The organism is Prosthecobacter sp. (assembly GCF_044226605.1).
In the GTDB taxonomy this organism is placed as follows: Bacteria; Verrucomicrobiota; Verrucomicrobiia; order Verrucomicrobiales; family Verrucomicrobiaceae; genus Prosthecobacter.
In genome coordinates this window covers 57,672-112,627 of the sequence record NZ_JBGAGS010000007.1, presented here as the reverse complement: position 1 = coordinate 112,627, position 54,956 = coordinate 57,672, and the positions used below count along the sequence as shown (strand labels likewise).

General features: G+C 60.8%; 64 protein-coding genes and 1 pseudogene (2 of these 65 cut by a window edge). 39 read left to right on the top strand and 26 right to left on the bottom strand.

Annotated elements, in window-relative coordinates; genetic code table 11:
• The 3 genes and pseudogenes from ACILSO_RS11160 to ACILSO_RS11150 form a co-directional block, all read right to left on the bottom strand.
• Positions 1-1,657, bottom strand: the 5' end (the start) of a protein-coding gene (locus tag ACILSO_RS11160; RefSeq protein WP_395737657.1) for a cadherin-like beta sandwich domain-containing protein. 4,388 nt of this gene lie to the left of the window's left edge; the window shows 1,657 of its 6,045 coding nt (coding positions 1-1,657); the start codon lies at positions 1,655-1,657; the stop codon falls past the left edge of the window.
• A 114-nt stretch (positions 1,658-1,771) separates the two neighbouring features.
• A pseudogene (locus ACILSO_RS11155) lies at positions 1,772-2,146 on the bottom strand (cadherin-like beta sandwich domain-containing protein); the annotation flags it as partial.
• Between the two features lie 3,013 nt (positions 2,147-5,159).
• Positions 5,160-5,942, bottom strand: coding sequence for a TlpA family protein disulfide reductase (locus ACILSO_RS11150; RefSeq protein WP_395737480.1), 783 nt, complete (start codon positions 5,940-5,942; stop codon positions 5,160-5,162).
• Positions 5,943-6,168: 226 nt separating this feature from the next.
• Here ACILSO_RS11150 and ACILSO_RS11145 point away from each other — a divergent pair, with 226 nt between their 5' ends.
• Positions 6,169-7,221 carry a LuxR C-terminal-related transcriptional regulator gene (locus ACILSO_RS11145; protein ID WP_395737479.1) on the top strand — a complete coding sequence of 351 codons (1,053 nt, stop codon included), beginning with the start codon at positions 6,169-6,171 and terminating at the stop codon, positions 7,219-7,221.
• 99 nt (positions 7,222-7,320) lie between these two features.
• Here the strand turns inward: ACILSO_RS11145 and ACILSO_RS11140 are convergent, their stop codons facing one another.
• On the bottom strand, positions 7,321-8,556 hold the full coding sequence (locus ACILSO_RS11140) for a response regulator (protein ID WP_395737478.1): 1,236 nt from the start codon (positions 8,554-8,556) through the stop codon (positions 7,321-7,323).
• Positions 8,557-8,577: 21 nt separating this feature from the next.
• Between ACILSO_RS11140 and ACILSO_RS11135 the strand changes: the two genes are divergently transcribed.
• The gene (locus tag ACILSO_RS11135; protein WP_395737477.1) at positions 8,578-9,105 is read left to right on the top strand and encodes a response regulator; all 528 of its coding nucleotides are present in this window, start codon (positions 8,578-8,580) and stop codon (positions 9,103-9,105) included.
• Positions 9,106-9,125: 20 nt separating this feature from the next.
• Positions 9,126-13,280, top strand: a complete 4,155-nt coding sequence (locus ACILSO_RS11130) for a PAS domain-containing protein (protein ID WP_395737476.1) — start codon at positions 9,126-9,128, stop codon at positions 13,278-13,280.
• A gap of 10 nt (positions 13,281-13,290) precedes the next feature.
• On the opposite strand, the gene ACILSO_RS11125 is transcribed toward ACILSO_RS11130, so the two are convergent.
• Both ACILSO_RS11125 and ACILSO_RS11120 read right to left on the bottom strand, forming a co-directional pair.
• Entirely contained in the window at positions 13,291-16,989 is a 3,699-nt protein-coding gene (locus ACILSO_RS11125) for a PAS domain S-box protein (protein WP_395737475.1), read from the bottom strand.
• Between the two features lie 352 nt (positions 16,990-17,341).
• Positions 17,342-19,090 carry a response regulator gene (locus ACILSO_RS11120; protein ID WP_395737474.1) on the bottom strand — a complete coding sequence of 583 codons (1,749 nt, stop codon included), beginning with the start codon at positions 19,088-19,090 and terminating at the stop codon, positions 17,342-17,344.
• 265 nt (positions 19,091-19,355) lie between these two features.
• Between ACILSO_RS11120 and ACILSO_RS11115 the strand changes: the two genes are divergently transcribed.
• Genes ACILSO_RS11115 through ACILSO_RS11105 form a run of 3 tightly spaced genes read left to right on the top strand, consistent with a single transcriptional unit; the run spans position 19,356 to position 21,166 of the window.
• The gene (locus ACILSO_RS11115) at positions 19,356-20,063 is read left to right on the top strand and encodes a sensor histidine kinase (RefSeq protein WP_395737473.1); all 708 of its coding nucleotides are present in this window, start codon (positions 19,356-19,358) and stop codon (positions 20,061-20,063) included.
• Between the two features lie 29 nt (positions 20,064-20,092).
• Positions 20,093-20,740: a response regulator gene (locus tag ACILSO_RS11110; protein ID WP_395737472.1), complete on the top strand. Its 648-nt coding sequence runs from the start codon at positions 20,093-20,095 to the stop codon at positions 20,738-20,740.
• Positions 20,741-20,761: 21 nt separating this feature from the next.
• Positions 20,762-21,166, top strand: a complete 405-nt coding sequence (locus tag ACILSO_RS11105; RefSeq protein ID WP_395737471.1) for a hypothetical protein — start codon at positions 20,762-20,764, stop codon at positions 21,164-21,166.
• 87 nt (positions 21,167-21,253) lie between these two features.
• Here the strand turns inward: ACILSO_RS11105 and ACILSO_RS11100 are convergent, their stop codons facing one another.
• The 19 genes from ACILSO_RS11100 to ACILSO_RS11010 all read right to left on the bottom strand — a co-directional run bounded on the left by ACILSO_RS11100 (position 21,254) and on the right by ACILSO_RS11010 (position 34,678).
• The gene (locus tag ACILSO_RS11100; RefSeq protein ID WP_395737470.1) at positions 21,254-22,813 is read right to left on the bottom strand and encodes a DUF935 family protein; all 1,560 of its coding nucleotides are present in this window, start codon (positions 22,811-22,813) and stop codon (positions 21,254-21,256) included.
• Between the two features lie 15 nt (positions 22,814-22,828).
• On the bottom strand, positions 22,829-24,493 hold the full coding sequence (locus tag ACILSO_RS11095) for a hypothetical protein (protein WP_395737469.1): 1,665 nt from the start codon (positions 24,491-24,493) through the stop codon (positions 22,829-22,831).
• Positions 24,490-25,152, bottom strand: coding sequence for a hypothetical protein (locus tag ACILSO_RS11090; protein ID WP_395737468.1), 663 nt, complete (start codon positions 25,150-25,152; stop codon positions 24,490-24,492). The genes ACILSO_RS11095 and ACILSO_RS11090 overlap by 4 nt, the downstream gene beginning before the upstream one ends.
• A gap of 7 nt (positions 25,153-25,159) precedes the next feature.
• Complete coding sequence (locus ACILSO_RS11085) at positions 25,160-25,765, bottom strand: hypothetical protein (protein WP_395737467.1); 606 nt, start codon at positions 25,763-25,765, stop codon at positions 25,160-25,162.
• Positions 25,762-26,031, bottom strand: a complete 270-nt coding sequence (locus tag ACILSO_RS11080) for a hypothetical protein (RefSeq protein ID WP_395737466.1) — start codon at positions 26,029-26,031, stop codon at positions 25,762-25,764. Before ACILSO_RS11080 ends, ACILSO_RS11085 begins: the two co-directional genes overlap by 4 nt.
• 36 nt (positions 26,032-26,067) lie before the next feature.
• Positions 26,068-26,514 carry a hypothetical protein gene (locus ACILSO_RS11075; RefSeq protein ID WP_395737465.1) on the bottom strand — a complete coding sequence of 149 codons (447 nt, stop codon included), beginning with the start codon at positions 26,512-26,514 and terminating at the stop codon, positions 26,068-26,070.
• Positions 26,445-26,945, bottom strand: a complete 501-nt coding sequence (locus ACILSO_RS11070; RefSeq protein WP_395737464.1) for a hypothetical protein — start codon at positions 26,943-26,945, stop codon at positions 26,445-26,447. The genes ACILSO_RS11075 and ACILSO_RS11070 overlap by 70 nt, the downstream gene beginning before the upstream one ends.
• Positions 26,946-27,062: 117 nt before the next feature.
• A complete protein-coding gene (locus tag ACILSO_RS11065) occupies positions 27,063-27,338 on the bottom strand; it encodes a hypothetical protein (RefSeq protein ID WP_395737463.1) in 276 nt (91 codons plus the stop codon).
• Positions 27,339-27,424: 86 nt separating this feature from the next.
• On the bottom strand, positions 27,425-27,868 hold the full coding sequence (locus ACILSO_RS11060; RefSeq protein ID WP_395737462.1) for a hypothetical protein: 444 nt from the start codon (positions 27,866-27,868) through the stop codon (positions 27,425-27,427).
• A 61-nt stretch (positions 27,869-27,929) separates the two neighbouring features.
• Positions 27,930-28,619: a hypothetical protein gene (locus ACILSO_RS11055; protein ID WP_395737461.1), complete on the bottom strand. Its 690-nt coding sequence runs from the start codon at positions 28,617-28,619 to the stop codon at positions 27,930-27,932.
• 63 nt (positions 28,620-28,682) lie between these two features.
• Positions 28,683-30,527, bottom strand: coding sequence for a hypothetical protein (locus ACILSO_RS11050; RefSeq protein WP_395737460.1), 1,845 nt, complete (start codon positions 30,525-30,527; stop codon positions 28,683-28,685).
• A 60-nt stretch (positions 30,528-30,587) separates the two neighbouring features.
• A complete protein-coding gene (locus ACILSO_RS11045) occupies positions 30,588-31,019 on the bottom strand; it encodes a hypothetical protein (protein ID WP_395737459.1) in 432 nt (143 codons plus the stop codon).
• A complete protein-coding gene (locus ACILSO_RS11040) occupies positions 31,016-31,573 on the bottom strand; it encodes a hypothetical protein (RefSeq protein WP_395737458.1) in 558 nt (185 codons plus the stop codon). Before ACILSO_RS11040 ends, ACILSO_RS11045 begins: the two co-directional genes overlap by 4 nt.
• 100 nt (positions 31,574-31,673) lie before the next feature.
• Entirely contained in the window at positions 31,674-31,892 is a 219-nt protein-coding gene (locus ACILSO_RS11035; RefSeq protein WP_395737457.1) for a hypothetical protein, read from the bottom strand.
• A 3-nt stretch (positions 31,893-31,895) separates the two neighbouring features.
• Positions 31,896-32,117 carry a hypothetical protein gene (locus ACILSO_RS11030; RefSeq protein ID WP_395737456.1) on the bottom strand — a complete coding sequence of 74 codons (222 nt, stop codon included), beginning with the start codon at positions 32,115-32,117 and terminating at the stop codon, positions 31,896-31,898.
• Between the two features lie 49 nt (positions 32,118-32,166).
• Positions 32,167-32,502 carry a hypothetical protein gene (locus tag ACILSO_RS11025; protein WP_395737455.1) on the bottom strand — a complete coding sequence of 112 codons (336 nt, stop codon included), beginning with the start codon at positions 32,500-32,502 and terminating at the stop codon, positions 32,167-32,169.
• A 114-nt stretch (positions 32,503-32,616) separates the two neighbouring features.
• A complete protein-coding gene (locus ACILSO_RS11020; RefSeq protein ID WP_395737454.1) occupies positions 32,617-32,964 on the bottom strand; it encodes a hypothetical protein in 348 nt (115 codons plus the stop codon).
• 102 nt (positions 32,965-33,066) lie between these two features.
• A complete protein-coding gene (locus ACILSO_RS11015; RefSeq protein ID WP_395737453.1) occupies positions 33,067-33,774 on the bottom strand; it encodes a hypothetical protein in 708 nt (235 codons plus the stop codon).
• 10 nt (positions 33,775-33,784) lie between these two features.
• Positions 33,785-34,678, bottom strand: a complete 894-nt coding sequence (locus ACILSO_RS11010; protein WP_395737452.1) for a helix-turn-helix domain-containing protein — start codon at positions 34,676-34,678, stop codon at positions 33,785-33,787.
• A 257-nt stretch (positions 34,679-34,935) separates the two neighbouring features.
• Between ACILSO_RS11010 and ACILSO_RS11005 the strand changes: the two genes are divergently transcribed.
• Genes ACILSO_RS11005 through ACILSO_RS10995 form a run of 3 tightly spaced genes read left to right on the top strand, consistent with a single transcriptional unit; the run spans position 34,936 to position 35,796 of the window.
• Complete coding sequence (locus ACILSO_RS11005) at positions 34,936-35,184, top strand: hypothetical protein (RefSeq protein ID WP_395737451.1); 249 nt, start codon at positions 34,936-34,938, stop codon at positions 35,182-35,184.
• Entirely contained in the window at positions 35,181-35,420 is a 240-nt protein-coding gene (locus tag ACILSO_RS11000; protein ID WP_395737450.1) for a hypothetical protein, read from the top strand. The genes ACILSO_RS11005 and ACILSO_RS11000 overlap by 4 nt, the downstream gene beginning before the upstream one ends.
• 28 nt (positions 35,421-35,448) lie before the next feature.
• Positions 35,449-35,796, top strand: coding sequence for a hypothetical protein (locus tag ACILSO_RS10995; protein ID WP_395737449.1), 348 nt, complete (start codon positions 35,449-35,451; stop codon positions 35,794-35,796).
• 30 nt (positions 35,797-35,826) lie between these two features.
• Here the strand turns inward: ACILSO_RS10995 and ACILSO_RS10990 are convergent, their stop codons facing one another.
• A complete protein-coding gene (locus ACILSO_RS10990; protein ID WP_395737448.1) occupies positions 35,827-36,258 on the bottom strand; it encodes a hypothetical protein in 432 nt (143 codons plus the stop codon).
• Positions 36,259-36,322: 64 nt separating this feature from the next.
• On the opposite strand from ACILSO_RS10990, the gene ACILSO_RS10985 reads away from it, so the two are divergent.
• The 30 genes from ACILSO_RS10985 to ACILSO_RS10840 form a co-directional block, all read left to right on the top strand.
• Positions 36,323-36,637 (top strand): hypothetical protein, encoded by a 315-nt coding sequence (locus ACILSO_RS10985; RefSeq protein ID WP_395737447.1) that lies wholly within the window; start codon positions 36,323-36,325, stop codon positions 36,635-36,637.
• A gap of 24 nt (positions 36,638-36,661) precedes the next feature.
• A complete protein-coding gene (locus ACILSO_RS10980; protein ID WP_395737446.1) occupies positions 36,662-36,985 on the top strand; it encodes a hypothetical protein in 324 nt (107 codons plus the stop codon).
• Positions 36,986-37,046: 61 nt separating this feature from the next.
• Positions 37,047-38,162: a hypothetical protein gene (locus ACILSO_RS10975; RefSeq protein WP_395737445.1), complete on the top strand. Its 1,116-nt coding sequence runs from the start codon at positions 37,047-37,049 to the stop codon at positions 38,160-38,162.
• Between the two features lie 38 nt (positions 38,163-38,200).
• On the top strand, positions 38,201-40,126 hold the full coding sequence (locus ACILSO_RS10970) for a hypothetical protein (protein ID WP_395737444.1): 1,926 nt from the start codon (positions 38,201-38,203) through the stop codon (positions 40,124-40,126).
• Positions 40,127-40,130: 4 nt separating this feature from the next.
• Positions 40,131-40,508, top strand: a complete 378-nt coding sequence (locus ACILSO_RS10965) for a hypothetical protein (RefSeq protein ID WP_395737443.1) — start codon at positions 40,131-40,133, stop codon at positions 40,506-40,508.
• A 31-nt stretch (positions 40,509-40,539) separates the two neighbouring features.
• Entirely contained in the window at positions 40,540-40,869 is a 330-nt protein-coding gene (locus ACILSO_RS10960; RefSeq protein ID WP_395737442.1) for a hypothetical protein, read from the top strand.
• A gap of 31 nt (positions 40,870-40,900) precedes the next feature.
• Positions 40,901-41,242, top strand: coding sequence for a hypothetical protein (locus tag ACILSO_RS10955; protein ID WP_395737441.1), 342 nt, complete (start codon positions 40,901-40,903; stop codon positions 41,240-41,242).
• Between the two features lie 13 nt (positions 41,243-41,255).
• Positions 41,256-41,813, top strand: coding sequence for a hypothetical protein (locus ACILSO_RS10950; protein ID WP_395737440.1), 558 nt, complete (start codon positions 41,256-41,258; stop codon positions 41,811-41,813).
• Positions 41,810-42,124 carry a hypothetical protein gene (locus ACILSO_RS10945; protein ID WP_395737439.1) on the top strand — a complete coding sequence of 105 codons (315 nt, stop codon included), beginning with the start codon at positions 41,810-41,812 and terminating at the stop codon, positions 42,122-42,124. The genes ACILSO_RS10950 and ACILSO_RS10945 overlap by 4 nt, the downstream gene beginning before the upstream one ends.
• Complete coding sequence (locus tag ACILSO_RS10940) at positions 42,121-42,651, top strand: hypothetical protein (protein ID WP_395737438.1); 531 nt, start codon at positions 42,121-42,123, stop codon at positions 42,649-42,651. Before ACILSO_RS10945 ends, ACILSO_RS10940 begins: the two co-directional genes overlap by 4 nt.
• Before the next feature lie 101 nt (positions 42,652-42,752).
• Positions 42,753-43,763, top strand: a complete 1,011-nt coding sequence (locus ACILSO_RS10935; RefSeq protein WP_395737437.1) for an AAA family ATPase — start codon at positions 42,753-42,755, stop codon at positions 43,761-43,763.
• A gap of 2 nt (positions 43,764-43,765) precedes the next feature.
• Positions 43,766-43,990, top strand: a complete 225-nt coding sequence (locus ACILSO_RS10930) for a hypothetical protein (RefSeq protein ID WP_395737436.1) — start codon at positions 43,766-43,768, stop codon at positions 43,988-43,990.
• Positions 43,987-44,202 (top strand): hypothetical protein, encoded by a 216-nt coding sequence (locus ACILSO_RS10925; protein WP_395737435.1) that lies wholly within the window; start codon positions 43,987-43,989, stop codon positions 44,200-44,202. Before ACILSO_RS10930 ends, ACILSO_RS10925 begins: the two co-directional genes overlap by 4 nt.
• Positions 44,203-44,210: 8 nt before the next feature.
• Positions 44,211-44,924: a hypothetical protein gene (locus tag ACILSO_RS10920; protein WP_395737434.1), complete on the top strand. Its 714-nt coding sequence runs from the start codon at positions 44,211-44,213 to the stop codon at positions 44,922-44,924.
• 8 nt (positions 44,925-44,932) lie between these two features.
• Positions 44,933-45,286: a hypothetical protein gene (locus tag ACILSO_RS10915; RefSeq protein ID WP_395737433.1), complete on the top strand. Its 354-nt coding sequence runs from the start codon at positions 44,933-44,935 to the stop codon at positions 45,284-45,286.
• 38 nt (positions 45,287-45,324) lie between these two features.
• On the top strand, positions 45,325-45,717 hold the full coding sequence (locus ACILSO_RS10910; RefSeq protein ID WP_395737432.1) for a hypothetical protein: 393 nt from the start codon (positions 45,325-45,327) through the stop codon (positions 45,715-45,717).
• A gap of 197 nt (positions 45,718-45,914) precedes the next feature.
• Positions 45,915-46,163, top strand: coding sequence for a hypothetical protein (locus ACILSO_RS10905; RefSeq protein WP_395737431.1), 249 nt, complete (start codon positions 45,915-45,917; stop codon positions 46,161-46,163).
• 3 nt (positions 46,164-46,166) lie between these two features.
• Complete coding sequence (locus ACILSO_RS10900; RefSeq protein WP_395737430.1) at positions 46,167-46,406, top strand: hypothetical protein; 240 nt, start codon at positions 46,167-46,169, stop codon at positions 46,404-46,406.
• A gap of 50 nt (positions 46,407-46,456) precedes the next feature.
• Positions 46,457-46,816 carry a hypothetical protein gene (locus tag ACILSO_RS10895; protein ID WP_395737429.1) on the top strand — a complete coding sequence of 120 codons (360 nt, stop codon included), beginning with the start codon at positions 46,457-46,459 and terminating at the stop codon, positions 46,814-46,816.
• 30 nt (positions 46,817-46,846) lie between these two features.
• Positions 46,847-49,657 carry a phage minor head protein gene (locus ACILSO_RS10890; protein WP_395737428.1) on the top strand — a complete coding sequence of 937 codons (2,811 nt, stop codon included), beginning with the start codon at positions 46,847-46,849 and terminating at the stop codon, positions 49,655-49,657.
• Entirely contained in the window at positions 49,654-50,010 is a 357-nt protein-coding gene (locus ACILSO_RS10885) for a hypothetical protein (RefSeq protein WP_395737427.1), read from the top strand. Before ACILSO_RS10890 ends, ACILSO_RS10885 begins: the two co-directional genes overlap by 4 nt.
• 4 nt (positions 50,011-50,014) lie before the next feature.
• A complete protein-coding gene (locus tag ACILSO_RS10880) occupies positions 50,015-50,356 on the top strand; it encodes a hypothetical protein (RefSeq protein ID WP_395737426.1) in 342 nt (113 codons plus the stop codon).
• 31 nt (positions 50,357-50,387) lie between these two features.
• Positions 50,388-50,537, top strand: coding sequence for a hypothetical protein (locus ACILSO_RS10875; RefSeq protein ID WP_395737425.1), 150 nt, complete (start codon positions 50,388-50,390; stop codon positions 50,535-50,537).
• Positions 50,537-50,968: a phage virion morphogenesis protein gene (locus tag ACILSO_RS10870; RefSeq protein WP_395737424.1), complete on the top strand. Its 432-nt coding sequence runs from the start codon at positions 50,537-50,539 to the stop codon at positions 50,966-50,968. Before ACILSO_RS10875 ends, ACILSO_RS10870 begins: the two co-directional genes overlap by 1 nt.
• Positions 50,969-51,022: 54 nt before the next feature.
• Positions 51,023-52,078, top strand: coding sequence for a phage protease (locus tag ACILSO_RS10865; protein ID WP_395737423.1), 1,056 nt, complete (start codon positions 51,023-51,025; stop codon positions 52,076-52,078).
• A gap of 57 nt (positions 52,079-52,135) precedes the next feature.
• Positions 52,136-52,756, top strand: coding sequence for a hypothetical protein (locus tag ACILSO_RS10860; protein ID WP_395737422.1), 621 nt, complete (start codon positions 52,136-52,138; stop codon positions 52,754-52,756).
• Between the two features lie 64 nt (positions 52,757-52,820).
• Positions 52,821-53,771 carry a Mu-like prophage major head subunit gpT family protein gene (locus ACILSO_RS10855; RefSeq protein WP_395737421.1) on the top strand — a complete coding sequence of 317 codons (951 nt, stop codon included), beginning with the start codon at positions 52,821-52,823 and terminating at the stop codon, positions 53,769-53,771.
• A gap of 337 nt (positions 53,772-54,108) precedes the next feature.
• Positions 54,109-54,312, top strand: a complete 204-nt coding sequence (locus tag ACILSO_RS10850) for a hypothetical protein (RefSeq protein WP_395737420.1) — start codon at positions 54,109-54,111, stop codon at positions 54,310-54,312.
• Between the two features lie 4 nt (positions 54,313-54,316).
• Positions 54,317-54,751, top strand: coding sequence for a phage protein Gp36 family protein (locus tag ACILSO_RS10845; RefSeq protein WP_395737419.1), 435 nt, complete (start codon positions 54,317-54,319; stop codon positions 54,749-54,751).
• A gap of 59 nt (positions 54,752-54,810) precedes the next feature.
• On the top strand, positions 54,811-54,956 hold the 5' portion of the coding sequence (locus ACILSO_RS10840; protein ID WP_395737418.1) for a tape measure protein. Its footprint extends 1,990 nt past the window's final position; only the first 146 of its 2,136 coding nucleotides appear in the window; its start codon is at positions 54,811-54,813; the stop codon falls past the right edge of the window.

The window sequence follows — 54,956 nt, the reverse complement described above, 5'->3', positions numbered from 1 at the left end:
TCGCCACAAAGTTGTACGTCACGCTGTTATACGTCAGCGCCACCGCCTGCCCCTGCGCCAGATTGCTGAAGGCCCCGTTGATGAAACCCAGCCCGGTATTCTTCACCACCATCAAGTTCGTCCCCGTCAGCGGTGCATAGTTCAGCGAAAAACTCACTGCCCCGCCCGTCGCCGTAAACCCATTCGTCGTCAGCGGCACATTTGTCGCCGCACTATAAGTGGCCACCAGCGGATTCGGTGCTAGACGCGTGACGACAATCGTGTACGTCTTGGTCGTCGTCCCATCCTGCGCCGTGACCACCGTGGTGATCGTATTCGCCCCATAGCCCAGACTGATGGCCCCGCTCGCACTGCCCGAGTTCACAGCGGTGCCATTGACCTTCACCGAGGCATTGGCCTGAGCAACCGTTGGCGTGACAGTGAGGCTGCTCAACGTATCGGCAACTGTGACCGTATAACTCGTCGTCCCGCTGGCAAAGGATGGGCTTAGCGTGCCGGTGCTTATCACAAGACCGGAGAGATTCGGATTATTGCTCAGCGTCGTGAACGTCCCCGTGCTGCTGTAACTGGTCCCTCCATCATTGGTCGCATAGGCAGCATAGCTGTATGCCGTTCCAGGAGTGAGTCCGATGGCATTCACCGTGAACACCCCGGTAGTGCCGCTGCCGAGAATGTTTGCCACTCCCAGGCCACCGATTCTAGGATTGCCATTCGTCGCCGTTGGCGCACAAACCACGCCGCGCGCGCTGATTGTCGCGCCTCCGTCGCTGGTGACACTACCCCCAAGCGTGGCACTGGTTCCAGTCAGCGACGCACTGGTAGGCGTAGTTACAGTGGGCAGAGAGGCGGTGGTAAAGGTTCCGAAACTACTATAACTGGTTCCTTCGCTGTTGGTGGCGTAGGCCGCATACGTGTAGGGTGTGTTCGGGGTTAGTCCACTGACACCCGCCGTGAAGGTGCCTAGTCCTCCTGCAACTGCCACGGTCATGACCCCTGTGCCACCTAGCTGCGGGGCCCCATTCGTTCCTGTCGGTGAATAGACAACTCCGCGGGCGCTGATGGTTGTGAAACCGGTGCTCGTCACCCAGCCACCCAGCGTAGCGCTGACACCGCTGACAGATGTGCTGGTTGGTGTAGTAACCGAAGGGAGGGAAGTGCGAGAAACAGCAACGGTATAAGTCTTTGTGGTCGTGCCATCCTGCGCGGTCACCACGATAGTAAGCGTGTTCGAGCCAACGACCAGAGAAACAGGCCCGCTGGCAGTGCCAGAGGCCACAGTTGTACCATTGACTTTCACACTTGCGTTGGCCTGTGTGGTGATGGGTGTCACCATTACTGACGTCGTTGCATTGCTGACGGTGGCCGTGTAGCTGAGGGTTCCCGAGGCAAAAACCGGACTCAGCGTGCCCGAACTCAAGGCAAGGCCAGACAAGGTGGCATCAGTGCTCAATGTGGAGAAGGTGCCCGTCGCGCTGTAGCTGGTGCCTTCGATGTTGGTGGCATAAGCAGCGTACGTATAGCTCGTTCCGGGCGTGAGACCTGTCACATTCACACCGAAGGTTCCTGAGCCAGAAGTATGGGTCTTGTTTGTCACACCGGCTCCACCGATCTGCGGACTGCTGTTGATCGCAGTAGGCGCATAAACGACCCCACGCATGCTGATCGACGCGCCCCCGTCACTTGACGCGTTCCCGCCAAGCGTTGCACTGGTTGTGGTGATCGATGCGCTGGTTGGTGAAACAACTGTGGGAACCGTCGTGCGCGTCACAGTTACCTTGTAAGTTTTTGTTGTGACAGCATCCTGCCCGGTCACATCAATTGTGATCAGATTGGCTCCTACAACAAGGTTGATCGGACCACTGGAAGCACCGGATACCACAGGCACACCATTGACCTTTGCATTCGCATTTCCCATTGTCACAGAAGGCGTGACTGTGATGGCAGTTGTCGCATTGCTCACACTTGCCGTGTAAGTTGTTGTCGCGCTGGAGAATGCCGGAATTAGCGATCCGGCGTTGAGATTGAGCGCTGACAGATCAAGCGTTCCACCGTTTAGATTGGCCTGGACGACGAAGGGCGAAGGAGTGGCTCCCGCAAAATTGAAGTCTCCACCTAAAAACAAGTGACCAGATCCATCTGCAACCATGGCGTTAATCGTGTTCCCCCCCCCTTTGAGAGTACTGGATCCAAGCGCCAACCAAGATGTCCCGTTCCATTTCATCAAATTGCCCGCGCCCGTATTGTACCCACCAGCATATAGATCGCTGCCTATGACAACCAAAGAACGCACATTAGTAGGAGTGTAAGTTGTCCCACCGACGGAAAGCCATGTGCTGCCATTCCACTGTGCTATGCTATACACTGTGACTCCGCCTGCATCTGAAAATCCGCCACCAACGAATAGGTTTGATCCGCTGGCTGCCAATGAATAGACGTAGCTACTCGTCCCAGTTCCCAGGGCCGCCCATGTGCTTCCATTCCATTTCGCAACATTGCTTGCAGCCAATCCGCCGGCAGTGTCGAACCACCCACCTGCGTAGAGATCGGTTCCACTCATCGCCAGCGCATAGACTGTTCGGGCGGTTCCCGTCACTCCTGAACCGAGCACCGACCAATTGGTTCCGTCCCATTTTGCGATATTGTTAGCGACCAACCCACCTGCGTTTCCGAAGCGGCCTCCTACATAAATGGCCGTATCCTTTACCAGCAGTGCTTGGACGGCACCGTCCGTGCCAGCTCCGAGAGGCGACCATGCGACACCATCCCATTTGGCAATGTTATTAACTAAGGTGCCCCCGGCGAAGCTGAATCTCCCTCCGGCATAAAGATCCGTCCCAATCACCGCCAAGGCATAAACGAGACCATTCATTCCTGATCCCACGGAAGACCAAGTGCTGCCGTTCCACCTGGCAATATAATTGACCGTCTGCCCGCTTGCTGTGGTGAATTCCCCGCCCGCATAAAGGTCCCCACCCATCACAGCCAAAGCATTCACCTTGCTATTGATCGTTGTCCCCAGACCTAGCCAGCTGACACCATTCCACTTTGCAATGTTGTAAAGTGGTGGAGCATTCGAAGAATCTGAGTACCAGAAACTTCCTCCCGCAAAGAGGTTAGATCCATCTACAGCCAGGGTGTAAACAGCGTAGTTCAATCCTGCCCCCAACGCAGACCAGGTCCCACCGCTCCATTTTGCGATTCCAGAGGCCGACACACCGCCAGCTGTTCTAAAAACTCCCCCCACGAGAAGATCATCACCGGCTACGATCAGCGCATTGACCGTGTTGTTTGTTCCAGAACCGAGGGCCGACCAGCCACTCCCGTTCCACTTCGCAATATACTGTGTATTGGCAGCCCCTCCCGCCGTTGTGAAATTGCCTCCAACGTATAAATCCGACCCGCTTACAGCCAGAGCATTGACCGTGTTATCAGTTCCTGAACCGAGTGCCGTCCACCCATTTCCATCCCATGCGGCAACATTTGCAGCCGTGACGCCACCTGCTGCAGTAAAACTTCCTCCCGCATAGAGGTTTGAGCCGTTCACAGCCAACGCATTAACTGAACCAGTCGTAATACCCGCACCCAATGCGCTCCAAACACTGCCGTTCCATTTGGCAATGCGGTTGACAGTAATCCCTCCTGCCACGACAAAGCTCCCGCCAACATACAAATCTGCACCATTTACAGCCAGAGCTTTGACTGAATTGTCCAGCCCCGAATCCAGCGCTGTCCAAACATTGCCGTTCCATTTCGCAATATTATTAGCGGAAACTCCGCCTGCCTTAGTGAAGGCCCCCCCCGCATAAAGGTTGCCTGATCCATCGATGGCGAGGGCGTTGACGGCACTGTTTGTCCCGCTCATTCCTGTGCCGAGCGCCGACCAACTACTGCCATCCCATTTTGCAATCCGATTCGCCGCAACACCAGTTAGCGCAAATGAACCGCCGATATAAAGATTGCCGGCCCCATCTATGATGGATGCAAGCACCGGAAAGTCTGCCCCAGGCACCCCCGGATTCAAACTCACCCAGTCCGCATCGCTGAACGTCGGATCAATCCGCACCGGATACACAGCCCCGGCGTCCTCCACTCGAATCGCGAGGCTGTCCGAGGCAGGAACTTCAATCCTCGCACTCAACTGCTTCCCGGTGGCATCCGTCACATTCAGGCGGTTGTAGGCCAGCGTACGCCCCGAGCCGGTGAGGATCAGTCGCGCGCCATCAGCTGCGGCTTCGGCGCGGGCACCGCTCAGCGCCAGCCGCACCTGAAGTGCGCCCGTGCCTGTGGGCCGATCCGCAATGATAAAATCCTGCCGCACGCCGTCCACGCTCACACTGTATTCCTCGGTGAGGCCGAGGCGTGCAAAGAGGACGGATTTTTTTGCCACAGTCACACTGCCTGAAGCCGGGAGCGCCGTGCCGGCAGAACCACGCCCGACAGAGCGCGCGATGACCCGCAGCCGCCCGCCCTCCGCCTCGGTGGACTCCAGCCAGAGACCTTCGCTTGTCACAGTGCCCGCGAGCTTTTGAAATCCCGTGCGCAGTTGAGCACCCTCCCGCGTCGGGGTGATCCCCATCGCATCGCCCTGATAATCCTTCGTCGCCTTCGCGCCAATCTCCGCAAAAGGGATCGCAGTCGCCGCCGCTGCTGCTGCTGTTTCAGGAGCAGGGGTTGCCGCAGGAGCAAGGCGCCGCGCATCGTCGTCATGGGCGGACGTCAAGGTGGAGCGCCCGGGCGCAAATCCGCTCCCGCCTTGTTGTGCTGTCTCCACCCGCCCAGATCGCTCCGCCACATCACGGTTTTGAATGGAGGCATGCTTCTCCCCGAACCCCGTCCGCTGACCCGGCACGCAAACACCCGCGGCACTCAGCACGAGCACGCCAAGAAGGAGGGCGCGGCGACGGCGGTGCCACAGTGCGCGTAATGCTTCAAGGCGCGGGGCTGACATGGGCGTATCGGTTGGAGAGTGAATCTGCGAAACTTAACCGGCTGACTTTCGTACCCGGCCTCGCGGAGGCGTTGAAACTATTAAACAGCCCATGGTTAGCCGTCACGAGAAGAATTTTAGGCGAAAGCTGGCCGTGGCCGCCGCAAATGTCATATATCGCTAACTGCTTAATGGCATGGGGTGCGTGGATCTTGCTGCAAATCTCGACGCTTCACTTCGTTCCAGTCGAGAGCAGCTTGGCCACCTGGCCTGCCAGGTCCGTGCGGGCGTTCTTCGTCACCAGCCTTCCCTGCTGGTCGATGAGCCACATGGTGGGAATGCCGTGGATGCCGAACTTCACGCCAAAGTCATTCTGCCAGCCCTTGCCGTCGAAATATTGCGGCCAGGGCATGTGCATGTCTTCCGTCACGCGCTGCAGCGTCACTTTGTTGGTGTCAAAGGAGATGCCGATCACCTCGAAACCCTGGTCGTGGTATTTCTGGTACGCGGCCACCACATTCGGGATCTCGCCCATGCAGGGCTTGCACCAGGTCGCCCAGAAGTCGATCAGCACCACTTTGCCCCGCAGGCTGGCCAGGTCCACCACGCGGCCGTCCACGGCAGTAAACTTGATGTCCAGCGCCTGCGTCGCACCAGAAGCAGGTGCGGGCGCGGGTGAGGAGGAAGCGGCCGCCTGTTCCCCGGACGGGGTAGTAGACGGGGAAGTCCCGCCGCCCGTGGGAGCCGGGCCTGTGCCAGGCAGCGCAGATCGCCCGAGGGTGGCGGCGGCTTTGAGACCCGCCACAGCGTCCGCGCCCATTTTTTGCACATTCGCTGCGATGTCATTTTGCAGGCCGGACTGGCCCGCTCCAAGTCCTCCCAATTTCTGCACCTCCTGCCGCTGGATCATGCGGCCAACCAGCCACTGAAGCTGATCTTTGCTCAGGTTCGGCGAGCCAAACAGAAAGCCTTCACCTTCGTTCTGGCAGAGGGCCGGGCTGGCTCCGGCAATCATGGCGGATATCACCAGCACCCGGCTCAAAAACTGCCCCGCAAGGCGCGGGCCGCTCCGGGCCAAAGGCGCTGAAACAACCGCACGCGTTCCCTCAGGCTCCGCCACGCTTTTGACCGGCCGGGAGAAATATGGCTGCCGCTCGTAGCGGGGCCAGTCATGCCACAGGTGCGCTGAGGGAGTGGAATTCCGGGAACGTTGGATGCCAGGGAGGCGGATATAAGCATGCATGAGAAGAATCGGTGAGTGGTTCACTCCCCGCCGCCGAGGCCCTGTGGCCATCGGCGCGGAGAACACCACCATCATCTCACGCGGAGAAAAACCGGGTATGGGTAGACTTACCCACCAAATTTGCGATGCGCCCGCCTCTGCTCCTGCCCTCAAAAAACTTGCGGCGCACACCCTTACCATTCAGGCTCATCCCATGGCTGCATGGCTGGAGCACCTAAACGCCAAACACCGCATTGAAGACGAAACCTTCGTCGGCAGGCACAAGGACAATCAAATCTGCCTGACGGCGACGGGCGTCTCGCGCCGTCATGCCCTGGTATATTTTCACAGCAGCGCCTGCTTTATCTCAGATCTTGGCAGCACCAATGGCGTCCTGATCAACGGCACGCGCATCTGGCAGCCCACGCTGCTTACGGACAAGGACGAGATCAGGCTGGGCGAGGCCGTCCTGCGCTTCCGCTGGCCAGGGCAGCGCGCCCTCCCCCCGCAGGAGAGTGCGCTCAGCACCACCGCTCAGACTGCGGTTGTGGCGCCGGGCCTGGGCGCCGTCAGCCGTCTGGTATTACGGGTGGATGAAAACCTTCGCATTCGCGATGCGGATGCCGCCTGGCAGGAGCTTGTGAAGCGTTTCTTCCACGAGCCGTCGGACCCATACACGTCCATGCCATCCCGCCTGCACGCCTGGCTGCGCACCACCACTGCCGCCATGACGCAGGATAGGACCCATGCCGCTCCCTTCGTCGCCCAGCACGAGGGCAGCCGCCTGGTGCTGCGCTGCATCAGAGCCAGCGCCGGCGAGTATTTTTTGCTTTGCACCATGGAGACCGCCATCTTCTCCTCCCTCATGCTCATGGTCCTTGGGCTCTCCGAGCGCGAAGTGGATGTCATGAAATGGCTCGCCGAAGGCAAGACGAACGGGGAGATCGCCGACATTTTGTCCATCGCCGTCGGCACCGTGAACAAGCACGTGGAGAGTATACTCAAAAAACTCGGCGTCGAAAATCGTGCCCAGGCCATACGCGAGGTCATCGAACGCGTCGGGCGCGGCTGATACCGTTGTCAGCCAGGACACAAGGATTTCGGGCATCCGAAATCCCACGCCGCCACGCTATAGAGTGCCGGTGCGAATCCTGTCTCCCCCGCCATCGGTTCAGTTGCAGTCCGCCCGGATGTGTTCGGCGATGATGCGGTCCAGTTCGCGGACGCCGAAGGGTTTGTTCAGGTAGCCGGTCGCGCCGGCGGCGAGGCATCGTTCTTTGTCTGCGGCACTGGCATGGCCCGAAAGACTGACGATGGAGATCGCACGAGTTTTCGGGTCTTCCGCGGCACGGATCTGCCGGATGGCGCTCAGTCCATCCACCACCGGCATGCGCACATCCATCAAGATCAGGTCTGGCCTGACGGTGACGGCCTGCTGCACGGCTTCACTTCCGTCGCGCGCGGTGATGACGGTGAAACCGAGACTTTCCAGGTAGTTGCGGGTCACGGTGAGGAGCGCGGCCTGATCGTCTGCGATCAAAATGGTAGGCTGCGTGGAAGACGCAGCAGCAGCGGCGGCAGGATGCTCAGAGTGCACTCGTTCGTGGTTGCCAGTCTCCGGGACAGGCGCTGCGTCCGTCTCGTCGGCCAGGGGGAGGCAGACGAGCATGCTGATTTCCTGCTGCGGAGTTTCGCTCACTTCAAACGAGCCTCCGTGGAGCCGCACCAGCTTCTGCAGCAGGGCCAGGCCGATGGGTTTGACCTTGCTCAATCTTCTGACGAGTTCGGCGGGCGGGGCGGGGCCACCTGCGGCTGCTTTTGAAGTTTCCACCTGGAAAGGACTCGTGCTGCTCAAAGTTTGAAGCAGCAGAACGCCCGCATCCTGGGTGCTGCGAAGCTGCAATCTCCCACCGGTGGGCATGGAAAGCACCGCCGCCGAGAGCAGTTCGGTGATGATCTGCTGCAGCCTGGGCGCGTCTGCCATCACAGTGAGATCTTCCGGCACGACTTCGGAGGCGGTCTGAATGGAGCGCGCACGGGCGAGTTCCGCCACCGTTGCCATGCTGCTGCCGCAGATCTCGCTCACCCGGCATGGAGCAAGTGTCAATGGAACTCCGCCGGCATCGATCTTGCCGAGGTCGACCACGTCCGCGACGAGTTGCAGCATCTGGCGTGTGCTCGCCTCCACGGCCATCAGGGCGGCCTTTTGCGCAGGCTCCAAGGGGCCATAAATGCCTTCCAGCAGCGTTTCCACCTGGGCGATGATGTTGGAAAGCGGGTTCCGAAGTTCGTGCCCCATGTTGCCGAGAAAGGCCTCTTTCTCTTCTTTCGCCCCTTCCACCGGGCATGGATCCAGCTTCAGCACCCCATGCTGTGGACGTTTAGGTAAGTCTAAATCATTATTCATTATGATGCTTCCACGCTACACGTGTCAGATTTGCTGTATGTTACTGCTGATTTCAGTCATAGTCAGAAACTAAGAGCATTTATGCAGCAGGCAAACTGGCATTCCAATCTTACGCTCAAATCCGGGGTCATCCTGCTGGTGGAGGATCATGATATCTATCGTGAAGTCGTGCGGGCGGCTCTAGGCAAATATCTGCCCCACTTCCGGATGGTGGAGGCAGACAGCGTGGCGGCTGCACTCCCGGTGCTAAGTTCGCATCCAGTGGATTTTCTGCTCATAGACATGACCCTGCCAGATGGGCTGGCAACCGATCTGCTGGACCAGGGCGCTTACTTTATCACGCAGCAGGGGGTCAAGGTCATCGTTCTCAGCAGTCATTCCAGCGCCGACATGCTGCCTGTTTTGAGCCGGCCGGACGTGCAGGGTTTCGTCTCCAAAGAACAGGGTTTGAAAGCATTGGCAGAGGCGATTACGGAAGTCTGCCGCGCCAGCACGCCGGAAGTTCCTGCTTCAGGGGAGCTGGAGCCGGCACTGGAACACGCCCTGTGAATGATGGAACTTACTGATTCATGATCATTCAAACTTTGCCGACAGCCCCTGCGATCGACGACCTGGAGCTTGATGTCCAAGGTGACTGGTTTCGCAGCGTCTTTGACTGCCTGAATGATGCGGTGCTCGTGCATGACGTCGTCACCGGGAAAATCCTGGAGGTCAATCAGCGCGCATGCGACATGTATGGCTGCAGTCGGGATGAGATCCGGCGGCTTTCCATGGCGGAGCTCAGCGTGAACACTCCTCCCTACACTCAGGAGGAATCGCTGAACTGGATGCGGAAGGCGGTCGAAGAAGGACCGCAGCTCTTCGAGTGGCAGGCCCGGTCTCTTTCCGGACGGGTGTTTTGGGTGGAAATGAGCATGCGCAAGGTGGAGATCCTGGGGAAAGGGCGGCTCGTCGTGACTGTGCGTGACGTTTCCAAGCGCAAACACTCCGAAAGCGAGCTACGGCGCAGCGAGGAACGGTTCCGCACCGTGCTCGGAAATTCCAAGGATCCGGTGTACTGCCTGAACCTGCCTACGCTGACCTATGATTACATCAGCCCTGCCGTGGAGCAGGTGCTCGGGTTCAGCATCGAGGAGTGCATCTCGGGCGGAGTCGGCTTCATGATCTCCCGCATTCATCCCGAAGATTACCAGGTGATGCGTGTGCGGCTGGAGAAGCTGATGGCCCGCGATGTGAACGGAGATTTTCAGTCCGTGCTGGAGTATCGTTTCAAGCACAAAAATGGGGCCTACCGCTGGATCAGCGACAACCGCTCCATCGTGAGAGACAACGAAGGGAAGCCCGTGGCGATCATCGGCAATCTGCGTGACTTCACCGCCCGGCGGGAGCAGGAGGAGGCCCTGCAGCAGCAGGCTCACGCGACGCTGCTCTACCACCTGGAAAGCACCTCTCTGGCCCTGGTGGAGTGCGATACCAACGGCCGCATCTGCCGGTGGTCTCCGCAGGCGGAAAAAATCTTTGGCTGGAACGAAGCCACCGTCATGGGAAGGGCTCACCAAGACTGGAACTTCATCCATCCTGAGGATGTGCCGCGTGTGGAAGTCACCCTGGGCCGCCTGCTGGACCGCTCTGAATCCCGCAACACCTGCATCAACCGCAACTTCACCAAGGACGGCCGGGTCATCGTCTGCGAGTGGCACAACTCCGCGCTGCTGAATGAGGAGGGCCAGCTCCAGTCCGTCCTGTCCCTGGCGTCAGACATCACCGTGGAGAAGAAAGTGGAGGAGGCGCTGCGCGCCATGGCGGAAGGCGTGGACGCGCGCTCGGGAGAGACGTTCTTCCAGTCCCTGTGCCTGCAGGTGGCCCGCACGCTGGAGGCCAAATACGCCACCGTGGCCATGCTCCTGCCAGAACGCGACCGCATGGTGAGGACGCTGGGCTTTTGCGCGGACGGCAAGGTGCTGCCCAACAAGACCTGCTCCTTGATCGGCACGCCGTGTTACAATGTGACCAGTGGTGAGGTCTGTTATTATGACCGCGATGTGCGGCATCATTTCCCCGAGGACCAGATGCTCCAGGAGCTTGGCGCAAACAGCTACATGGGCATGCCTCTCCACGCCACCGACGGGCGTGTGATCGGGATGATCGCCGTCTTCAGCGACCACGCCCTGGACCACCGTGAACGTCTGCAGGCCATGTTCCATCTTTTTGCGGTGCGCGCCTCGGCAGAGATGGAGCGCCACCAGGCGGAGCTGGCCCTGCGCCAGAGCGAGGAACGCTATGCACTGGCTGCCACGGGCTCCACCGGCGGCGTCTGGGACTGGGACATCCGCACCGGCGGCGTCTATTACTCCGCACGGTTTCGGGAGCTCCTCGGCTACAACCATGAGGAATTCCCCAGCCTGTTTTTTGCCTGGGAGCAGCGGATGCATCCCGATGATCTTCCGCTCGTGCGCGCGGCCTTGGAAAGCCATCTGGAGCGGCACAATGAATTCTGCATTGAATACCGCATTCAGGTGAAGTCTGGCGGCTACCGCTGGTTTGAGGCCCGCGGCCAGGCCCTGTGGGACAAATACGGGGAGCCCTACCGCATGGCGGGCTCCGCGCTGGACATTCATGAACGCAAGCTGGATGAGCAGCGCCTGCTGCGTCTGAACCGGCTGCACGCCATGTCCAGCAGCATCAATGAGGCCATTGTCCGCATTCGCGAACCGCAGCAGCTCTACGAGGCGGCGGTGAGCATCGCGGTGGAGAAAGGCAGCATGAAGATGGCCTGGATCGGCTTCTATGACGAGGCCGCGGAAACCTTGCAGCCGGTCGCCTGCGCCGGTGGCTATCAGAGCTATCTCGATGGCCTCACCCTGATCACGCGCGCCGATCATCCTTCCGGCTGCGGCCCGGCGGGGCGTGCGTTCCGCAACGGCACGCATGAGCTTTCCAATGACATCGAAAAAGACGAGTCGTTTTACTTTCGGGAGCGTGCCTTGGAACGCGGCTTCCGTTCCTGCGCCGCATTTCCTCTGAAGCCGGGCGGCACTCCAGTGGGTGTGCTGCTGATCTATGCTGACGAGCGGGACTGCTTTCAGGAGGAGGAAATCCGCGTGCTCAATGCACTGGCCAACGATCTCTCCTTCGCCATGGAAACCGTGGAGAGGGAGAAGGAGCGCCAGCAGGCCATCGAGGCCCTGCGTGAAAACGAACGCATGATCTCGACGCTGATGGGCAACCTCCCCGGCGCCGCCTACCGCTCCCTCATTGATGAAAAATGGACGCTCGAGTTCATCAGCGAAGGCTGCCTTGAGCTCACCGGGTATGAAGCCGATGCGTTCGCCAGCAATGGCGAGGTCTTCTTCGGCGACCTCATCCATCCGGACGACCGGGACCATGTGCGCGAGACGGTGACCGATGCCGTGGCGGCAGGGAAGCGCTTCGAGATGAGCTACCGCATCCGCACGGCCGAAGGCGCGGTGAAGTGGATCTGGGAGCGCGGCCAGGGAATCCCGTCGGAAGATGGTGTCATCCGGCACATCGAAGGTTTCATGACCGACGTGACCGAGAAGCGCCGCATGGAGTCGCAGTCCCTGCGCAACCAGCGTCTGGAGAGCATCGGCACGCTCGCAGGCGGTGTGGCGCATGACTTGAACAATGTGCTCACCCCCATCTTGATGTCGCTCACCATCCTGCGCATGAAACTGCAGCAGCCGCGTGACGTCGAACTGCTCAACGCCATGGAGAACAGCGCCAACCGCGGCGCTGAAATGGTGAAGCAGATCCTCAGTTTTGCGCGCGGTGTGGAAGGCCGCAGCATGCGCCTGCGTCCGCAGGATGTGCTGCAGGAAATCGAGCAGCTCATCCATGAGACCTTCCCCAAATTCATCAAATGCCGCATCGCCTGCCCTGAGGAGATTTGGAATGTGGAGGGAGACCCCACCCAGCTTCACCAGGTGCTGCTCAACCTGTGCGTGAATGCGCGGGATGCCATGCCTGCCGGCGGCGAGCTGGACATCATGATCAGCAATGTGGCGGTGGACCAGCAGTTCGCGAGCATGCATCCCGATGCGAAGACCGGCCCGCATGTCGTCTTTGAAGTCCGGGACACCGGCACAGGCATTCCGCCCGAAGTTCGGGACCGCATCTTTGATCCGTTCTTCACCACCAAGGAAATGGGCAAGGGCACCGGCCTCGGTCTTGCCACCACGCTGGGCATCGTCAAATCACACCACGGCTTCATTGATCTCACCAGCCGCATGGGCAAGGGCACCGTGTTCCGCGTTTATCTCCCCGCGAAAACCGACAGCGAGACTCTCGACGTACAGCCCGTTGAGTCCACACGCTGCCTGGGCCACGGCGAACTGATTCTCGTGGTCGATGACGAGTCCGCCATTCTTACCGCCACCAGCCATACCCTGGAGGCCTTTGGCTACCGGGTGATCGCCGCCTGCGACGGCACCGATGCCATAGCCACCTTCTTGAAGAGCGCTGAAAAGCCGGCCGCCCTGATCACCGACATGATGATGCCGAACATGGACGGACCGACGCTCATCCAGGCGCTGCGGAAAATCCACCCTTCCCTGCCGATCATCGGCGCCAGCGGCCTGAGTCATCAGATGCAGGCGCAGGTCAACAGCCTGGGCGTGAAGCATTTCCTGCGCAAGCCCTACAACGCCGACGCCCTGCTGGAGGCGCTGAGTGATGTGCTGCAGCAGGCGCGTAAAGGCGGCTGACGCATCGTGCTCAGCCCTCGTTCAGCGCCTGCCTCAGCGCCCTTAGAATCGTCTCCGCCGTGTACGGTTTCGGCAGAAACTGCCGCACTCCGTTCCCGGCGGCCTTTGCCGCGCTGTTGTTGGAATTGATTCCACTCGCGGCGATGATGCAGACCTCAGGGTTCATCTTCATCAGCACTTGAATCGTGGTGCTGCCATCCATCACGGGCATCCGCATGTCGGTCAAAACGATGGCCACTTCATTTTGATGTCTGGCGTAGAGAGACACCGCCTCGGCTCCATCTGCCGCCACCAGCACGCGGTAGCCATAGGCTTCCAGCGTCTGCCGTGTGATCTCCCGCACCGCCGCCTCGTCATCCACCAGAAGCACAAGCTCCTCGTTTCCACGTGGCAGCACCGGCTCTTCCGCCACGCGCTGTGAGGGAAGATGCTCAGGCCGCGTCGGCAGGTAGATGCGGAAACAGGATCCATGCCCGGGCTCGCTGTAAACCCGGAAAAATCCGCCATGACTCTTCATGATGGCCAGCGAGGTGGAGAGCCCCAGGCCGGTCCCCTTGCCTATGGCCTTCGTCGTGAAAAACGGATCGAATATTTTGGGCAGAACCTCCGGGTCGATCCCCACACCATCATCTTCGACACTGATCATGATGTGCGGCCCTTCACGGGCTTCGATGTTCATCGCGGCGTACTGCGCGTCAATCAGCAGGTGCTCCGCGCTGATCGTCAGCGTGCCGCCGGCAGGCATGGCATCCCGCGCATTCACGCACAGGTTGAGCAGCACCTGGTGGAGCTGCGTCGAGTCTCCCGTCACCACGCCTTCTTCATGCAGGGCGTTCTTCACACGCAGCTGGATGTTCTTGGGAAATGTGTCTCCCACGATGCGGGCCAGGTCCTGCAGCAGCCGGCCGAGCAGCATGGGCGTCTTCTGCCCTTCCATGCCACGGGCAAAGGACAGCACCTGGTTCAGCATGTCCGCCCCCCGCCGCGCACTCAAGGCGATGGTGTCCAAAGTCTCTCGGCAGGCCGCGTCCTTGATGCGCAGATTGAGCAGGTCCACCGACATCATGATCGGCGTCAGCACATTGTTGAGATCATGCGCGATGCCCCCTGCCAGCGTGCCAATGCTCTCCATCCGCTGGGAGCGCAGGAACTGGTCCTCCAGCCGCTTCTGCTCGGTCACGTTGGTATTGATGGCCAGGATGCATTTGGGCCTGCCCTCCGCATCCCGCACCAGCGTCCAGCGGCCTTCCACGATCAGCTTGGCGCCAGCCTTGGTCACCTGCTGTATTTCACCCGCCCATTCACCAACCTCCAGCACCCGCCGGGTTCCTTCGTCGAACTGCGCTGCATCCTGGTACAGCAGCTCAAACACCTTGCGGCCGTGCGCTTCCTCGACGCTCCAGCCGTAGAGCTTTTCCGCGCTTTTGTTCCAGTAGGTGATGTTGTGGTCCAGGTCCCGCACCAGGATGGCATCGTTCGCCTTGTCCAGCAGCGAGGCCTGCTGGCGGAGCATCTCTTCGACCTGCCTGCGCTCCCACTGGGCGAGAACCAGGGAGATGAAATTCGCGAGTGATGTCGCAAAGCTTCGCTCTTCGGGCAGCCACGTGCGCGGCGGCCCCACGTGCTCCTGGCACAGCACCCCCGCCAGCACTCCGCCCACATGCAGCGGAGCGTCCAGCATGGCCGTGATGCCCAGCGGTTTAAGGTAGCTTTCCGTAAACTCGCAGGTGCGCGGATCCTGCTGCGCCACATCTGCCGCGATGACCTCGTTCTGCGCCATCGCCCGAAAGTAGGAAGGAAAGTCACTGGCGTGCAGCTCCAGGCCCGAGGAGTGGCGCCGCGGAGTGGACTCATACAGCACCTGGCACACGATGGAGCTGCGGCTCGTGTCATACCGCCAGATGCTCACCCGCTCCACGTCCATCGCATGGGCAATCTCTTCGGTGATCAGTCGGAACGCAGCATCCAGCTGCACCGCCTGCATCACCCCTCCTCGAATCATCCTCGCCAGGGCGATGTGCTGCCTCTCAAAACGCAGGTTGCTCTTCCACAGCCGCTCCTCCGCCTCCTTGCGCGCGGTGATGTCTCGCTGCACGGCCACAAAATGTGTCGTCCTGCCGCCAGCGTCCGTGATCGGCGTGACGTCAATGTCCATCCAGAAGGCCGAACCGTCCTTCTTGTAGTTGATCAGCTCCTCCTTCACGGGAAGCCCCCTGGCGAGTGCCGCGCGCATCCTCCCGAGCGCCTGCCTGTCAGTCTCCGGCCCCTGCAAAAAGCGCGGGCTGCGCCCGATCGTCTCCTCGCGTGTATAACCCGTGTGCCGGACAAACGCGTCGTTCACAAACACAATCCGCGGACCTGGCTCTTCCAAAGGCTCCGGCTCCGTGATCAATACGATGTCATTGAGGTGCGCCACGCATGTCTCCAGCAGCCTCAGCTGCTCCTGATTGTGGCGCGATTCCGTGATGTCCTTGCACAGCACCACCATGTTCAGCGTTCCTCCAGTTGTGTCACGGATGCCGGAAACACTGTTCTCCACCCAGGCCACCTCGCCGCTCTTGCAGAGATAGCGTTTTTCCACAATGAAGTCCGTGATCTCCCCCTCGATCAGCCGGTGGTTGAGCTCCTGCTTGCGCACCACATCCTCCGGATGCGTGACCCAGGAAAACGACCGTCCGACCATTTCCTCCTCTCCATAGCCGATGATCTGGCAGTAATGCCTGTTGATGTGGAGGATGACACCGCTCTTGTCGGTGATCGCAAAACCCACGCTGGCGTTGGCAAAGGCGTGGCGGAAACGCAGCTCGCTCGTTTTAAACGCCTCCTCCGCCAGCTTGCGCTCCGTGATGTCATGCGCGGTGCCCACCATTTTCACCGGCCGTCCCGTCTGCTCGTCCACAAAGATCTGCGCGTCCTCGTGAATGTACCTCACCTCTCCCTGCGGAAGCAGAATCCGGTGATCAATGGAATAGCGTCCTCGCGTGCGGATGGCCTCACGCACCGCCATTTGGATCATTTCACGATCATCCGGATGCACCGCCCGGAAGAAGTTCTCATTGGAAGATTCGATGCCTCCCACTTCGTGACCAAAGATGCGGTATACCTCGTCGGACCAGCGCAGGGTGTTCCGGCCGATGTCGCCCACGTCCGTTAAATCGAGCTCCCAGCTGCCGAAATGGGAAATCTTCTGCGCTGCAGCCATCGAGGCCTCGCTCCGGCGCAGATGCGCTTCCGCCTTTTTACTCTCGGTCAGGTCCCGGTCCACGATCGCCCGTCCTTGCTCTTCGAGGTTTCTCAGCGTCTGTTCGGCGCGCTTTCGCGGACTGATGTCAATGCAGGTGATCAATGCTCCCATGCTCCCCTCCACGGGTAGCGGCAGAATGGTGATCTCCATCCAGCGCCGCCCGTTGGAGGCGGCGAAATTCGATTCAATCCGAACCCCACGCGAATTTTGATCCAGCACCGCCTGAAGTGCCTGAGCCCCACGGTCCGCTTCTTCAAACACGGCCCCGCATTTCCGCCTAAAAAAATCAAAGCAATCGCCGGCGATTGGCGGGAGAGGCAGTTCCTGTTCCTTGCTTTCCGCCAGATCGTTCCAGTCTCCGCTCACACTCTGAATGACCCCGTGATGGTCCACCGTGATGACCAAGCTAGGGCGGAGCTGCTGCTCCTGCATGTTCTTCTCGTGGTCTGAAGGGTCAGACCTCATGCCTGACGAACCTCCAGGCACGTCATCTTAGGCTGGTGTGATCGTGTTCTCACCATTGCGTGCGGAGTGCATGGGATTTCATCACGCTGGAAAATGCTGTACACAATGACACACACGGTGTGCCCATAACGTCCACCCGGTGTCTGACCTTTGAACGAACCTCCATCCGTAATGGACAGAAAGGCAGTATGATGGACGGGTGAACCATGCGGTTCCATCGGCCATGGATGAGCAGGGTCAAGACTGCATGGCAGACAAATAAGTACCACAGCAGGCAATTTGAAAAAATTCCATGCTCACTATTGAAGCTGGAGCGAACTTCCCGCCCTTGGTCCAGAACCGCAGTACTTGGCTACAGCCTCGCGGGCTTCAAAAGGGCCTGTCCCACAATGTTTAGAAGCTCGACCATGCCGAAGGGTTTTGGCAGGAAGTTTTCGCCCGCCTTCAGTTCCTTCGCATTGGCCTGGCCCGTGGGTGAATAACCGCAGGTGAAGATGACTGGCAGCGTGGGGTCATCCTGGGCGATGGCTTTTTCGAGATCAAATCCGCTGACGCCTCCAGGGAGCTTGACGTCGATCAACGCTAGTTTGATGACCGGAGCTTTCTCACGCCAGATCGCCCAGGCTTCATTCGCATCCGCCGCCGTGAGCACACGGTGCCCCTGGCTCGTGAGCACGTATTCCATGACCTGACGCACCGAATCCTCATCATCGACGATCAAAATGGTCGACTCATCCTCGGCATGGTTGCTCAGGAGTTTTTTCTCCGGCGTCACCGTGGCCGGCGCGGCGCCGGTGGCCACCGGCAGGCAGATGGAAAATTCCGTGCCCACCTCAAGTACGCTGCGCACATCGATCCAGCCTCCTTGCATCCTCACCAGACCCTGCACCAGAATCAAGGCGATGTCCGAGCCGCCCTCCTGCCCGGAAGACATTTTCGACGAGTCAAACAAGCACGCCACCTCCGCGGGCGTCATTCCCTTGCCCGTGTCTGAGATGGTCATCACCACAAAATGTCCGGGTTTGGCCTCCGCATGCACCTGGGCTGCGGCCGCCTCGTCGGGGATGGAGAATTCTCTCGTCTGGATCGTCACCCTGCCTCCCGCCGGCATGGATTCACGGGCATGGATCAGCAGATTGAAGACGATCTGTTCCAAGGAGGCCTGATCTGCCATGACGCAGGCGAGGTCTGGCTTGTGGCTGACCTGTATGGAGATTTGCTCTCCCACTGCCTTCTGGAGCATCGCCGCCTGACCGTCAATGATCTGGCTCAGGTGCAAGGCGGTCGGCTGCAGGTATTCACGCCGGTTGAATGAAACAAACTGCGCCGTCACGCCGGCTGCACGTTGCGTCGCTAGCTGGAGTTCCTGGAGCGCAGCGGATTGCACAAGGCCGGACGCCCCATTCTGAGCCATCTGGGCCACCTCTAAATGCCCCTGAATCACCGTCAGATAGTTGTTAAAGAAGTGCGCCATCGCATCGGCAAAACGCCCAACCGTCTCCAATCGCTGGTTGCGGCACAGCTGTTCCTCGATCTGCCGGCGATGATCTTGCTCGATGCGCAGCCGGTTGCTGACGTCTTCAAACCGGGACGTCACTTCTAAAAGTTGGGCATTTAGGGTCAGGTTGCGGTGGGAAGCATTGCAATCCGCCCCCTGCTTCACCTGAAGTGTACGAATGAGCTGGGTGATCTCGAAGGGCACCAGCCTGAATTTGAAAACCAGAAGGTGAGGATTGGCGCCCAGGTCGATCGGAATTTGTTCAAAAGCTTCCAATTGAGAAACTCCGTGCAACACCACGTGAAGGTCGCGCTGAATCTGCCACAGGCGGTTGATCACATGTCGATAATCCTTCCCGTAAAAAAGACGACCGTCCATAATAACCATATTAAATGGTTTATGATTTTGGCAGGCGTTCTCGACCAAGGCGAGAGCTTCCTTCTCGTTTGCCGTGCATACCACCTCAGGTGCCGCCACGGTCACCTTGCTTTTGCCGCCCCCGCCTAGGCCGCCCAAGGACGCAGCAGAGCTTCCCCCGGGCGTTGCGTTTTGCAGCGCGTGGGAAATCCGCAGATCTTCCTGAAGGGATCCCTCTTCGGTCACGACGAGAATCCGGCTGCAGGTGGTAGCGCTAGACTGAATGGTATTTAGATACATGCACCAAACGTTAGTTCCAGAATGGCTCTAGAATTAATAAAACTTGGCTTATTTTAATATAAATTTGGCTCAGATGGCTAAAAGAGCCAAAAACCGACTATCCGTGATTTAGAGGAGACCTAAATATTGAATCAACATTTAGGTGCTAAGGCCCGCGTAATGTGGTTTTCCTAAATACACCGCCAATTTCGAATAAATCTTATTTAGCCGCATGCATTCAACCGATCAAGAAGTGGAACGTAATTCAGCCGCTCTGCTCTTACAGGCGCTGCGCTGCCTGATCAAAGAGGAGGATGCTCAACGTGTCGATCTGGCGAATCTGCTGCACAAGGACATGGCCGGCGGTCTCGTGGCCTGCGCCTCCCTGGGCGAGATGATCCGCCACGAGCTTGCCCATGATGCCGACGCCGCCTGCATGGGAAGGTTGCTGGGCAGTCTCGACTCCACCCTGCGCAAAACGCTGCAGCTCGTCCGCGACATGACGGAAAAGCAGTTTCCCCCTGTTTTGAAGGCCTTCGGTCTCAATGCCGCCCTGCAGCAGCTGGTGCGCAACATCGGTGAAAATTTCGCCGGTTCTCTCGTCCTCCATATCAGCGGAGACGAGCCGCCGTTTGATCTGGCCAGCAGGCTCAATCTGTTTCGGATCATGCAGGCGCTGCTGAAGCACTGCGTGCGCTTTGCAGACACCTCCTGGGTCGAAGTCTCCTGCCGGGCTTCCGCTGAGAAGCTGGAGATCACCATCGATCATGATGGCGGTGACAGCATCTGGAAAGAGACCGGCGCCGGCTCTGAAATAGCTCTGATCGAAGCCCGCTGCGCCCTGCTCGGCTCCCGCATGCAGGTCATGGGCACCGGCCCTGCGGGCAGCTCGCGAGTCTGCCTGATGGCCCAACCCTCTTGTTCCGAGGCACACGGCTGAGTCCACCACGAACGCACTGAACCTTTTTCATGCAATCTCCCCCTCCATTCAACATTCTTGTGGTCGACGATCACGCCCTGGTTCGGGAGGCTTTCACGAGCATGCTCAAAGGGGAGTTTCCTCAGGCCACGGTGGTTTCCACCGGCACATGCGCCGAAGCGATGGTGGAAGCCCGCCTGCACAACTACGACATCGCGCTGGTGGACATCGAGCTCGGAGACCGCTCCGGCATGGAGCTGACCACCGAGCTGCGCACCCTGCCTGTCCCGCCCAAGATCATCGCTGTTTCCATGCATCAGGAGGAGACCTTTGTCTCCCGCACCATGCAGCTGGGAGCACGCTCTTACGTGACCAAGGACGCGCCTCCGCATGAGTTGTTTGACGCCATCCGCAGCACTCTCGAAGGCCGCAGCTACATCTCACGGGAGCTGGCGCAAAAATTCGCGGACAGGTCCATCCGCAAAGGCTCCTCCGCGCAGGTGCATGAGAAGCTTTCCAATCGTGAGCTCGAAGTGCTCATGCAGCTCGCCCGGGGCAAGAGCCTCAAGCAGGTCGCGCTCGATCTCTCCCTCAGTCCGCGAACGGTTGCCGTGCACAAGCACAACCTTTGCCGCAAAACCGGCCTCAAAGGAACGGTCGAAATTCTCAGATACTGCCAGTCCAACGGACTCGCCTGAACAGAACAGAACCAACCAGCCATGAAAGCACGCGCCTCTCATCTCCTCCTTGTTCTCGGCTTCGCTGCTGCAGCGGTGCATGCCTCCGAAACCCTCTCCGTGGTGCCGGACACGGCTCAGGCTCTGGGCATCGTGGGCGCCAGATATGCCAACCTCACCGACGCTTCGGCGGTGCGTATTTCCCCCGCAAACATCCTGCGGACTGAGAAAGCCGAGCTCCTGCTCAACACCGCAATCTGGTACGGCGACGTCCGCTTTGACTCCAACAGCGGAGGCTCGGCGCAGATGAACCGGCCCTGGATCTTTCCTGCCAGCGCCTACTTCGTGCAGCCAATCATTCCTGGCCGCCTCTCCTTCGGCATCGGTGTCAGCACTCCCTATGGCATGGCCGCCGCCTACCCGGAGAACATGCCCGCGAACCATTAAACAGGTTTGAAATGCTTTAAGCTACCTCAAACAGGTGTGAAATGGGTCTAGAAGCCACTTCACACCCAGCGTGGAATGGGTCTGCCACTACGAGACGCCATTCCAGGCCCCGGCAACCAGCGCGGTCTCCACAACCTCGGCCACTTTGGTGGCGTCCCAGTCCGTAAACGCGGCCAGGAGCCTGGTCTGGGCTACTGCAGGCGTCTCTGCAGTGAGCAAAATCTGCGCGACGGGCGCGAGGGTGCCGCGATAGGCCTGCGTGATGCTCGCGGCGGCATCGCGGGAGATGCTATTAGCGGCCGTGTCGGGATCTTGGGCGCCCGGAAGGGTCGCGCTCAGGGCTTTGATGCCAGGCGCCAGGCCGGGAGCGCCGGCTGTGGGCGCCGTGGCGGCCGGATCTCGCTCCATCTGCAGTCCCATGCGCTTGGAGAGCTCGGGCATGCTTTTGTCAGCCAGGCGGACGCCGGCTGTCTTGAGTTTGCTGAGCGCTTCGGCCACAGATCCAATCGCTTCTTGCTCGTCTCCGCCGAAAGTGAGGTTCACGGCGCCTTTGATGCCGTTCAGCCGTTGCCAGGGCTTGATGACCTGGGTGATGATCGTCTGCGCCAGGCGCTTTTTGTCGAACGCTGCGATGTCATCGCGCACCTGGCCTTGCAGCGTGCTAGCACCGCTGCCAATCCCGGTGGGGGATGCGGTAGAGCTAAGGGTCTGCCCCAGGACGCGCACAGAGATGGCGTCATTGCACACCTGAAAGAATTTCTGGTGCGCGTCTGCGGCGGCCGTGTTTGCCTGCACGAGCTCCACTTGAGTGCCGCTGCTCACCACCAGGCCGCCAATGCGCGTGCTCAGTTTGAGCGCACGCTCCAGGATCTGCCGGCTGCGGTCATCGCTCTTCTCAAATTTTGCTACGGGGAACGGCGTGCCAAAGCGGTCCAGAAACCGCACCCACCATTCCCGGTCCATCGTCTTCAGCAAAAACCACCACAGGATGGCCCGCATGGGTCCGCCCCAGCAGTCAGGGTGCTTCAAAAGGTGCCCGCGATGGGTGATGTAGCGCGCCGCCTCCGGCGTGAACCATTTCCCCGACCGCAACCGCGTCTCAGGGTCGATCTCGGCCAGCTCCAGGCGTCCAGTTGTCCACCGCATCAGGTAATCGGGCACATCGGCCACCTCGCCAAAATCATAAATCAGACCGGGCTCTTCCGCTGGCTTGTAGGTCCGCTCCACCATCGCCAGCGGCCACATGATGCCCCACAGCAGATCTGAGCACAGGCCCATGAAATCAGGCATGCGGTCGATGGCCGCCTTCACCGCATCCGCCGCTGCCACATCGTCCCTGTTGTCGGGATTGCAGGGCGTAATACTCGGGTTGTCGCCCAGCACCGCCAAGAAGCGCGTCTCCATCACGCTCTGAATGTGCGTGTCCGCAATCAGCACGTCGCGGTAGATGGAAAACAGCTCCCACGTTTCCCCCCGCTCAGCGGCGATGATGGCTGCATGCACTCGCTCGGCAGTCAGCGTGCCCAGCATATCGGAGGGCTCATTGCGGTGGTCATTCACCGTCGCCAGGTCGCGCATGAGGAGATCCGTCTCCATCGCGTTGAGGCGCTGCAAAAGTTGTTCGTTGGTGAGGTTGGAGTCGGCCATGGCTCAATGTGGCGCTCAGCCGTAGATGCGGTGCTCCTCTGCGGCGAGTTCCTCGCGCATCCAGCTCGGGTGCGGACTCCGCCCGCCGGGCATCCCGCTGGCCTCACCCACGGGCATGTCCCAGGCCTCCACGCTGCCGCCACTTTCCAGGGCATAAACACTCAGCTTCGTGCTGTCAAAGGTGTCGCCATGGTTTCCGGCGGCGTCCAGGTCGCAAACAAAGAGGCCCTTCTCTTTCTTCTCCAGAAGGAAATCATCCTTCACGAATTTATCGGGCGGCAGCGCCAGCAGGCGGTCCGTGGCGATGTTCACCAGCAGGTTGCCCGTCTTTTCCTTCAGCCGCATCTTGGCCTTGGGATTGTCTGGGTTTTCGACGGTCTCGCCGCTTACGATGATGCCCACCGTGAAGCCGCTCTCCTCCAGCTCTGTTTTGACCAGGTCAGCGTAGTACTTCTCATTGCTGCCATCCAGGCACACCTTGACCACCTGGCCGCCTCCCGTCCGCAGCGTCTCGCACGCACGCACCACCAGGCTCTTGGAAAAATTCGGGCTGGCGCTCTTCCATCGCACGATGAGACGCGCGCGCTTTTCGGCACCCTTCCCTTGCGTGAGCGTGATGGAGCTGGGATTGCTCTTGGCGTTGGTCGTGGTCGCGATGTCGTAGCCCGCACCCCACTGGCCAGCCTCGGCCACGGTTTGCACCATCCCCACCACGCGGGCCAGCGCATCCCCTTCCTTGTCCGTCTCAATCGTTCCGAGATCATAGGCAAGGCAATCCTCCGCGCCCTTGGCCTGCGCTGCGTCTATGGCCGTGCTAGGCATCGCCACGAGCCCGCCGGGGATACGCTTCAGCCCATAGTTTCGGTCCCAGGCGTCCTTGTCCAGTGCCTTGGCGCGGTGCTGGGCGGCAGGGATGGGCTCGCGAGTCTTCAGGTCGTAGAGCTTCACCCCGGCCGCCTCAGCGTCGTAAACATCCACGCGCAGACAAAGCACGCCGGCGTCAGACTCATACCAGTGGCCGTCCGCGCATGGTGTAAATTCCATGGGGCGCTCGCGTCCATCCTCACTCTTCACGTTTGGCGGCAGCCCGATCTTGTAGCACAGGTGGCTTTCATCCGGCGGCGGCGTGGAGGCCATCAGCACGCGGAAAGTCGGATCTCGGCTGGCGATGGGTTCCATCGCCTCCCACACCTCGGAGAAATCAGGGATGAAGCCGATCTCGTCAATGAGCACATCACCGCTAAAGCCGCGCGCCGTCGCAGGGTTGGGTGCGATGATCTGCGTCCTGCTCACCATCGTGCGCGAGTGGTGGAGCCGCATCTCCAGCCGGCTGCGCTCAAACAGATCCGCGATGCCATCCAGGTCGATGTCCTTGTACTCTTTGCCGGAACTGTCCGCGAGGCCGAGCTGCATCTTGGCTTGTTCCGCTTCTGCCTTCATCGACTGCATGGCATCCGCCAGCACGGCAGCCTCTTTGTAGATGAGCTCCTTGCCCACGTTGATGCTCGCACTAGCAAAGGTGACCAGGCGGCCAGGGTGTTTCATCATCTGCCGCAGCGAGATCCCGGCAAACGTGGTCGTTTTGCCGAATTGCCGGCGCGCCTCGAAGTAGATCATACCTACCTCGCCAAAGCGCTTCATGAGCGCGATTTGTGGTGGCAGCCAGGCGAGCTTCTTCACCAGGCATCGCCGAACAGGTGCTTGCCCAGCGCCTCCAGTTTGTTGTCTGCGGCCATGTCAGAATTGGCCAGCTCTTTGGCGCGTTCATCCGCCATCCATTCGATGAACGATTTCACACGCAGGTGATTAAACTTCCGGGTTTCGAGGTCGAGCGCCTGCCCCTTCTGTCCCACCTCGATTTTCTTCACCTCCAGCTTTTGCGCCTCCAGCTCCATCGCGCGGATCTTTGCGAGGGCTCCCGTGAGCTTGTCCACGGAAACTCCACTGATGGTCTCTTTGCCGCTCGCTTCATCAAACTCCACCTCACAGCCAGCCTCCAGCGCCTCTTGCAGCTTGCCCGCCGCGATGGCCATCAGGCCCTCGCTGAGGTTGCCGCCGGATGCCTTCACCACGCGGAGGCTCAGCTCGCTCAGCTTTTCGATGCGGTGCACCTGCTCCTCTTCCTTGAGCCAGTCCGCAAAACCACCACTGCGCCAAATGGAGAGATTGGCGTCACTGACGGGCTCCCCGTTCCAATCACCCTTGATGCGCTCCTGACACACCGGCAGCGCGTTGAGCCAGGCCAGAATGGTCTGGCCGTTTTCATTGTCACGAAGGCGTGCGTTCAACTCCTCGCGCACAGCGAGCGGCAGACGGGCGATTTTTCCGGTGCGGGCCATGGGTGAGTTAGCCGAAGATGAGTTTCAGCATGGCATCCGGCTGCACAAAGCCGAGGGTGCGCAGATCTCCGCGCCCGGTTGCCGGGAAGGTGCGGGGCGTGATCCAGTCTCCTTCGCGGTCCTTCGCCAGGTCTTTGCTGTCCAGGCTGGTGTTGCCTTCGATGGTGCTGATGTTCATGCCGGCCAGGCTCTTGCTGGTCACAATGCCGGCGTGGCCCCGCTCAGTGCTGCCATGGCGGGCCAGCCAGAGGGCTCCCACACACGGATTCGGATTGATGAGCTTGCGCTCTTTGAAGCGGTTGTAGCTCAGCAACACGCCAGGACTCATCACATCCAGAAACTTCGCCGCCTCGGCTGGTGTGACCGCCAGACGTATGAGTGCACAGCGCACCATCGCCTCGGCAAAGGCGGCGCAATAGCTCCAGCCTTCCTCCCATGGAGACGGGCGCATGAGCGTTTTCAGCTCCAGCACGAGCGCTGCATCCGGCCCTGATGTCTTGGGGTTGTCCCAGTCTGCATTCGGCCTCACTTCACGCAGGCCCACAAAGCGGCCCGCTTCACGCACGATCTGATTACCGAGATCTTCGGCCTTGAGGGTCACAACGTTGCTCACCGGCCCCCCCTTTCCTTGAAGGTGATGCCATCGCCAGTGATCTGCCAGAGCTCTATGGCGGACATATCAGACTCAAAAGAGTGCTGCACGCGGTGAAAGCGCTCCAGGTCGCTGAGCGCGGTTTTGACCTCCTCCAGCGTGTAGTCGCGATTGCGCAGGAACACGGTGCGGATGGTGTCGGCCTGGTGTGCGCCCGTGCGGCGCGCGTAGAGCGCGTTCAGCACATCCAGGCGGATGTCGGCGGTGCGGATTTCAGCGTCTGTCATGGTGGCAGGACCATGGGGGATTGCTCCCCTTCATGCTCACCGGCTCGCGGGAGTTCCGCCCTGCTTGTGCCGGTTCATCATCTTCAGCGTAAAGGCCCGCATCTCCGCCTTTGTCGTGGGCCGGATGGTGTGCGTGGCCCGGATCTGCGCCATCGTCTCCGCCTTGGCCTTTTGCCGGGCCTTGTCCGCGTGATTAACGCTGATCTCCGCGCCATGCCGCGCCAGCAGCGCCGGCCACAGCACCATGGCCGCATTCACAGATTCTTTGAAGAGCGCCTGTGGCAGCGTACAGCCCCACTCCGCGCGCATGCCTTCGATGAGCGTGAGAATCCAGCCCGCGCCGTTGCAGTCTTTGAGCCCGGCGCTGAGCTGGTCGAGTTTTTCAGCGAGATCCTTCTCATTCTCCGGCGGCTTTACGCCGCCGATGACTTTCCCGCTGCGTCCCCGCTGGCCAGCATGCGCTGGTTTTCCAGCGCCACCCACTCAAAGAGCTTTTTGAAGTCGGCTGTGGTGAAGGACATGCCAAATTCTGTGACGGTCTCGTAAAAGAGCTCCACCGCCTCCGGCTCTTTGCGCTTCAGGATGTTCCACGCCAGCTCCGGGTTTTTCAAAATGAAGGCCGTGGCCGCACAGTCCGCGCTCGGATGGTTCAGGATGGTCTTGACCTTGGCGAACTCCGCCAGGCGATCCTGCATGAGGATAAACGCCGGGTGGATCGGCGGAAATCCAATGCCGGCAATCACCACACCACCCACGGCGGCATCCAGCAGCGTTGCCGCATCCTCGCTGGCCACGCCTCTGGCGCGTGCTTCCTGCTCAGCCTTTATGCCGGCCAGGAAGGCGCGTTGATTGGCTTCGAGCTGGGAGATTTCGGGCTTGGTTTCTGCGGCGGCGCTGAGTGTCGTTTCGTTCATGGGAGTGTGTGGGGAAAAGTTTGCTCTCTGCTTTGATGGCCACGAGCTCTGCCTGGGCATGCTCCACGCATATTTCCAGCGTCTTGAGACGTGTGTCGATGTAGTCCGCTTCGGATCTCATGGCTCGGCCTTGAAAGGGATCACGTTGCTGGGGGGGGGCGCGTTGTTGATCTGCGCCTTGATCTGGTCAGCAGCGGTCTGGGCGTGGATGCTCTTCAGCCTGCCGCGAATGGACGTGTAAACGAGTCCGAGGATGGTCACACCACCCATAGCCCAGGCCACGTCCACGAGGCTGAGAGCGGCCTGCGCGGTGAGAAGCAGACCGCTGACAACAACGATCCAAAATTCCGAAGTCGAGACGCCTGGCTTGAGGGTGATTTGAGGGGATTGCATGGAGTGTGCGGGTGGGTGGGGTTGCTGCTTGCTCAATGCAGCCCTGAAAGACTCCCTTCAGGGCTGGCTTGAAGAAGCTGGCGGCCTCACTTGCCAGATGTGGCCACATCAGCGCCTGCAGGCGGCGAGGTGGACAGCCTGGTCTGCGCAATCACGGCGGCGCTGGCAGCATGTTCGGAGGCCCTCGCTTGGATTTGAGGGTCATCGACGGCAGCGGCGGAGATCTGCGTCTGTGCGATGCTCGCGGCGGAGCTGACCACGGTAGCGGGCGCAACGCTTTCGGGCGCGGAGAGATTGTACGTCACCTTGGCGATGGCATTGCTGGCCACCTGCAGGCCCATCTGCGCGAGCTCCGCTTTCAGGTTCACAGGCTCGCCGGCGAGTTCTTTCGCTGCCAGGTCAAGACTGGACTTGGCGAGCTGGCTGCCGATGTCCGCTGCGTTCTGCTTCGTGAAGGCTTGGCACGAAGAGGATAATGCACAACAGGCCGCAAGGCCCATGGCGAGGATGAGAGAGAATGGCGATTTCATAGTTGCGTTTTTGGCTTGGTTTGTGTGGGTGTGCTTGGTCTGTCCCTGTCGGGAAAGTTGTTTATGCGGCGGTGGCGTTCACGGTGCTGCTCCACTCGCCCTGGCCGTCTGCGTTCTTCGCGGCGATGCGGTAGTGGCGCGTCTGGCCGGTGGTGACGGTGTGCGTGTAATTGCTCACGCTCGGAGTGGTGAGGTGCGCCCAGGTCACGCCGGCGTCACTGCTCACCTGGATCTCATACGTGGTGGCATCCTCCACATCAGGCCAGTCCAGCACAATCGTGCCAGTGCCAGGCGTGGCGGTCGGCACGGGAATGCCGATGTCCAGCAGGAAGCGGTTCCCCGTGGCGGTGTCCAGACGGAAGGCCGGCTTGCCAATGAGAGCGTCCCACATCTTGATGGGGATGGACATGCCGCGCTCTTTGCCGTCGTCGTATTTGATGTCCACACCAGGCATGACGCGCGCGGCAATGCCGATGATGGGCAGCATGATGATCTGGTAGAGGCGCGGTGCTGTCACCGTCGCGTCAAAGAAAACTTCCATCGTGGCCTCCACGCCGGGCTTTTTGATCACATGGCCGCGCAGACTGCCGGCGCCATTGCTCAGCTCCTCTTCATCGCCGGTGCGCTTCACGCTGAAGCTCTTGATTTTGCCGAAGTCGTCCCCCAGCATCGCGGTTCCGATCACCGCTTCGGCATCGCCGAGGATAAGCACGTCTTCAGGGGAATAGGTCGAGGAAAAGCTCTGGGACATGCCTTCACGTTCCCCATTTCCGCCCTGGCGGCAGAGCGCGGCGCGTCACTTGCGCATCCCCTGCTAGGCCTGCTCACAGATTGCGGAGATGTTCACCATCCCGCCATCACCGGAGGGCGTCGTCAGCCGTGCCACCAGCGCAGCATTCATCATCCCGCTCATCCACAGCGCTTCGTTGGCGCCGATGGGGGCAAAGCCAAGCCCGCTCAGCAGCTCCGCGTGTGTGATGTTTGCCGCAAACTCCGGCGCCAGCGGGAAGAATGTGCCATCCACTTTCAGGCCCACTTCCATGTTCACGCCCGCCATGCCTCCATCTCCAAAGATGAAGATGCGCACCGGGTACGTTTTTTTGCCAGGCACCGCGTCGGTGACTATGGCCTCCACGATGGCTCCCGTTCCCTCCGCTCCGTCTGTGCCGAGCGTCATTCCGCTTGTGACTGCTCCAGGCATCGTGCTGCTCACGTCCAGGTAGGAGGCAGCTCCCGTGGCAACGCCCAGAAACGTGAAGTTGTACTCACTGCGGGAGATGCTCGCGATGAATGAGCCAAACGACGGCAGCGCTGCATCCAGAGCGTTGGCATAGGCGGTGGTGTCAAAGCCGGTGTCATCCACCCAATAGGAGCCGTCTGCCGGGTCGCTAGGACTGAAGGTGACGATGAAGGTGTCTGTCCCGTTTGCGTTGATCGTGATCGTCCCAGATCCTGTGACGCTGTTCAGGTAGATCGCGCCGCTCGCGGGTCCATCGGCACCTCGGGGCGTGGTGTTGCCTTGCAGGGTTCCGGTCCCTCTCACCAGCGCGCCGCCGCCACCACCGCCTGCCGGCGCGGCAAAGTTTCCATCGGCACGCAGGAAATCCGTGGTCCCACCTGGAAACTTGGGGCAGAGGCCGTGCGCGCTCGTGGTGGCGTTGAGCGTCGTCACATCCGTTGGCGCGGCCAGTTCATCGAGCTTGATGGCATCCAGCCCGCCCGATTTATGACGCGGCGCATGCGCCAGGGCCGCAAAGACGGTGCCTAGAGCCGTCTTGAGGTTGGTCCATGTCAGCTTCTTGAGGCCATAGCTGGCCGCACTGTCCACCAGGCCTATCTCATCACTGTTCGCCGGCGTGCTTTTGGAGGTGGCGGCATGCACCGCGGCGGCGCTGTCAGCACCCAGGCTGCTTGCGTCCTGCTTCAGGTTCAGCGCCGTCTGTGTCGCGGTGCTGACGGGCTTGTTCGCGTCACTGGTGTTGTCCGCATTCCCCAGGCCCACGTCTGCTTTGCCGAGTACGATCGTTCCGCTCTGTCCGTTGACGCTCTGCACCGGAGAGGCGGGGTAGTTGATCTGCGCCCACGAGCTCAGCTGCGCGGGGTTGCTGCCAACGATGACCCATGCCGTGCTGGTGTCACTGCGGTTACACCAGTCGCCGCTCTGGCCGCTGAGAGCCAGCATCGCCGCCTCACTGCCCACGCTGCCCAGAAAGGCGGAGATGGCGATGGCCGGGATCTGCGCAGTGGGGATGACACCTCCCACAAGATCCGCCTTCAGCGCATCTGCCGCGATGCGCGCGGCCGTCTCCGCTGCGATGGCCGCCGCGTTCGTGCTGTCGGCGCTGGCGCGCGTGGCGGCCTCGGCGCTGAGGGAGGAGCTGTCTGCCTTCGCATTGAGCGCCGTCTGTGTCGCGTTGCTGATGGGCTTGTTCGCATCGCTGGTGTTGTCCGCATTCCCCAGGCCCACCTGGCTCTTGGTCACGTTGTGGGGGTTGTTGGTGTCGCCTACGTGCTCCTCCAGCTCATCCGCGCCCGCTGCGTTTTCCACGGCTTCATAGAGCTCATCAAAGTTTTGTTTCGTTTTGCTGAACGCCGTGCGCACGCTGTCGCCGGTGCCGTCGCTGGGGGTTGTGCCGAGATTGATGACCTGCTTGCTCATGCCCCATCTTCCATCTCCCGCCTTCCATCTCCGCCTGCCTCCCGTGCGTTGCGCCCGCCGTTAGGAGATCGTGTGGATCGTCGTGAGGTCGTCTTCCAGGCGGTAGGCCTCCGCAGAGGTCATGCTGTCCCACTGCGCCACAGGGATGCTGATCATGCGCTCTCCGCCCTCTTCCCAGACCACGCTCACGCCTTCCATCACACGTCCTGTTACGCCCACCAAAGGCAGCGCGATGGATTCCAGCACGCCAGGCGCGGTCACATCGGCATCAAACACACATTCCAGCGTCATCTCGAAGCCGGGATTGTTGATGAGCAGGATGCGCAGCTTTTGCGCCTCATCGGTGATGAGCTCGCGCTTGCCCGTGCGCACCAGTGTGGCGCGCTTGATCGTGCCAAAGGCATCGCCCAGCATGGCCGTGCCCAGCACAGGCAGGGCATCGCCCAGGACAAGCACGTCATCCGGGCCAAAGATCGTGTCAAACGTGTTCACGCTGTCGCCTCCTCTGTGGTGATGGCATCCTGAGAGTAGAGAACGCTGAACTCATGCGCGATCTGCCGCGTGGGGAAACTCGGATCATTGAGCCAGTAGGCCGCGCCCTCCTGCATCTGTGGCCAGTCCTGGCGGATGTCTCGATTCAGAAATTTGATGGAGCGCACCCATTTGCATGTCTGTGAGCAGCGCTGCATCAGCGGCGCGTTGTTCAGGCTGGCTGTGCCGCTGTCCACCGTCAGCGGGCCGTCATTGTCCGCCGTGGTGGCGCTGAGAGACGCGGGCCTTGCCACCGTGATGGCATCGCCCTGCTTCACGCCGAGATTCTGCCCGCCCTGCTGCACAATGATGAGCAGCGTGAGCTTGCGCTCTCCCCGGTTCGCCGTCCCGTCTTCACGCTGAAATTGCAGGATCAACCGCCAGCGTCCAGGGCTGCCGCTGAGCAGGGAGAGTGTATTGGCCACCGTCTCGCTCAGGGCAAACACTCCGCCGGCCGCCTCCACCTTCGGGCGGAGATAAGCAGACATGGCATTGATGATGCGTTCAGGAGTCATGTAGCAAGGCATAGAAGGCCAAAAGCGATGAAGCCAAGACCTGGGTGGAGGATGTAGAGGCCGGCAATGATGCAGGCCCAGCCGATGACGTGAGAGTTCTTCATGGTCTGGATGTTTGGGTTTTGGGATCTGGGCCGATGAGACGGTCCAGCCGGTCCTGGATGCCCTCTGCCACGCTCGCATGGCCCACATGCCAGCCCTGGCATTGCTTGCAGCGGTAAGGCTCCAAGCCTGGCTTCTGCATCGCTTTGATGGCCTTGGATGCGCCGCCGCGTGAGAGGTGGCGGATCTTCCCTTTGCAGCCATCGCGCCGTTGCATGGCTTACTTGATGCCGTGATGGGCGCGGGCCTGGGCCAGGGTGATGGTGCGCACACCAGGCTTGATGGGTTTGGCAGGTGGTGGCGGCGGTGCGACTGGCTCCGCCGGCGCGGTGTCCGTGTTGGCGGCGGTCCCGCTCTCGGCTCCTTGCTGGATCTCGATGCCGGTGGTCTGCAGCGTCTCCACGACACTGCCGTCTGAGTTGGATTTGGGTTGCTTGGCCATCCCCCATCATGCAAGCCGTGCCCGTGTTCCACCCTTGCCAGCACGTCTGTTACTTACTGCCTCGCTGCTTCAAAGCCAGGTCGGCCTTGGTGTCGATCTTCCCCACCACGTTCTCAATCCCCATCTGCCATTTGCTGAGCTCTGAGCGCCACGCGCGCAGCTCCTGCATGCTCTCCTGGTGCTGCTGACTCTGTTGCTCTAGCCACTGCTCAAAGCGGTGCTCAATACGCTTCATTTCTTCCTCGTGCTCCTCTTCCAGCTTTAGCATCTCCGCCTTGGTCGCATAGAGCTCATGCGCCGGCGGCTGCTCCTTTGGGAAAAGCATCTTCCAAACCTGAAGCGCGTAGTACGCAGAGATCAGAAGGCCTGTGATGATCCCGACCATCCACCCTGTGGCCTCCGCAGATTTGGGGTCTGGCAGGTCGGTGGTACTAAGCAGCGCGAGGCAGAGAGAGAAGAGCATCACCTACCCATCCGCGCCCAGACCTACGCCATGAACTCACGGCGCGGGAGTTCGGGTGGGTTTGGTCAGATCAAATGCCGCAGGCGTGTAATAGGTCATGATGATGACGAGCGTGGAGACGATCAGGTTGGCCGCATCCCCCGTAGTTAAGGGGGTCTTCACAAAGGAATACTGCCTTAGTTCATACAAGCCCCAAAACATTGCGAACACCATGAATAAAAGGCGCCCAATGAGAAAGACCCCCTCCCATCGCACTTTCCGCCACCAGCTTTCACTCTTGTGCTGGGTGTTGGGGGTATCAAATTTTCTCAATGCCTTGACGCACGTCATCACGGCCTTAATCAAACTAGCGGCGCCCATCAGCACGGCGGCGAGAGCGGTCATGTTTTGGGAGAATTCAGTCATCTGGAAAGTTCGTCGGTTTGGTTGGTGTTGCGTTTGTTTCGGACGGTCTGGCTGGAAAGGGACTGGAAGGGTTCAGGCTCTTTACCTCTTCACGACCTCAGCCGCGCGGCCGTCTATGAAGTGAACCTTGAACGTGGGCCACGTCGCCCAGCCGGTGTCTGGGTCTCGGATCACGGGCTTGCCATTGTCCTTCTCCACATCGGCGTAGAGCGCGCCCAGCTCCGGGATCTTCGCATTCTTCCCGCGCGCCTTCGGGTCCAGGTGTGTGATGGCGGGGCCGGAGTAAGACTTCACGGTGATTTCCTCCGGGTTCAATGGCTCTGTGCTGATGCGCATCGTTCGCGCCCGCGTCTCGGAGCCAAAGAGTTGAAACTTCACAGGTCCGAGCACACGCTCGGTTCGGTTGCCCACGTTGCTCTTCACCCAGAGCTTGGCTTCTGTGGGGTTGCAGCCCGTGTACTCCAGTGTGGCCAGCCAGCCGAAGAACGGCTCCGCAATTTCTGTGGAGCGTGAGCTGTCTTCATCCGTGTTTACCACAGTGGCGCTGATGGAGATCACAGCGCCAGGCGTGCTAGCCGGCGAGAAAACAGTCACGTTAAAATCAGTGGTATTCGCGCTCAGCTTCCACGTCCGCTCCACCTGCGCTGAGCCGCCCGTCTCCTTCATCACAAAACCCTCTTTCTTCAGCGCATCGTCAAAATAGGTGGCGGGGAGTCCAGGGATAACCTTGTCTTCTGCCCAGCCAGGCATTGCGACAAAGCACGCGGCAAGTGCGATGATCGTTTTCATGTGGTGCGAATTATTCGAGCACTTTGGTGACGCTCTTGACGGGATAGATCCAAGAGAACGCGGTTTTTGGGAAACTCATGGGAGGAAACGCGGGATTATAACTGCTGAGCGTGATGCTTGAGCCGCTGGCTTGATACAGTTTTAACATCACGTCGGCACCATTCTCCTCATTGAGCTTGGCGATCACCACGCACCCATTTTTGGGCGGCTTGCTGGGGTAAATTATTGCCACATCTCCTGGTGAAAAAACGGGCGTCATAGACTCGCCAGCGAGCTTCAACGCAAAGGCTTTTGGATCTTCTGAATTGAACGCGATGAAACCGTCATGAGTGTACGCGGTGTCATCATATGCGCCCATTGTGCCGCATTGCGCCATGCTCAACAAGGGAACGTACTTTACCTTCATGCCGGGTGGCACTTCGACAGGAGGAGTCTCACCAAAAGTGCCGTAGTGGGTGCCGTTACCGGGCGGATGGTCACTGCCATCGAGCAGGTCCGCCAAATCGCAGTCCAGTGCTTTAGCCACGCGCTCTGCCATTTTCCGAGACATTGAGGAACGTCCATCCTCAATGTCCTGATAAACACCAATAGAGTAGCCCACGGCTTTGGCGAGCTGGGCCTGCGTGAGGCCTTTTTTCTCCCTCGCGATCTTCAACAGGCTTCTCGCTCCTGTGTAGGGAGTCTTGGATTTTGCGGATTGCGGAGTCTTGGGAGCGGGCTGCAAATGCTCCTTTTCAAGGAGTTCAATCATTGTGAGCAATGCCCTGCTGGGCTCCCGCCCATTCTCCATCATGCTCACATAGTTACGGCTAACGCCCAACTGTTTGGCAAAATCTTCCTGAGACAGGTCCATGGCGGCCCTCAGCATGCTCACCCGTTGAGAAATATTTTTGTCAGTGCTCACTTTTTGTTTGCGTCATGCTCACTTAATTGCTAACTCTGTTAGCAAGTGAGCATGACAACCGCTAACACAACCGCTAACTTTACACAAGGTGATTTTGCCCTGGCTGCGAAAACCGCGCTTTTGCGGCGGGGCCTGACAGTAACCGCCCTTGCTGGCTTGCTTGGGTTCGCACGTAACACGGTGAGCATCGCTATCAATCACCCCAGCATGCTGCCCACCGTTAAGGCACGCATCCGTAGCTATTTGGAAATCTCAGCATGAACAGGCCGCAAAAACTCGCGGCACTTATGCCGCTCATTCACCTCGCTGCTGAGCATGCGCCAGCACTGCCACCCGCTCAACGGGCTGACATCTACGAGGGCATCCAGATCGCATCTGAAAGGCTTGATCGCTCCATCAGCGAAGAGGCCCGCCGCACAGCGGCAGCTCTTCGCGAGGCGGAAACTCTTCAACTCACTTTTGCCACTCTTCTTCGGCAGTCCACCCCGGTCACTCCACGCCCATGAGCACCCCACGCCTCAAACCATCCCAACACTCCAAAGGCCCCGGCAAGCTGAACACTGACTTGAAGACTTTTTTCCTCATGATGTTCGCGCGCTGCCACGGCAATGTACAGGACTGCCTCATGCTGGCCCGCTCCCACGCGGCGGCCAAAAGGCATGACGAAGCCCACCGCGAAGTGGAGCACGCCCGCTCCTGGGGCCGCGAGTGCCGCAATTACATGGCTCAAGCCATGGCCTGATTTTCCCACCCCACACCCACCCACCACCATGCCCACGAAGACCACACTCCCGCTCACGCTCAAAAAGTCCAAAGCCAGCGCCGCTGGCATCAAGCTCCCGCTCATGATGAAGCGGGCCAAAGACACCCCACCTGAAGCCAAGGCTCCGCTCTCAGAAGACGAGCGCCAAAAACTGCGCGAGCTCATGGATGATGCCCACAACAGCAACATCGCCCTGGTGAATACCGGCGGGGATGTGGAGCGGGCGCGGGTGGAGCTCGCCGCCGCGCAAAAGAACCTGGAGCACGCTGAGCGGACCTTGAAGACCGCCCGCCAATGGAACTCGGACGCACACGCCGCCATCGCCCCTCTGCTGCACCGCCTGCCGGTCTGCTGATCCTGCATCGCACGCTTACCCGCTCTCATCTCATGCCCACCATTCGCCAAACTCATTCCAGCAGGGCCTTTCAAGCGCTTCCTGCATGCTGTACGCGGCGTCCTCCAGGCTTAGCACGGTACCGGCCAGGCTACGGTCAAAGGAGGCTGTCTCCGGCAATGGGACCGACGCTAACACCCGTGCGCAGCGTGCGCCGCGCTCCAGCCTTACCGCCGCCCAGTAGAGAAGCCTCGCTCGCTTGGGCTCGTGCCTCAGTGAGGCGCGAGATCGCCTCTTTGCAGGGGTGGAGGAAGCCACCCAGTCAATCTCCGCACGGTGCTCAAACAGCCAGTCTCCCGCCGCCTCCTCGGACTCCAGTATCCAGGCCTGCACCGTCAAAACCTCGGCAGGCGTCAGCTCGCCGGCCAGCTCCGCCGCCGCCCGCTCTGCTGTGACTGCCAGTGCCGCCAAAGGATTTCCCATCTCCCCATTCAATCCCGCCCTCCCTCCACCGCAACCCAAGAAACCACTTCTCCCCACTCCCTCCATGAACGCCTCTCTTTCCTCTGCTGCCATCGCCGCCGCCTCGTTTGTCCCGGCTGTATTTCCCCGGCCGGCGCGGCCCGTGCTCGGGCCGCCGCGCCCCTTGGTCTTCACGCCGTTGCACACGCTCTGGCTCGCTGGGGAAGGTGTGGGGCTCAAGGCCCAGCTCATCGCCCTGCAGACCAAAATCACAGCACTGGAAGAGCAGGCCCGCGCCGCCCAGGCGCAGCACAGCCGGGACGCCGAGAAAATCGCCGCGCTCGTCCTGCGCAATCAGCAGCTCACCACCGCCATCCACCGCACCGCCTGCGCGGGCTGATCTCCCTCCACCCCTCGCATCGCCATGAAATACGCCACCTACTCACCCCCTGATTTTTCGGAGGTCGCCCTCGTGCTGGGCTTCTGCATCGCCTTCCTCTTCGCTCTCGTCTGGGGCTGTGAGCTCGTCATGAACTGGCTGGACGAAGGCAGAGAAAACGAGTTCTACGCCGAGCGCGAAGACTCGGAAGCAGACGCCACCACCAGCCTTCCTAAACAGGAAGAGGCCCCGGCAGAAAACCCCGCCGTGCGTGCCGCCTCGCATCCTAGCGCCATCACTGCACAGCAAGACTTCTTCGCCAGTGCCAGACGCATGACAGAGGAGGAGCGCGCCAAAGCCCAGCTCTGACTCAGCTACGGCAAACCACCGCCAACCATCGCAAACGACCGCCAACTCTCCCTCCCCTTCCATGTCCAAACCATCCCTCAATCCTCCCGCTCCGCGCACCATCACCTGGGTGCCCAAGTTCGAACTCTCCATCCACGCCGCCGTGGCGCAGACGCCTGAAGACCGCGCCCTGGTGGATCTCCTTGAAGCCGAATGGCGCGAGAAGCTGAGCCGTGGCGTGCTCCCTGAAAAGCTCGTCCATGACCCGCTCCAAATCAACGCAGACAAGGAGGTTGAAGACGGTCGCCACCGCCTGCTGGCCGCCCTGCGCATTGACGAAATCAAGACGCTGCCCTGTGAGATTGTGGAAAGCCACGACCCCGAGGCGCTGGTTTGCGAGAAGCTCCTTCAGCGCCGCCACTACAGCAAGAGCGCCCGCGCCTACGCCCTCCGCCACATGGCCGCGAAGGCGGCGAAAGAGGGGCGCGAAAGCCGCGCTTCCATGGGCGGTTTTGCCAAGCACAAGTCTGCTTTGCCGATTGAATCGGCAAAGCAGGGAACTCTTGAATCCCTCGCGGCCAAATCGGGCCTCTCCCGCGACATCCTTGAGCAGGCCGTGAAGCTGGAAACCAGCTACATGGTCAAGGCTGACAAGCTGATTGCGGATTGGCTCAGCCTGAATCCTGAAGATGCGGAGGCCTGGCAGACCTTTCAGGACACGCACCCCACCATTGAGATGCCCTGGTCTGCCTTCCGCGCCCAGGCCCTGGCCGCCGCCGGACTGCCGAATGATGCCGCGAGCATCCACACCATTCCCAAGCACTGGCGCGAGATCGAAGAGGACAAGATTTTCAACGGCATCACCGACCCGGACGGCGAGGAAGACGACCGCCGCAGTTACAGCCTGGGCAGCGCGCTCAAAGCCATGGGCTCTTACTTCGCCACTGCCGGGGAGAAGCGCAATGACCTCAATCCCGAGAATCCCGCGCTCTACCTCACGCTCAAGGCCAAGGTGGGTTCCTTCAGCTCCACGATGTGGAAGCAGTGGTCCAACATCGACCCCGCCGGCCGCATGGAAGTCATCAAGGAAATCTCCGCCAAAGTCGTGGAGTGGCCAGAGGACGTGCGCCGCGCCATGAGCGTGGCCCTGATGAAATCCAACATCGCCGGCAAGGAAGCCGCCGCATCTGCCTCCTGACCCATTTCAACCGACTCATTCTGCCGCGTCCATCGCGCATGCTCACGCTCATCGAAATGCCAACCGACCTCACAGCCATGCAAGCCTCTGAAGCCCACACGCTCCACACCGTCCAGCGGTGGAGCTTGAAGGCCTTGGCTGCACGCTATGGCGTGAGCCCGGCCACGATGTGCCGCATCCTGCAAAAGATGAACACGCCGGATGATGCCACCGCCGCCGTGGCCAAGCGCTACATCACCGGCCCGCGCGATGAGCACGCCCTCACGCCGGATGAGCTGCACGCACTCAAGAATGCCATGCTCAAGAAGCGTAGCCGCCGGCTGGCTGCTGAAGAGCTCATGAGCCACACGGCCTGCACGAATGAGACCTTTGAGCGTCTGGCCGCCATCTTTGACCGCGCCGCCCAGGAGCGTGTGGACGAAGCCTGGCCAAAGTGGTTTGTGCGCGCCTGCATCCTCACGGAAGAGGAGCGCCTGGCCTTCCTGGGGCCCAAGCATCTGGCCGCCGTGGAGCCCGCCCGTCCGCGTGGTCTCTTCTATGAGGCAGATGGGCAGCAGCACCCGCTCTTTGCCAATGCGGTCTGGGAGTTTGATGATGAGTCAGAAAATACGCCCTGGGTGGAGATGGATGCAGAGGGCAAGGCCCGCGTGAACCGGCAGACGCTCAAGGCCATCGACGTGTACTCATCCTTCTATCTCGGCATGAAGGCCATCAGCCGCAACAGCGACGGCTACCGCGTGGAAGACCAGGCCGACTTCCTGCTGGAGCTCATCGACGCGCATGGCATGCCGCTGCGCTGCCGCATTGAGCGCGGACCATGGGATAACAATTTCTGGTGGGGCATCCCCATGCCCAAAGCATGGCGCGAGACAGAAGCCTGCTTCACCTACCGCTTTGGCGGCATCGACACCAGCGCCGGCGGCCCCATCGGTGTGATTCAGTGCTTCAAGTCCCGCCACAAGGGCACGATTGAAGGCAGCTTCAACCATCGCCAGGACATCGCCGCTCATGAGACGCTGGACATTGGCCGCAGTCGTGGCGAGCACGAAGGCGCCGCGCGCCACCTGACCCGCGCTTATGCGAACCAGGCCGACTCCATCGCCCGTTTCCCAGATGCCGCCGGACGTGCGGACATCTCCGCTGATGTGATGCAGCGCTTCAACAACGAAGCGAAGCGCCGCAAGAATCTCTTTGGATCCAAAAAGGTGGTGCCGGCGGAGCTCTACGCCACTGCCGTGCGCCGTGAACTGCCTGCCTCTGAGCGCTGGCGCTTCCTCCCCGTGAAGGTGGCCACCACCATCCGCAATTATCACCTGCAGATGAAGGTGAAAGACCACGAGCTTCCTTTCCTCTTCACCGCTGAGGGCTTCGCGCCGCAGTGGGACTGGCATGCCTACCTGCCACACGGCTGGCGCCTCTTTGCGGCCTTCCATCCGCACCGCCCAGACCTGGGCTGCCACATCTTCAACGCGCTGCATCCTGACCATCCGCAGAATCCCTGCCGCTTCCCTCTGGGCATGCCGCTGGGTGTGCTGCCAATGGCTGAACGTGCGCCACAGTTTAGCGATGCACCGCGTGATTTTGCCGACCGCAAGAAAACGCTGGCCGCCATCCGAAGCGAGACCCGCATCGTGAAGGCCACGCAGAAAGGCGTGCGCGTTTCTACGGTGATTGCCAATGGCAGCGTGCGTGCCGTGCGCAAAGGCGCGCCAGATCCTCTCCTCAATCTGGACAGTGGCGCGCCGCCCGTCGCAGATCTCGACAACAACACTTTCCCTGAGCGTGGCGGAGACTCCCGCAGTGCGCTGGCCAGTGCGGAGCGCGGCCACGATGACCGGGGGGCGTCCCCCATCGCCGCCGCCGCTCGTGTCTCGGGACACGGGACCAACCGCCACGCTCAGGGCTCCTCTCCACTCCAGGACTCCGCCGCCCGCCTCGCGGAGTTGGAGGCGCAACTCGACTGACTCCATGCCTGCCACACTCCAACAGATCCAGACCAAGCTCGCTGAAGCCACCGCGCTGCGGGATTTAGCCGCCGAGGCCATGCCGCTCGTCGTTGCCGCTGGCGGTGCCATCACTGCCAAGATTCGCAGTGAGCATGAAGCCCGCCTCAATGGCTATCAGCGTGAAGTTGAACTGCTGCTCAAATGCGAGCGCGACCTCATCGCCAACGGCCGCCTGGATGCCGAATCAGACTGGCTCACAGAAGCTCGTTTTAACGCGCCCGGGGCTGTTTCCGCTGTCCTGACACCATCGGACGATTGCGACGCAAGCCAGGCACCCCGCGAGGCCCCGCGAAACGAAGTCAGCGCCGCGCCTCTCCCCGCCGCCGGAGATGTCTTCTGAAATACCAGCTTTCACCCATCCACACCACTCCATGACACTCCAACAGCTTCAACAACAGATCGGCAGCCTTCAGCGTGAGGCCGCCCGTTACGCCTTATCAATTGAGCTCATCGACCGCATCGCGGAAAGCTGCGGACATCCACAACAGGAGACGGCAGCCCACGGCGCCACCGTGCGGCGGCGCGAGCTGCAGCAGATTTACATCCGCCTGCATGCCCTTGAGGCGCGCCTGCCCACGCCGGAAGCGCTGAGCGAGGCTGCCTTCAATCGCGCGCTCATGCTGGGCTTGTCCATCGACGCCGCTGAAGGCGCCCGCGTGAGCACCTGGCGCTCGGCCAAGGCCCAGCGTCTCGCTGCCTGATTTCCAAACTCCAACTCCACCACCGCCACACATGAAGAGCCGCGCCACACCACCAGACATGACCAAAGAGCAGAAGAGCGAGCTTAAAGCGCTCTATGCTCGCCGGAAGAAACTCTCCAAATCAATCGCAAATGATATTGCGCGAGATTCACGCCGCATCGCTGCGATTGACCGCGAGATTGCTCGTGAGGAGCGCTCCTTGGCAAGAGAAGCCAAGGCCCGACTGCAGACCATCACCCACCACCTCCGTTCTGAGCGCCGCCTGATGCTGAATGGTGTGGCGAGCCATCAGAAGGGAACCTCTGCCACCCAAAAGGCGTGCGCCGCCATCACACGCCGCATCTCCATCCTGGAAGGCCGCCTCAACTCCTAACCCTGTCGCCACCATGTCCACCAAGCAGAAACCCAAAGTGGTGATGCCGAGCGAGGCGGAGATCCCCGCACTCACCGACCGAGTTACCGCCATCAATGCGGAGCTTGCCAAGCTCGCGGAAGAAAAGAAAGGCATTGAGGCCCGTCTGGAAGCTTACGCCCTGGCTCACAGCGAGGCGCATGAGCCGCTGAAGGATGAGAAGCGCGAAGGTCGCCGCATGATCTTCACCGGAGCGAGCCGTTCTCTTCCTATCGTCTTCAGCTCTGACCTCATCATTGGAACCTTCCCCGCCAATGGCCCGAAGCACAAGGAGCTCATCAACATCCTCTGTGGCGAGAACAACGAACACGAAGCCACCGCCGAGGCCACGCTGAAGCTCTTCTTCGATGCGCCCAGCAAATGGGAGAACCGCTACGACAACGGCGTGAAGTTCCGCGCCGCCGTGGCGGAGCGCCTGGGCAGCAAGATCGGCGCGAAGTTCGTCTCCGCCTGCACCCAGACAGACAAGCACGGCGTCAAGAAGAGCACGACCAGCTTTGACTACACTCATGGAAAGGTGGTGGAGTCATGAACGCCACCAAGCCCACGTCCCTGATGGTGCGCGTGAAATACAGCAGCAGCGTGGCTGGCTACACGGCATGCACGATGGTGGCCGGAGCGGGCCGCCAGTCTGCCAGCTCCACGAGCAGCGCCCACCAGGCCGCAACGCGGGCCGCCGCCAAAGGCCTGGGCGTGACTGATAGTGATGTCCTGCTCTTTGAGTCAAACACAGACAAGCCCGTCCCGTGGGATTCCCATGTGGGCAATGCTTGGGTGGCATTTGATGCCCGCGTGAAGGGCTCCACCTCGCAGCTCAGCCTTTTGCCGGGAGGTGCGTCATGAGCGTGCCGCCTATTTTTGAATTGGCAGATGAGCGGGAGTATGCGGACCGGTCGCATTGCCTCGCCCGCGTGGCGATGCCGGGCACCATCACCAGCGCCCTGGCGGATCGCGTTGAGGCCTGGCTGGGTGTGGCAATGACCAAGGCCAAGGTGCGGCCTGTGCCGGAGACGGATCTGCACTGCGCCACGCTGCCGCCCTTCCGGCGCTTCGCCTGCAATGCGGACACTGAGAGTGGCGCCCTCATGGCTCTGCGCAATGAGCTGGAGGCATGGGCGAAAGGCGAGCTCGTGACCGGCCATGCTCTCCCCACCTGGGAAAGCGCAGTCCCGGAAGTGACACCAGCGGCCAAGAGCCTGGTGCGCCTCTCCAATCTCCGCCACGAGCTGCGCACCCGCGCGGCTGAATGGGGCGGTGAGCGCCAGAACCTCCCCGCCGGCGCGGTGGAGCGCTGCTTGGCAGACATCGACGCCCTCGTGACGCGCCACGCCATGCAGATCAACGGCTCCCCCCCCCCCCCGCAGAAATAACACCCCCTGAAATCAAAACGCTCCGGCCTGCCTGACACAGACCGGAGCGCACCATGAAGAACCGAACAGCCACTCCTAACCATTCAGCATCCTGACATCCCATGACTCCAACACCCACCGCCCTCCAGACAGATCCCACGAGCCAGTTGCTCGCATTCGCCAAAAACATTGAAACCTACCGCGCCGACCTGGGCACCTCCAAGGCCGTGCTGCTGCGGGACTATCCCGAGCTCGGCTCAGACAAAACGTACGGCAAGATCATCAACGGCAATCTTGGCGAACTGGACACCGAAAAATGGGCCGCCGCCTATGAGCATGTGTGGCAGCAGATCCAGCACGATGACCAGGGCGCGGATGAAGGCCTCATTGAAAACCTCAGCGCACCCGTGGAGCTCTGCCGCTCCTACCTTGAGACCCGCAATGAAAAGGGCAATGCCCGCTTCATTTTGATCCTGGCGGACACCGGCATGGGCAAAAGCTCCGCCATCAAGGTGATGCAGTCCAAGCCCTACGGCGGTCTCATGGTGGTGGTGGAAGCCAGCGATGCCTGGAAAGGCCCGAAGGGCACCTCCGGCCCGCTGCTGCACGCCATCGGCACCGCCCTGGGCATGCACGGCCTCACCACGCGCCGCGATGCACTGCTGAACGATGTCATGAACAAGCTGCGCGGCCAGCGCCGCTGTCTGGTCATTGAAGAAGCGCACCACCTTTGCCCCCAGGGCCTCAACACCATCAAGACGCTTATCAACCTCACGCCCGTGATCGTCGTCGCCACCGCCATCCCTGTGCTGTGGGAGCGCGTGGCCGGCAGCAAGGCCGCCTGGGCGGAGGTGAAGCAGCTCGTGGGCAATCGCCTCGCTGAGCGCATCGTGCTCACCCTGGGCATGGATGATGTGATGGCCTTCCTTGAACGGCGTGGCGTCAACGCCTGGCTGAACGCCGCAGACATGAAGAAAGCTGCCGCGCGCCTCGTGGAGGAAGCCAGGGGCTTTGGCAACATGAAGTTCATCGACCGCGCCACAACACGCTTCAAGCGCGAGGTGGCCAAGGGCCAGGACGCCACACTGGAAACCTTCACCAACGCCATCGCGCAGGAGAAAAAGCGCCGCTGATTATGGAACGCAAAAACATTATCGTCTCAAAGGCTTACCTTATGCTCTCGCTGCAGATCCTCTCGAAAAGAGAGCAAGTAATGGTTATCCGCACGCTCAAAGAGGCGGCTATTCGGGCGCAACGGTTCGGAGTCGCTGCGGATCTCCGCGACTGGGAGAAGTCCCTCACGGGTGGGAAGTCCGGCGTCAACCATCGCGCCAAAACTGTGAAGCGATCCAAGCCATGAACACCTCCACCACCATCACCACGCAGCCAGAGCAGGTCTATGGCTACAAGTGCCAGATCGAACTCGGCACCCGCCGCACCATCTGGAAGCGCTGGAAAGTGAAACATCTCTCCATGGCCCGGATTAGGGCTGCGCAAGTGGGGGGCGCCATGCGCACCCTGCAATGTCTGCCGCTCACGAAAGAGCAATGGGAAGCTGAGAACTCCAAATAATCCGCACCATGAGCATGTCCCCCGAACAACTCCGCCAGCTCGGCATTGCCGCCAGCGCCGCCGCGCGGCATCAGCGCAGCATCGGCGTGCTCTCTGCGGAGACGCTGCCGCCGGACATGCGCACGGCCAGCAAAAGCGCCCAGGATGAGTTCTGGCGCCATCAGCAGGTGGCGGCGGCCACACAGCGGGTGTGCAGCTTCAAAGACATGGTGCAGGATGAATACCGCCCAGTCATGCAGCACTTCGAAGCACTGGCCGGGCCGGACTACAAAGAGCGGGCCATCAACTCCACCGTGCGCACCGTGGAGAATGCCGCCTGCCACCGCGCGCCTGGCTGTGAGTACGTGCGCCAGATGAACGAATGGCTCGCCCTGGCTGGCTACAAGCCCGGCTACGCCATCGCCATCATGAAGGGGAAGTTTCGTGGCATCACGGACATGCGCCTGCTTCGCGAGCACGAGCTCAAGCAGCTCCATGACACCGTGCTCAACCGCTGCCGTGCCAAGCTGGGCAAGGGAGATCCAGACAACCGCAACAAAAGGGCCCGTGGCAAAGGAGCGCCGGCACAGACCCGCGAGCGTGCCGCAGAGACACCGCCACTGCCAGCCCAGCAGCCCGCCAATGGCTCCCCACCGCTGCCCGGCGCGCCCAGATCCCGCACCTACATCCTCAAGCCGCGCCCCACGTCTGGCACGGTGCCACGCGACAACATGCCCTTTTGATCCACTCCATGAACACGACCGACACCGCCGCACTACCACCCACCGGGACCAAGATCGAACTCCTGCAATGCTGCAAACAGCGTTGCGGCCATGTGATGGTCGAGAGCGAGCGAGAATGGATTCCCCGCCACTTGGGTAGCCCCGTTAAAACCGCCGTGTGCCCCAAGTGCGGCGGAGATTCATTCTATACGCTCAACGCACAAGGCCAGTGCCGCACAACCAAGGACCGCGACACGCCACGCGAGATCAACGCGGAGGATATTAACCCGTCACCACGAATGGGGCTCAAGATGAGACGCCGCCTGTTTGCCGCAAAGAACCGGGCGCTTGGCATCCCATCAAGGTCCGAGCTCTTGAGCTGAGCTTCATCCTTCAACCTTCATCCTTCATCCTTTCACCGATGCCCTCACCAACCGAAACCACCTTTCCCCGTCCCGTCTTTGGCCTCAAAGTCGCGCCCAATGTCGTGGGCAAGACTTTGCCGGCTGATGTGCGGAAAATCCCCGCCCTGGGCATCTTTGACTGGGCAGACAACCGGGACGGCTCCTTCACGCCCGTGGTGCGCGTGAAGGAGGCCTGGCTGCGTGTGAGCGAGGCCGAAAAGCTGCCGCTGGGTGTGAGTGCTGAAGTGATGTTTAAGCTCATCAAAGGGGGCTTTGTCATCGGCTCCGCGCCCGCGCCGCATTCCACCATCATCAACATCTCCGACCTCCTGCGCCACATCGAAGAATGCGCCGAAGATCCCGACTTCTGGACTACCGAGCGCCGCAAACGCTACGCGGAGGGGATGTGAATTTTCCACCCTCAACCCCAACACATTTATGACGTGCGAAAACTGCCAAGGAACCGGACAATCCAAAAACCAAATTACGGGACAGGTCATCACCTGCTTTTTCTGCAATGGTGTTGGTGCAATGTGCGACTCATGCGGCGAGGCCTGTAGTGACGAAGGCCAAAACATCTGCAGTGACTGCCAGGAGGGTCAAGGAGATGACTAAAGCCGAATACGACCAATGTGAGCAAATCGCGCTTGAACAGGTGGATTGGCTGTTCACCAAAACCAACAACAGCCATATCATTCTGACCGTGCTCATGCGGAGCCTGTGTTTGTTTCTGGCTCAGACTCGCCGAAAGGGCTCCACGATTGCCGAGATAACAAAGCAATTTTCAAAAGCCTTCACGCAGGAGATGCAGGGCGCCTGCGCATTTGTTGACAAACAGAAGGGCGCGAAAGGCTAACCCATGAACCGCCCTCTTCCCAATGACATCCTGGCGCATGGCTCGTGCGTGGTGACGGTGCAGGTGTGCCGCCGCATGGACAAGGGCGACCCGAAACGCACGAAGCTCTACGAGTTTCCGCTGAGCTTCAGCGGCGAGGGCTCCAAGAGTCTTGCGGCCCTGCCGTATGAGCTCCAGGCCATTGGCGGCCAGGTGCTGAACAAAATCCAAAGCTGGGAGGGCCGCGCGAACACACGGGCATGAATACACCCGTCACGGTTTCCACACCGCTTTCTGAAGAGCGGCTTAACGACATGCTGCGGCGGCTGCACATTCAAGCTGGCGCGTTGATTACATTCCGGCACAATCTTCCGCTGGAAGATCTGCGGCGGCACCTCGTGCTGCTCAATGAAATTTTCGCCCGCGCGGGTCTGGATATGCTGGAGTTCATCAAGCGGGGAAACATCGCGTTTGAGCGTGTGGACGATGCCTTTGAAAATGCTGAAATCGAGCTGCTCAAGCTCTCCCGCGCCTTTGAGGACTCCAAGGCCCAGCTTGCTGCATGTTCGCTCAAACAAACCGCCTGGGAACGCCGCAACCCGAACGCGCCCTGGTGGCGGCGATTCGACCGCAAACGCCGCCCGGCTCTGGCAAACCACCGTCAACAACGGTAAACCACTGCCAACAACCGCAAACTCTTCCTCATGTTCGCCTTCAGCCCCATGCCCCATGCCGATGCGGTCAAACGCATTGCCGGGCTGCCCGTAGTCTCGCGGGAGGTGATGGATGGTTTGCTGCCCGAGCTGCGGGCGTATGCGTTTACCGTGACGGGCCTGGATGGCTTCGACCAGCTCAGCAAAGTCAAAGACATGATCAAGGCTGTGCCGGCGGGAGAGCAGACCTGGGACAAGGCGCGCAAGCAGATCGCGGCGGAGCTGACCGATGACCTGGGCGGCAAGGTGGCCCAGCGCCGCGCTGAGCTGCTGCTGCGAACGCATGTTTTCCGGGGGTATGCCGCCAGCCGCTACCGCAACCTGATGCAGCAGGTGGACGTCTTTCCCTACTGGCAATACCGCACGCATGGCGATGGGCGCGTGAGGCCTAGCCATGCCGCGCTCAATGGCAAGATCTTCCCGGCGGGGCATGAGATCTGGCAGCGCATCTTTCCCCCGTGGGACTGGGGCTGCCGCTGCATTGTGGTGCCGCTGACACAGAACGGCGCGGCAGACATCATCCAGCGCGGACGGCCTGGCGCGCAAAAGGCGGCTGATTCCAACCTGCTGCAAACGCAGATTGTGAGGCCGGAAATGTTCACGGCCAAAGAGGCCAGCTTGATCGACAAAAACCAGCGCCTTCCTGATGGCATCCCGCTCAATAGGACACCGACCTGGGCAGACTCGCCATGGAGCAAGCCAGGTACGGTGAAGCACGATTATAAGGCCATTGCGAAGCGTTACGCGCATGACCCTGACACGCTCAAGGCCTGGGAGGAATGGGCGAATCAAGCGCAGATCACCGACAAGATGACCGTGGCGCAGTGGGTGGGCCTTGGGCCGAAAAAGTCGCGCTTGAAAAAGAAGACGGCCGCCGCGCCGGCGCAGCCTGCAGATGCCTCCGCGAAGCTGAATTTCCCAGACTCGCCGGATGGTCTCAAGGTGGTGAAAAAGCTGGGAGGAAGCACGGGTGCCGTGCTGGTGGAAGACGCCAACGGCACGCGCTTTGTGATGAAAAAAGGCGCCAGCGCTGAACACCTGCGTGAAGAGGTGCTGGCAGATGAGATCTACCGTGGACTTGGCGCGCACGTCCCTGAGCCCAAGCTCTACGAGACCAAGGCCGGGCCGGTGAAGCTGGCGCGGTTCATCGAAGGCGAGACTCTGGCGGACTACCTCAAGAAGGCCACGCCCGCGCAACGTGAGGCGGTTTTTGCCCGCCTGGGCGAGCACTTCCATGCAGACGTTCTCATGGGCAACTGGGATGTCGTGGGCCTTGCAAAAGACAATATTTTGGTGGATACTACAGGTGTTCCATGGCGCATCGACAACGGTGGTTCTCTCCGCTTCCGCGCGATGGGTGGCGAGAAGGGCGCAGACTGGAACGCCTACCCGGACGAGCTCTGGAGCCTGCGCAATGCGGCCAAGAATGCACAGACAGCGGAAGTCTTTGGCGGCCTCAAGCTCACCGATGTGGCCAAGCGCGTGGAGGCCACGAGCATCGCCGGCATCAATGCGCCGGCTGAAATCAAGGCGGTGCTGGATGAGCGCTGGAAGCACATCAGCGACATCAGCACGAAGGCGCTGGACATGCAGCATGACGGCTGGCGCGATGGCTACGGCGAAAGCCTCTGCCGGCACATCCTCGGCCTGCGCAAGGCCGGCATCAGCGCAGATCTGCCCAAGGAGCTGAAGCAGGCCGCCGGATCGGTGAGCGTGGTGGATGAGAACGGCAAGCCCTGGGACGGGCTGCGGAAAGACAAGACTGCCGTGAAAGCAGCGCCGGCGCAGACGGATGCCTACTGGAATGACATGCTCAATGCGGCGAAGACCCTCAACCATCATTCCGGCACGGGCGGCTTTGCCTACAACAAGACGAAGGTGGCCGCCGCGCTGGCGCATAAGACAGCGCTGGAAAAGCTCGCCCAGGGCAAAGGTGCCAAGGCCGCGATGGGCCAGCACTACCTCAACCAGCTCACGCAGATTGAAGCAGCGGCCAAGGCGATGGATCAAAAGACCAAGGGGGCGCTGCCAAACTTCACGGCCTGGGCTCCGAAGCCTCCGCCGACACCGAAGCCGGCCCCGTCCAACCTGAGCCTGATGGAGCGCCTGCGCGACTACATGACCGCCAACGGTGGCGACTTTAACGCTGTGACGCGCTGGAAGGATGGCCAGGGCAAGAGCTCGTGGCATGATGACGCACAGGCTAAAAAAGCCTGGGTGGCCCGCCACATGGACATTCCCGCCAAAGATGTGTTCTGGCGGCATGGCGTGCAGCATTCCGCCAATGCCCTCAAGAGCATGGAGGGCAGCCTGGGCGCGGCCAAGGTGGATGCAGCGTTCACCATCCAGCACGCTCTCATGCAAGAGTTTCTGGCCGCCACGGACATGCGCCACAATGACCGCGCACTCCGCGCCATGCGTCTCATCCGCACAGAAAACGCCGCCCCGCTCAATACCTACGGCCTGAAGCCTGGCGCGGATGGCTCCATGCCGCGCGGCCTGTGTGAGAGCTCCAGTCCCTTTAAGGTAACCGATGTCCATGGCAAAGAAGCTGTCATTCAGGCGGTGCCGCACTCGCGCATCCTTGGCACCTACCTGATGGAGAAGACTCCAGGCGCAGGTGATTGCGGCTTCCTCTACGATGCTGAAAACGAGTTCACCTTTGCCGCTGGGAAAATGCCTTTCCACTACGCGGGAAACATCAACACCGTCAAGGTGAGCACCGCCGCCGGCAATGACGCCATGCAGTGGGGAGTCCCGCTTCAACATCTCAGATCCAACTCCAACCCCCAAACCCCATGACACTCTCCAACGCTACTTTCACCGCCGTGCGCGGCTGCCTCATCCAGATTGCCGGAATGCTGGCAGACATCGACACCAAGCTCTCTTTGCTGCGGGAAGGAGTGTGCTCCATCGTGGCGCTGAATGCTGCGGACGCGGAAGCCCTCTACGAGCTGATGGCCACGCCCTGCGGCCAGGATGGCACCTCCTACGGCTGCAATGAGCCGCGCCTGGTGGAGCTGGCCGCGCGCTATCGCGCCTGGCTGGACGATGACAAGAATGCGCCCTGGGCAGACACCACGGCCACACCGCTGGCGCCTGTGGATGCCGCCATGGCCTTCCAGCAATTCCTCGCAACCCTCAACCCCGCTTGATCCTATGTGGCTCTTCACCGTTCATGGCTTCTACTCCATCGTGCAAAAAGGCCCCGGCCTTTGGCACGTCCGCGCCCGTGAGAAGCATGATCTCGAAAACCTCAAGCAGCTAACCAAGCTGCGCATCAAAGTGGAACAATCCTTTCCCGGCAGTGATTACCCCTGGCGCATGCTCGTGGGGAAGCGCGGCAAGGACATCATCATCAAAGCCCTGGGCGACGACATCGAGTACGACAACTTCAAAAGCGAAGTCGGCCGCCGCCGCGACCAGGCCGCTAAACTGCCTGCGTATCACGAGATCTGGGCAGTGATGGCCCATCACGGGCGGGGAGGAATCATTCGCTGAGACTATGAGCCCTCCCATTATCCTTCCCGCCATGCTCAATCCCGGCGAGATCCATCAAAGGCTTCTCGTGAAGAGAGTTTTTGTGAAGTGGGAAGATCACGAATGGATCAAGGCTTATGCCGTGCTTGTTAACAGGCTGGACGGCGAAGAATCCGAAATGGAGTTTATGGTGGCAAAATAATGGACGCCCTCTCCCTCACGCTTAAAGCTGACGACATCACGCCCAAGCTGGAGGCGCTGGAAGATCCGGCGCTTAAAAAGCGGATGCTGCAGGCGGCTGGGACGCTGGTGGAGTCTTATGCAGTGCGGGCCTTTGACGAGCCCTCTTTGCGGCCTCAGCCATGGCCGGCGCGCAAGAAGAGCAAGGCCACCAATCCGCTGCTCATCAAGAGTGGCGATATGCAGCAGGGCATTCACACGCAGGTACAGGGCAGCGATGCGGTGAAGGTGGGATCTCCTGCGGTTTATGCGTCCGCGCATCAGCTCGGCAGCAGCAAGAAAGGCATCCCGCCGCGCCCGTTCTTTCCGATGCTGGATGACCAGCTCACGGGGAGTGTAAGCCAGGAGATCCACGATGTGCTCAGCGGCATCATAGAGCGCGCTGCAGAGTAGGAACTGGCGCGGCAAAGGCAGATGGGAGATGGCAGATGGGGGATGGGTGGCGGCATGCAGCCAGACGAACGCCTCCTTTGCCTCCGTGCCAACGCCCCACAGTTTGACCCTGCGAAGGGCGCCGATGGCCTGCCGCAACGCATGCTGGTGCTGGGCTGGGGTGAACATGCCACCACCCAGGGCAAAGTGATCGTGGATGACGCGACGATGAGGCAGCTTGCGGACTACAACCGCGCAAAAAACTGGGACCGCATCGCGGTGGATTTTGAGCACAGCAGCGTGCCTGGATCTCCGACCTACAAAGGCGAGCCGGTGAAGGTGGCAGGGTATGGCAAGTTGGAACTCGTTCCAAACGAGGGCATCTACCTGCTGATGAGCTCGTGGACGCCGGAGGGCAAAGAGTTTGCCGCCGGTGGGCATTACGGAGACCTCAGCCCCGTGGTGAAGTGCAATGAGAAAGATGAGGTCATTGGCCTGCATTCCGTGGCGCTCTGCCGGCATGGCGCAACTCCCGGCCTGGTATTCCTCAGCGCCACAGCACCAGGGAAGAGTGAGGCCACGCCACCAAGCGCCACCCATCCCTCCAATACGATGAAACCTGAAGATTTCCAGAAAGCCCTCGCCAAAGCCCTCGGACTGCCGGATACGGCCAGCGCTGAGGACATCCTCGCCGCACTCACGGCCAAACTGGAGGCCAAGGATGCCGCCACAGACAAAGCCGAGAGTGGCGACATGAAGGCGCTCTCCGCCAGCCTGGCTGAAATCAAGGGTCTGCTCAAGCAGCAGAGCGATACCATCAAAGCGCAGGACGAGCGCATCAAGCTGCTGAGCTCCGGTGTGGACAACAGCGAGCGCGCCACCATCCTTCGTGAAGCCGCCGCCGCCGGCAAGCAGGTGCCACCAAGCGCCGCCAAGAACTTGGGTGTGGCAGATCTGAAGCTCCTCTGCGCTGAGCTGCCTGTGACCGTCCCCGTCAATCTCCGCACGCCGGATGCCAGCACGCTGCTGCTGAGCACCACCACCACGCTGCCTGCCAACCCTGAGCTGGCCGCCATCGACAAGCTGACGGGCGTCTCTGACGAGGACGCGAAGAAATACAAGGTCAACTGACCCTTTCCCGACCGCCGCTGATTTTCCGCAAACGACCACCTCACACCGCTTCCCACCATGGCATCTAAAGCAGGCATTTTCGACATCCAATTCCTCGCGCCGGATGCGGCGCTTCATCCGCAGCACAACGTGCAGTCCAGCGCGCCTGGTCTGCCGGTGAAGGCGTCTGAGATCATCTACGCCGGCTGCCTTGTCGGCTGGGACCCGGCCAACAGCCAGGCATGCTCTGCTGACCCCACGATGGCTGCCACGGCCAAGGTCATCGGCGCGGCGGTGGAGACCATCGACAACCGCACGGGCGCCAAGGGTGATTTGAAGATCTCGCCGCGCGCCGGTGTGATGCGCGTGAAGAATGACGGCAACATCACCGCCGCGCACCTCTACACCACCGCACGCGTGGTGGATGACCACACGGTTGGCGTGCCTGCTGGCACGGATGCAGACCGCCCTGCCGGTCTCATCGTGGGCCTGGATGGCAGCGACTACGTGTGGCTTCTCGTCCTGCCCGAGTCCGCCAAACGCGGGCCTTTGACCGTAACGCTCACGAGCACCAACGGCACCTTTGCCGCCGCTGCCGACCTCGCCGCCGCCAAGGCTGAAGGTGAGAAAGTCGGTGACGATGTGCGCGCCATCCACGCCGCCCTGGTCACTGCCGGCATCATCGCCCCGGCTGCTTAATCCTTTCAGCTTTTTCTTCCGCCTCCTTCACCTCCTCACCCACACCCTTTTTTAATCGCACGCCATGGACATCAACAACGCCGCCGCAATCACCCGTCTCCGCGAACGCTGGCAGACGCGCACGCTCAAAGCCTTCACCGAGGGGGCGGAGCCTGTGTCTGAGCGGATCTGCCAGATCGAACAAAGCAACGCGGCCATTGAGGTCTATGACATGCTGGTGAAGTTCCCGGCCTTTGAGCGCTTCAAAGACCAGGTGAAAAAAGGCAACATGGCCCGTGAGCAGGTCCGCATCCCGAACGATGAATTTGCCGACGTGGTCTCTGTGAAGCAGGCGGACATTGAGCGCGACCAGATCGGCCAGTACAACAACCTCTTTGACATGCTGGGCGTGGCTGCGCGCCGGCACCCGGACAAACTGCTGGCCTCGCTGATGGTCTCCGGCTTCACCACGAATGACTATACGGGCCAGCCGTTCTTTGATGAGGACAAACCGCATCTGCCTGGCGTGGTGGATGCCAACACCTTCACCAACAAGATGACGGAGAAGCCCAGCGCCGGCTCCTGGGAGAAGGCGAAGCAGCTCATGGGCAACATCGTGGATGCGAACGGCGAGCCGATGGGCATCGGCCTGAAAAAGATGGTGGTCTGCTCCCAGAAGTGGGAGAGCACCTTCAAGCGCATCCTGCATGCCGAGCTCATCGGCCAGGTGGTGGGTTCTGGCGCTGCCGCTGTGAGCAACATCTACGCGGGCGATGCTGACATGGTGATGTTCCCTTACCTGAACACCGCCGCCAATGAGGACAAGTGGTTTGTGCTCGACGTTGGCTGGCCCCTGCGCGCCTTCATCCTTCAGAAGGAAGTGCAGCTCCGGCAGTATGCGCAGGACAATCCGAACGTGCATAAAGACGCCTTTGAGCAGCACGTCTTCAACTATCAGGGCTACTACCGTGGCAACGTGGGCTTTGGCATGCCGCAGCTCGCCATCGGCTCCACTGGCGCGGATGCCGCGCTGTAATCAAAACCGTCTCTAACCCATAACGAGAAAGGGCCGCGTTCATCGAAAGGTGGCGCGGCCCAAGTTTTAAAACCCCTCACTCATTTTTTAGGCCATGGCAAAACGCGCAAGCAACAAGCCCGCACAGAGCACCCCCAAGACGGCGGCGGCATCTGCTGCGCTCCCGACATCGCAAGAGTCTGCCCAGGAAGCTGGGCAGGGAATGGCCGCTCCCATTTCAACGGTGGCTGGCTTGAGCCCATCAGCCGTTGATTCACCTGCGGGGGGCGCTGGGGGTTTCCCTCCGCAGGTTTCTCTTTCCCACCCAAACGACCAAAGCGGCGCAAGTGCGGAGGGCGTGGTCACTAACACCCTTCAGCAGTCCAGTGACGGGCTGCAGCAGCAGTCGGAGGAGGTCGCTCCTCCTCCGGCTGTCCATCCCGCGATTGAGGCGGCGAAATCTTACCAGACCGCGCATGGCGCGCCGCAGTCTGGCCACCATCACTACTACACCCCGCCGCCGCCGGATCTGCGCAGCAAAAAGGCAGCCGTGAAGCGCTAAGGCCATGCCTGATTACCTCCAGCTCACAGACCTCAACGGGCAGATCCCGCCGCAGTTCATCATCCAAGCCCTGGACGATGACAATGACGGGGTGATTGACGCGTGGGATGCTGTGCGCGAGGCGGTGCAAAGCGAGATCGACGCGGCTCTTGAGGGGCGCTTCGTGGTGCCGCTGACTTTCAGCCCCATGCCGCGCATCATCAACCGAGCGGCCGTGGCTCTGGCCTGTGAGATGTGCTACCGCCGACGCGGCACGGCGGATGCGGAGAATCCGTGGAAGGGGCGCGCGGACGCGTTTCGCAAGAAGCTGGAGGCCATCAACATGGGAGACATGAAGATGGCCTCGCTGCCAGACACAGACGCCGCCGTGGTAGATCCGCCGGCATCCATCATCACTGTTGACAGTGGCCTGGGCGCGCCTGGACGTTTGCTGGGATGATACTGTAAACGGTTACAGCATCAGCCGCAACAGACGGGCGGCGCGGTGAGGTGGTGGGCATGAGCATGGACGGTGCCGGCATGGGCAACATGCTGGAATACCTTCTCAAGCTGCAAGACCAGTTCAGCGGTCCGCTGAAACAGGCGCGTGATGAGCAGGGGAAATTCACAGCAGGAACCAAGAAGTTTGGCGAAAGCGCCGGCGC

Coding starts and splice junctions, on each gene's coding strand:
- ACILSO_RS11005 (WP_395737451.1), top strand. CDS start 34,936: ATGAACAGGCCGCAAAAACTCGCGGCACTTATGCCGCTCATTCACCTC.
- ACILSO_RS10990 (WP_395737448.1), bottom strand. CDS start 36,258: ATGGGAAATCCTTTGGCGGCACTGGCAGTCACAGCAGAGCGGGCGGCG.
- ACILSO_RS10935 (WP_395737437.1), top strand. CDS start 42,753: ATGACTCCAACACCCACCGCCCTCCAGACAGATCCCACGAGCCAGTTG.
- ACILSO_RS11125 (WP_395737475.1), bottom strand. CDS start 16,989: ATGAGGTCTGACCCTTCAGACCACGAGAAGAACATGCAGGAGCAGCAG.
- ACILSO_RS11090 (WP_395737468.1), bottom strand. CDS start 25,152: ATGGCCCGCACCGGAAAAATCGCCCGTCTGCCGCTCGCTGTGCGCGAG.
- ACILSO_RS10970 (WP_395737444.1), top strand. CDS start 38,201: ATGCTCACGCTCATCGAAATGCCAACCGACCTCACAGCCATGCAAGCC.
- ACILSO_RS10890 (WP_395737428.1), top strand. CDS start 46,847: ATGTTCGCCTTCAGCCCCATGCCCCATGCCGATGCGGTCAAACGCATT.
- ACILSO_RS10945 (WP_395737439.1), top strand. CDS start 41,810: ATGAACGCCACCAAGCCCACGTCCCTGATGGTGCGCGTGAAATACAGC.
- ACILSO_RS10950 (WP_395737440.1), top strand. CDS start 41,256: ATGTCCACCAAGCAGAAACCCAAAGTGGTGATGCCGAGCGAGGCGGAG.
- ACILSO_RS10960 (WP_395737442.1), top strand. CDS start 40,540: ATGACACTCCAACAGCTTCAACAACAGATCGGCAGCCTTCAGCGTGAG.
- ACILSO_RS11115 (WP_395737473.1), top strand. CDS start 19,356: ATGCATTCAACCGATCAAGAAGTGGAACGTAATTCAGCCGCTCTGCTC.
- ACILSO_RS10900 (WP_395737430.1), top strand. CDS start 46,167: ATGAACCGCCCTCTTCCCAATGACATCCTGGCGCATGGCTCGTGCGTG.
- ACILSO_RS11130 (WP_395737476.1), top strand. CDS start 9,126: ATGATCATTCAAACTTTGCCGACAGCCCCTGCGATCGACGACCTGGAG.
- ACILSO_RS11055 (WP_395737461.1), bottom strand. CDS start 28,619: ATGTCCCAGAGCTTTTCCTCGACCTATTCCCCTGAAGACGTGCTTATC.
- ACILSO_RS10995 (WP_395737449.1), top strand. CDS start 35,449: ATGCCCACGAAGACCACACTCCCGCTCACGCTCAAAAAGTCCAAAGCC.
- ACILSO_RS10915 (WP_395737433.1), top strand. CDS start 44,933: ATGAACACGACCGACACCGCCGCACTACCACCCACCGGGACCAAGATC.
- ACILSO_RS11070 (WP_395737464.1), bottom strand. CDS start 26,945: ATGAACGAAACGACACTCAGCGCCGCCGCAGAAACCAAGCCCGAAATC.
- ACILSO_RS10940 (WP_395737438.1), top strand. CDS start 42,121: ATGAGCGTGCCGCCTATTTTTGAATTGGCAGATGAGCGGGAGTATGCG.
- ACILSO_RS10880 (WP_395737426.1), top strand. CDS start 50,015: ATGTGGCTCTTCACCGTTCATGGCTTCTACTCCATCGTGCAAAAAGGC.
- ACILSO_RS11065 (WP_395737463.1), bottom strand. CDS start 27,338: ATGCAATCCCCTCAAATCACCCTCAAGCCAGGCGTCTCGACTTCGGAA.
- ACILSO_RS11025 (WP_395737455.1), bottom strand. CDS start 32,502: ATGGTCGGGATCATCACAGGCCTTCTGATCTCTGCGTACTACGCGCTT.
- ACILSO_RS10845 (WP_395737419.1), top strand. CDS start 54,317: ATGCCTGATTACCTCCAGCTCACAGACCTCAACGGGCAGATCCCGCCG.
- ACILSO_RS11140 (WP_395737478.1), bottom strand. CDS start 8,556: ATGAATAATGATTTAGACTTACCTAAACGTCCACAGCATGGGGTGCTG.
- ACILSO_RS10930 (WP_395737436.1), top strand. CDS start 43,766: ATGGAACGCAAAAACATTATCGTCTCAAAGGCTTACCTTATGCTCTCG.
- ACILSO_RS11110 (WP_395737472.1), top strand. CDS start 20,093: ATGCAATCTCCCCCTCCATTCAACATTCTTGTGGTCGACGATCACGCC.
- ACILSO_RS11060 (WP_395737462.1), bottom strand. CDS start 27,868: ATGAAATCGCCATTCTCTCTCATCCTCGCCATGGGCCTTGCGGCCTGT.
- ACILSO_RS10955 (WP_395737441.1), top strand. CDS start 40,901: ATGAAGAGCCGCGCCACACCACCAGACATGACCAAAGAGCAGAAGAGC.
- ACILSO_RS10860 (WP_395737422.1), top strand. CDS start 52,136: ATGGCATCTAAAGCAGGCATTTTCGACATCCAATTCCTCGCGCCGGAT.
- ACILSO_RS10965 (WP_395737443.1), top strand. CDS start 40,131: ATGCCTGCCACACTCCAACAGATCCAGACCAAGCTCGCTGAAGCCACC.
- ACILSO_RS11035 (WP_395737457.1), bottom strand. CDS start 31,892: ATGCAACGGCGCGATGGCTGCAAAGGGAAGATCCGCCACCTCTCACGC.
- ACILSO_RS10875 (WP_395737425.1), top strand. CDS start 50,388: ATGCTCAATCCCGGCGAGATCCATCAAAGGCTTCTCGTGAAGAGAGTT.
- ACILSO_RS10865 (WP_395737423.1), top strand. CDS start 51,023: ATGCAGCCAGACGAACGCCTCCTTTGCCTCCGTGCCAACGCCCCACAG.
- ACILSO_RS11020 (WP_395737454.1), bottom strand. CDS start 32,964: ATGACCGCTCTCGCCGCCGTGCTGATGGGCGCCGCTAGTTTGATTAAG.
- ACILSO_RS10980 (WP_395737446.1), top strand. CDS start 36,662: ATGAAATACGCCACCTACTCACCCCCTGATTTTTCGGAGGTCGCCCTC.
- ACILSO_RS10870 (WP_395737424.1), top strand. CDS start 50,537: ATGGACGCCCTCTCCCTCACGCTTAAAGCTGACGACATCACGCCCAAG.
- ACILSO_RS10885 (WP_395737427.1), top strand. CDS start 49,654: ATGACACTCTCCAACGCTACTTTCACCGCCGTGCGCGGCTGCCTCATC.
- ACILSO_RS11105 (WP_395737471.1), top strand. CDS start 20,762: ATGAAAGCACGCGCCTCTCATCTCCTCCTTGTTCTCGGCTTCGCTGCT.
- ACILSO_RS11100 (WP_395737470.1), bottom strand. CDS start 22,813: ATGGCCGACTCCAACCTCACCAACGAACAACTTTTGCAGCGCCTCAAC.
- ACILSO_RS11040 (WP_395737458.1), bottom strand. CDS start 31,573: ATGACTCCTGAACGCATCATCAATGCCATGTCTGCTTATCTCCGCCCG.
- ACILSO_RS10895 (WP_395737429.1), top strand. CDS start 46,457: ATGCTGCGGCGGCTGCACATTCAAGCTGGCGCGTTGATTACATTCCGG.
- ACILSO_RS10985 (WP_395737447.1), top strand. CDS start 36,323: ATGAACGCCTCTCTTTCCTCTGCTGCCATCGCCGCCGCCTCGTTTGTC.
- ACILSO_RS11015 (WP_395737453.1), bottom strand. CDS start 33,774: ATGAAAACGATCATCGCACTTGCCGCGTGCTTTGTCGCAATGCCTGGC.
- ACILSO_RS10920 (WP_395737434.1), top strand. CDS start 44,211: ATGAGCATGTCCCCCGAACAACTCCGCCAGCTCGGCATTGCCGCCAGC.
- ACILSO_RS10855 (WP_395737421.1), top strand. CDS start 52,821: ATGGACATCAACAACGCCGCCGCAATCACCCGTCTCCGCGAACGCTGG.
- ACILSO_RS10925 (WP_395737435.1), top strand. CDS start 43,987: ATGAACACCTCCACCACCATCACCACGCAGCCAGAGCAGGTCTATGGC.
- ACILSO_RS11050 (WP_395737460.1), bottom strand. CDS start 30,527: ATGAGCAAGCAGGTCATCAATCTCGGCACAACCCCCAGCGACGGCACC.
- ACILSO_RS10975 (WP_395737445.1), top strand. CDS start 37,047: ATGTCCAAACCATCCCTCAATCCTCCCGCTCCGCGCACCATCACCTGG.
- ACILSO_RS11080 (WP_395737466.1), bottom strand. CDS start 26,031: ATGACAGACGCTGAAATCCGCACCGCCGACATCCGCCTGGATGTGCTG.
- ACILSO_RS11000 (WP_395737450.1), top strand. CDS start 35,181: ATGAGCACCCCACGCCTCAAACCATCCCAACACTCCAAAGGCCCCGGC.
- ACILSO_RS10905 (WP_395737431.1), top strand. CDS start 45,915: ATGACTAAAGCCGAATACGACCAATGTGAGCAAATCGCGCTTGAACAG.
- ACILSO_RS11145 (WP_395737479.1), top strand. CDS start 6,169: ATGAGAAGAATCGGTGAGTGGTTCACTCCCCGCCGCCGAGGCCCTGTG.
- ACILSO_RS11150 (WP_395737480.1), bottom strand. CDS start 5,942: ATGATTGCCGGAGCCAGCCCGGCCCTCTGCCAGAACGAAGGTGAAGGC.
- ACILSO_RS10910 (WP_395737432.1), top strand. CDS start 45,325: ATGCCCTCACCAACCGAAACCACCTTTCCCCGTCCCGTCTTTGGCCTC.
- ACILSO_RS11030 (WP_395737456.1), bottom strand. CDS start 32,117: ATGGCCAAGCAACCCAAATCCAACTCAGACGGCAGTGTCGTGGAGACG.